Here is a 57,671-nt window from a genome sequence, read left to right on the forward strand (position 1 = left end):
GCGACGTCGTAGGGCCGCTGCCCGGCGAGGAGTTCGTAGAGCACCACGCCGAGGGCGTAGACATCGGTCGCCGTCGTGACGGCCTCGCCGCGCACCTGCTCCGGGGCGGCGTACTCGGGCGTCATCACCTGCATCCCCGTCTGCTTCAGGGCCTCGCTGCTGTCGTCCTCGAGCAGCTTGGCGATGCCGAAGTCGAGCAGTTTCACCTGGGGTTCCCCGCGCTCGGTCTCGGCCACGAGGATGTTGGACGGCTTGAGGTCGCGGTGGACGACGAGGTTGCGGTGGGCGTAGGCGACGGCCTCGCAGACCTGGAGGAACAGCCGCACGCGGGCCTCGACCGAGATCTGCGCCTGCTCGGCATAGGCCGTCAGCGCTGTGCCGTCGACGAACTCCATCGCCAGCCACGGCGTCTCTCGCCCGAGCGCCCCCGCGCCGGTCACGCCGCCGTCGAGGAGGCGGGCGACGTGGGGGTGCTCCAGGCGGGCGAGGATCTGCCGCTCGGCCCGGAAGCGCTCGGCGGACCCGGCCGAGGCCAGCCCCGGCGGCAACAGCTTGAGCGCGACCGTCTGCTCGAACGCCCCGTCGGCCCGCTCGGCCCGGTAGACGGTCCCCATGCCGCCACGCCCAGCCTCCTCGACGAGCCGGTACGGCCCCACCCGGGCGTCGAGTGCGCCGGGCCGGACCTCAGCCCCGAAGGCCGGTTCCTCGAACCGGTCGGCGGCCTCGGCCTCGTCGTGCGCCGCGAGGAGAGCGTCGAGGTCGGCGCGCAGGTCGGTGTCGCCGAGACGGTCGAGGAACGCGGCGCGCGCGTCGGGGTCGAGGTCAGCGGCATCGGCGAGGAGCGCCTTGAGGCGTTCCCATCGGACGGGGTCGGTGGCCATAGTCGGGTCGGGAAGGGAAAAGAGCCGGGGGATGATAACCGCGTGCCGGTCAGGACGCAATGCCGTCGCCCCGCCCATGTCGTCGCGGACAGGCGTCGATACCGGCAGACATAGGCTACCAAGCGGCCCGGCAGCGCGGCCGCTCCCCGCGACTGGCGTGAGCCGATCCGTCGAGGAATCCCGTCTTGGAGGGCGAACCCGCTTCGCATCCTTCGACCCCCCCGACCATGACGCGCCTCTTCCTCCTCTCGCTCGCCCTCGTCCTTGCCGCCTGCGGCTCCGACTACGAAGACGACTACGCCAACGACCCCTACGCGGCCAGCCCCTACGCTGAGGGCTACGCTGCCGGCCCCTACGCCGACGCGGCCTATCCGCACGAGGCCTACGCCGACAGTCCGTATCCGCAAGGCCCACCGCCGAGCGGCACCTACCAGCCGGCCGCTGCCGGTCCCGCTACCGGAGGCGCTCAGCGCGTGACGATCATGGACCGGGGGCTGGGGATGCCGAGCGGCACCCAGCTGGTCCCGGCCGGCTGGCACCTCACCCAGAACCTCGCCACCGATCCCAACACGGGACAGCCCGTGAGCCAGGTGCTCGACCTGCAGGGGCCTCGCGGCGAACTCGTCCGCAACCTCGGCCTCGCGCCCTACGGCCCGATGATGGGCACCGACTTCGAGCAGACGTGGCGGCAACTCGCCCAGCACGGCGTGCAGCTCGGCGGCGTCTCCTTCGGGCATATGCAGCGCAGCGCGTCCACTGAGGCGCTGAGCGCCTACCGCCGCGCCGTCGAGCTGGCCGGACGCAAGGGCTTCCGCGCCGAGGCCCTCGAAGCGCCGGTCCAGGGCAGCCGCGACGGGCAGGCCGTGCAGGGCTTCGTCTACGTGATTCGCTTCACCTCGCCCCAGATGCCGGGCGGCGTGCTCCAGGCCACGGCGGTCCTCAGCCCGTCGGACCTCCTCCCGCAGACGCTCCAGACCTACGCCCAGGCGTCCGACAGCTACCAGCCGAACCCGGCGTATGAGCAGCGGATGGAGCAGATCAGCCAGGCCGCGATGCAGCGGCAGAACGCGCAGCACCGGCAGCGCATGGCCAGCAGCCAGGCCCAGCACCAGCAGCGGATGGCGCAGCGCCAGGCCAGCTTCAACGCCCACCAGCAGCGCATGGCCGCCAACTCCGCCGCCTTCGACATGCACAACCAGGCGTGGCAGAACCAGCAGCGCTCGAACGACGAGATGCACCGCCGCACCGTCAACAGCATCACCGGCAGCGTCGACCTCTACGACGCGAACACCGGCGACAGCTACTACGGCGTCGAGAGCGGGTACGACTCCTACTGGACCGACCAGGGCGGTACCGTCGTCGGCACCGAGGGGTACGACAACCCGGACCCGATGCAGTACAACCAGGCCACGGACTACGACGACCTCTACGACCAGGGCGGCTACGACGACGGCGGGTGGTAAGGCGCAGCCTACTGCGGGGCCAGGAGCGGGTGCCGGGGCTTAGGCTTCGGTGCCCGCTTCGGCGTTGTGCCGCCACGCGAGGTAGGCCATGAACCCTGGCCCGAGGCGGAGCGCGTCCTCGTCGATCGTGAAGCGCGGCGTGTGGAGGCCGTGCGTGATCCCCTTCGCCTCGTTGCCGACCCCGAGCACGTAGAACGCCCCGGGCATCTGCTGCGTGTAGAACGCGAAGTCCTCCGACGCGAACCACTGCGGCAGGTCGATCACGCGCTCGGCACCGATGTACTCGACGGCGGCGGCGCGCACCTCGGCCGCGAGGGCCGGGTCGTTCGAGAGCGCCGGGTAGCCGACGACGATCTCGACCTCGCACGTCGCGCCGAAGGCGGCGGCGGTCTGCTCGGCGATGCGGCGGATCAGGTCGTGCGCCCGGAAGCGCCAGGTTTCGTCCATCGACCGGAAGGTGCCCTCGATGTGGACCTCGGCGGGGAGGACGTTCGTCGCGCCATCGGCCGTGACCTTGCCGAAAGAGAGGATACTTGGCACGTCGGGCGGGCTGTTGCGGCTGATGACGCTCTGGAGCGCGGTGAGGACGTGCGCCTGCACGAGGACCGCGTCGGCGGCGAGCGAGTGCGGGGCGGCGGCGTGCCCGCCCTCGCCTCGGACGGTCAGGTAGACCTCGTCGGCGCTCGCCATGAAGTCGCCGCTGCGGACCCCGACCGTGCCGACCGGCAGCTGCGGGAAGACGTGCTGCCCGACGATCCCCTCGGGCGCGGGCGACCCGCTGGCTTCGAGGGCACCCTCGGCGATCATCACGCTCGCGCCGCCGGGCGTCTTCTCCTCGCTCGGCTGGAAGAGGAAGCGGACGCTGCCGCGCAGGTCGGCGCGGATGGCGTGGAGGATCTTCGCCGTGCCGAGGAGCGAGGCTGTGTGGGCGTCGTGCCCGCAGGCGTGCATGGTCCCGTCGTGCTCGGAGGCGAAGTCGAGGCCGGTAGCCTCGTGGATCGGGAGCGCGTCCAGGTCGGCGCGGAGCGCGAGCGTCGGCCCCAGCTGCCCGCCCTCAATCGTCGCAACGACGCCGGTCTTGGCTACGCCCGTCTGCACCGTCACGCCGTCCAGCGCGCCGAGCGTCTCGGCCACGAGCGCCGCCGTCTCGTACTCCTCGAAGGCCAGCTCCGGGTTGCGGTGGACGCGCCGCCGAAGGTCAACGACCTCGTCGAACAACTCGGCATTGAGGGCCTGGATACGGTCTTGCATGTAGAGTAAGGCTCGAATGATATTTTTGTCTAGACGTAATATAATGGAGGTATGATGTTGGGTAGTAACCGCTTACAGTTATAAGATATCTGGATATACTTAGCAAAATGTTAATACTTGTTACAACATATATTGTGTTTGTGGATTCTAATCACTACAATGAGATGTAGCCAAGATCTCAACTGTATCACAAACACCCTACTACCATGCTCGGGTACCTCCATAGCCTAATTGCGCTCGCTCTTCTAATCGTTCCAGGAGCTTTACAGGCACAGCCTCCCTCTACTGTTTCGAGCCAAGCTGAACTCAATGCCCTTAGTGTCGTGGTGGCAGATACGGGTAAAGTGGTGCTCCGTCAAGGCTACTACGAAGCCGGAGATGGCGGAGGCATGAACTTCAGGCTTTATCACGGTTCTAATCCTCTACTGGCGAACTTGCAAGGTAGTATTATTCCAGGCCTCATCTTCCCGGCTGGAGCAAGACAAAGCAAATCAGAATCCGTTACGTTCAGTAGCGCCAACTCGAGGCAAAGGGACACGACATCATGTGCCCCCGTCATACCAGGCTCTTATTCCATTACCCTGAGTGGCACTGACGCGGGGGGTAATTCATATACCGTTGCTCTCGCCGACTCCTCCATGCATGGAGTGGTATGGCAGGGCCGGGAGAATTGGAAACCTCTTCTGAACTACGCGACAGGGAAATTCCAGGAGAGGGAGGGCCCGGGAGGATTCGCCATGAAGGGACTTTTCGCCAGGCACCTCGGAGGGACTAGTCAAGATTCTTGGAGTATTTCTGGCACAGTGGAATACGACTGTGCTCAGGACAATCTCTACTGGGTTGCAATCAGGCCGGAGGGCGGGGCTCTTCTCTCGAATACAACAGAGTGGGACGCTAGGTGGTTTGGAGCGCGGAGCGAGGCGCAAGAGGCCTACTTCGACAACACGGACGCGCTCGGCTGGGCGAGTTGGGGAATAAAGAGATTTAACCAACTGCAGCTGGGTACAGCAGAGTCATTGCATCTCCCAGACCCAGAGTGTTCCACCGCGTGCGACGGAGAACTATACTGGCGCGCAGGAACTGTTCAGCTCCCGAGCGGCGTCATGCTAACCGGCGATGTCGGGGTTACTCTCGCCAGCACAGACTCCACAGACGAGCATGGCAACAACTACCGCCCAGTTGTCTTACCAGAGGTCGCAACCGTTCTGAAGACACTGCCTCCTCCACAGTCGATGGGGTCCATTGTTCTAGGAGGACCTCCACCATCCGTGTGTCCCTCATGCAGAATCCAACTAGACGCTACTCTAGCAAGACGAGATTATGCGGAGCCGTACCACCTCGCTCCTGACGCCCGCATCCTCCTCGCCTATAGCACGAACTCTATTCAGCCAGAGTATGCTGCTTCCTCCTTCAAAGCTCGAGATATCGTAGTCGATGTCTCGTTCAGAGAAGACTCGTTCTACGATGATTTCTACGAAGACAATGGATACTACGACAACACGCCGGGATATCGCATTGACCACGAGTATGCCGAAACGGGTCCCGTCTACACGTACGATGAGTTAAACGAGGCTGTCAGAAACACTCCGGGCTCCATAGGCTTTGCGCAGAGCTCTCACGGTGATAACACTGGGCTTCGGATTCCCAGCAACCAAAAGTTCAACCTGACCAACGTAGGTGTACTCAACACGCATTCTAATGGAGTTCTGAGCTACTGGGTGGATCGACCAGTCCTGCGGTCTGACTGGCACAACTTCCGAGACCTATATTTCAGAGACGCAGGGACCTTCAACCATGCGCTCTATCTGTATGGGTGCACTGAAATAACTAACGTCACGATAGAAGGTGTGGGGTGGGGTCACACTGCACTGCAATGCTCTGAGGTAGAGAATCTGGTGGTTAAGAACCTGATAGCTAACCCTCATCACAGTGAAAGCTATGTTATAGGAGTGAGAGGCGGCGCAAGGTATAGTACATGTCAAGACGCAATTGATGATCCTTACAATATATATAATAATTGCCCTAATAAGATTAATAACTACTACGTCGATATAGGCAACTTTCAAGGAAGTCCCAAGAGTGTATTTGGTGTTGCTGGGCCTGATATAACCATAGAGAATGGAGTTATAGTCCAAGGGGACTTCAAGCAGATGTCACCGTTTGGCGTGAGCCTCAACTACGACGCCGACAGCCTGCAAGCGTACAGCGACAACCACTTCTCAGACCTGACTGTGGTGGCGTCTGATGGAAACGCCGCGTCTGCGATCCTAAATAATGACTGGCATGTGTGGGAGAGCTCAGTCGAAAACGTTGACTTTAAGAATACTTCATCTAGCTCATTGGACTATGACTTTAAATATTGCACCCGCATTCGGGGTGCTACAAGCGGTCGGCCCGGTGGGGGAGACCCGCAGAGTTTCGTATGGAAGAATATAGGAGAAACTGAAGCCGCTCACTGCGAGAAGTTAATACAATACAAACCTTCTAGTAATAGGGAGCGTAGACACTGGTACATAGACTCAAACTTCAGAAATACTAATGCATACTTTATGATAGACGATGGTGACGACAAAGACTCTATCGGAGACTATTGCAGTTCAGGTGCTCCCTGTGCCAAGCTGGACAATACACCTATCTTATTCGTGAACTCGACATTCGAGCTACCAGGGCAGCTCAAGCGCGAGGAGGCTGACCTGTTCTACGAAGTGTCGCGATTCAGGAACGTCGTTAGTGAGGAGGGGTGGGTAAGTGAGGATAGTCTCCTGTGGGTATGTCCTCAGGACACATCAGGTACCTATCAAAGAGCTATTGCAACGAACCTTCTGTGGACGCCCCATCCACTGCGTGGCCAAGTGGAATTCGGAGGAGACCTCGGACCGATTCTCGATGCTGACAGCACCTCGTGGAGCTTCGTTGATGGTGATGGAACGGCTTTCGCAAGCAATGAGACGAAGGAAACCCCCCTCTTCGGATTTGAACTTCCCAACGGGTGCAGTGAAAACGATACATTGACTGTGAATGTCACCGTAGCCAGGCTTCTAGACAAGAGCGGGAATCTGCTAGATGTCCCCGATACAGAGGCCTGGCATGCTGGACAAAGGGTTGCTGCAGAGAATGCCCTAGAGGCTAAGCAAGACGCTGCGCTGCCTGGTTCGCCGCGCCTCGACGCTGTTTATCCCAACCCTTCCAGAGGAGGAGCTATTAGCATTGTCGTAGAAATGCCAGAGCCTGGCCCCGTACGTGTTGACGTATTCGACCTTCTGGGACGGACGATCTCTGTTCTTGCTGATGAGCGTATGGAGGCAGGCAGGCATCAGGCCGAGTTGAACACGCACGGGCTTGGCAGCGGTGTTTACTTTGTGCGCTTCCGCAGCGGCGACGAGGTGCAGACACGCAAGATCACCGTGTTGCGCTAGGCACGGTTCGAATGTTGGGTTGCCGAGTTATGCTACCCAGCCTACGAAAGCGGCTACTCTGTCTGCTGCACTCAAGGCGCAAGTCTCTACGGTTGAGGCTTGCGCTCTGAGTGTAGCATGGATGTTGTGCCGAGCGAAGTCGTGACGTATGCTGGGTCGTCTCTCACCAAACCGTTGTTCCCGTGTGTCGTCACTGTCTATCTCTCGCGCTGCTCCTCGCCGTCTCGCTCGTCGCGCACGGGCAGGCGGCGCAGGACCTCACCCTCCAGGCCCCCGACGCCACGACGGTCGAGATCGACCGCGACGAGTGGGGCGTGCCGCGCATCACGGCTGAGACCGAGACGGGCGTGTTCTTTGGCCAGGGCTTCGCCGCGGCCCAGGACCGGCTCTTCCAGATGGAGAACTTCTGGCGCGCCTCGACCGGCCGCCTCGCCGAAGCCTTCGGCTCGGACTTCGTCGAGAGCGACCAACTCGTCCGCACGTTCTTCTACACCCCCGCCGAGCGCCAGGCGCAGTTCGAGGCCCTGCCGGGCGAGGTCCAGACGATGCTGACGAGCTTCAAGGACGGCGTCAACGCCTACATCGACTCGGTCGCGGCGAACCCGGCGGTGTACCAGCCGGCCGAGTACGCCCAGGCGCCGTTTACGCTGATTGGGATCGAGGCGTGGGACAACGACAAGATGGTGGCCCTGATGCAGTTCTTCATGCGACGCTTCGGCGAGGCGGGCGGGGCGGAGCTGACCCGGCTCGCTGAACTGACGGCGCAGGGGCAGAAGTGGTTCGACGCGAACCGGCCGATCAACGACCCCACGGCCGCGACGACGATTCCGAATGACATCCCGCGCCCCCCGACTGCGCACGAGGTGACTTACCGCGGCCCGGCCGTGGACCCGGCCATCGCGAAGGCGGTCGAGGCGCGGCGCGAGCGGGTCAACCGCCAGTTCGACGCGCTCGGGGTGCCGCGCAAGTTCGGGTCGTACGCATCGCTCATCGGGCCGTCCGTGTCGGCCCCCGGCGACGTGATGCTCCTCGGCGCGCCGCAGATGGGCGTCCCTGCCGTCTCGGCGCCCGGTGACCCGGACCGGGCGGTGACGTGGGAGTGCGAACTCCTCGTCGGCGACGCCGAGGACCCGGCGCTCCACATCGCGGGCATGACCGTGCCCGGCATCCCGGGCGTCATCATCGGGCGGACCGCCGACCGCGCGTGGACGCTCACGAGCGGCGTCTCGGACAACGTCGACACCTTCATCGAGACAACCGAAGACGACACGCTCGACCGCTACTTCTTCGACGGAGCGTTCGTGGACTACGAGGCCATCGACGAGACCATCTCAGTGCTCGGCGGCACGCCCGTCGCCTTCACCCACTACCGGAGCGTCCACGGGCCGGTCTACGCCGACGACCTCGACAACAACCAGGCGTTCACCTGGCAGTACACCTTCTGGGACCAGGAGCTCGACATGGCGACAGCCTTCTACGACCTCTGGAAAGCCGAGACGCGGGAGGAGGTGGAGGCCGTCGGGGCGGCGGTCCCGATGTCGTTCAACCTCTTCCTGAACAGCAAAGACCAGGACATCCGGTTCTGGCACATCGGCTTCTACCCGGACCGCCCGGACGGGGCCGACCCGCGCCTCCCGCTCGTCGGCGACGGCTCGCAGGAGTGGGACGGCATCCGGGCCTTCGCCGAGTTGCCGAAGGACGAGAATCCAGTCCAGGGCTACTACGTCAACTGGAACAACAAGCCTGCCGCCGACTGGGACCACGGCGACATCATGCCCTGGGCCGCCGGGGCCGGGCGGACCTACGACGGGGTCCTCGCGCTCGACAAGTTCGTGGTGCAGGAAGCCCCGCTGACCTTCGACGATCTCAAGGGCATGCACCCGATCATCGACGCGCGCGAGTACCCCGGCACCTACCAGCAGATCGTCCAGCTCAGCGAGACCGGCAGCCGCGCCGAGAACATGGTGCCGCCCGGGCAGAGCGCGTTCTTCAACAACGCAGGCGTGCCCAGCCCCCACGTCGCCGACCAGTGGCCGCTCTACCAGACCTACGAGATGAAGCCCTTCTCGTTCGCCGGCGCGAACCCGGTGGCGGGCGAGCCGGGCGCGGCACCGGGCCGGGCTCCGCGCCTCGGGGCCGTCTACCCGAATCCGCCCGTCGGCGAGGTCACCCGCGTCGTCGTTGAGATGCCGACGGCCGGGACGATGCAGCTTGAGGTCATCGACGTGCTCGGTCGCACGGTGGCCACGCTTCGGAACGGAGCGATGGCCGAGGGCACACATGAGCTTGAGGTCAGCACCCGGGACCTCGGGAGCGGCGTCTACTTCGTCCGCCTTCGCGCCGACGGCCAGACCCAGACGCGCAAGCTGACGGTTGTCCGGTAGCACACCGCAGCAAACACGACGCCCCGAGTCGGCTTGGACCGGCTCGGGGCGTTTCGTGCTCGAACCCTACGTGGGTCAGCGGGCGACGGTGAAGCGCTGAGCTGCCGAAGACGCGCCAGCCTCCAGCCGCACGACGTAGACGCCGCTCGGGAGGCCGGAGACGTCCAGGCGCAGGGTGTGACGCCCCGGGCCAGAGGAAGACGCCGCCTGGCGCACGACCTCACGCCCCAGCACGTCGTAGACCACCGCTCGGACGGGAGCCGACGTCGGCAGCGTGTAGGTCAGCGTCGCGGCATCGGTCGACGGGTTGGGGAAGAGGGACTCCAGGGCGAGCGCATCGGAGGGCGCAGCGGCATCGTCCGTGTCCGTCGTGGCACCGGGCGCGAAGGTCGCGGCGACGAGGCCTCCGGTCCCCGAGGGGAGGCGAAGGAAGCGGGTCGCCGCGTCGAAGTCGGCGTAGGGGACGCCGTCCAGGGTGACGCTCGTGAGGAGCACCTCGCCTTCGGCGGCGGCCAGCGGACTCAGCCGGAGCGTCCGGTCCTCGGCCGCAGGGGCAAAGCGGTAGTGCAGCCGGGCCGGTTGGCCGTGGACGAAAAGCTGACTGTAGAGGTAGGCGTAGTACCCGAGTTCGATAGAGTGATAGGCCGCCTTGTAGCCGTCGCCCTTGAACAGATTCCCCCACTGCGGGATCGTCTCGCCGTAGCGGGTCACGTCGGCGAAGACCTCGCCGTGGAAGGCGTCCTGGAAGTGCTCCATGAAGAAGCGCATCGTCCCGTCGGCCATCGAGAGGTAGGCCGGGTCGTCGGTGTGGCGGTACAGCTCCAGGCCCGCCGTGACGGCCTGCTCCATCTGCCACCACGCCTTCGTGGTGTCGGGCAGGCCCCAGAGTATCATCTCGCCGGTCGTCCGGTCGAAGTCTTTGTAGGGTCCCCCGAGGTCGTGGTCGTAGCCCCGGTCGAGGACGTGCTGCGCGAGCGTCTCTGCGGCACCGAGGTATGCCGGGTTGGGGCGGACCGCGTGGAGCCGTCCGAGCACCCAGGCCGACTTCAGGACGTGTCCCATGATCGTCAGCCGCTCCGAGCCGAGGGGCTGCCACGCGGACGAGTACTTCTCGGCGAAGCCGATGGCCTGGTCCGGCATCGACGCCACGAGCCGGTCGAGGACGTTGGCTGCGAGGGCGTCGAGCCGGGTGCCGTACGCGTCGTCGCCGGAGCCCGTGTAGAGTTGGAGGGCGTGCGTGGTGAAGGCGTCCACGGTCGCGTTGAAGCTCTTGCCGGTGGGAGAGGCCCCCGAGCGGCTCACCCGGTCGTAGTAGCCGAAGCGGGCCGCGTCGCTGTCCCACAGGTGCTCCTCCATCCACGCATACCCGGCGCCGAGCCACGCCGCGTCGCCCGCGCTGCCGGTGGCCTCGACCATCGCCATCGGGCCGAGCAGCGCGTAGTGCTGAATGAAGGCCGTCTTCTGCGCGTTCGGGTCGAGGGCTTGGCCGCTCTCGCTCAGGCGGTTGAACCATCCCCCGTGGACGGGGTCCCAGCCGTGCTCGTACAGGAAGTCCAGGGCACCCCGTGCGTAGTCCAGGTAGCGCTCGTCGCCGGTGAGCTGGAAGGCGCGCGCCATTGCGTAGGCGTTCCGGCTCTGCGTGAGGACGTCCTTGTTGGTGCCCCAGCCGGTGTTGACCGAGCCGTCGCGGGCGATGTTGGTGTAGAATCCGCCGCGCGCCTCGTCGTACGCGTCGCCGAGCCAGAAGTCCGCGTTGGTCTCGACGTAGTCGAGGATCAGTTCTGGGTTTTGGAGGTGCGGGGAGTCCAGCGCTACCTGCGCCTGGAGGGCCGGAGCCCACGGCGCACAGAGGACCAGGACAGCGGCGAGCGCGAGGCGTAGCGAGCGAGAGATCATAGAGCGAGGAGGCCAGAGACGTCGGCGAAGAGCGCTAAGGTACTACTTCGCTCAGCGTCGCGCGCCCTGTCTGGACGTAGGGGCAGCCATGCAGGCTGAACGCCGTAGGCACTAATCCTCTGGCAAGTTGAGACTGACAGGTCACTCCACCTTGTCATCCCGGACCCCGATCCGGGATCTAAAGCCTGGCTTGGAGATGGGCTGCGCCGCTGCTGCGCGGTCTGAACCGAGCTCAGGATGACATACCTGTCAGCGTGAGCTTGTCGCAGCACTCAGGGTCAGGTCTTCGGGCGGAGATTTCGCGTTCGGAAGGCGAGCGGAAAGGGAACGTGGTTTGGTAGGACACGGGCCGCACGGTCACGCTCATTTTAGGGGGTGCAAAGCGAGGCTCCGGGAAAGGCGTTCCGCCGCCCGGAGAAATGCTTTCCACCTTTTAAGCCGGGCGATGGAACGTGCGATTACCGGATTAGAGCGCTGTACGCCCCTTACCTCTTCTTGGACCCAGCCCGCCCCGCCGTGGAACCGACCTTCATGAACCGCCCCGTCCTGCCCGGCGCAGCGACGGTCACGACCGGCCCCGTGAGCGCCGCCGGGCTTGGGGGAAACGGGCCGATGCCCGCGGCCGCGCCGGAGCCTGAACCGTTCGCCGAACTGTCGCTGTCGGGCCTGCTCGAGATCCTTCAGCGGGGATGGAAGCTGGTCTTACTCGTCGCCCTCGCCGTCTTCGGGGTGGCGGCGCTCTACACCTTTACCCAGGCTCCGCTCTACAGCACCGCCAGCGTCGTGCTCGTGGACACGAACAAGAACCAGAACTGGAGCGCGAACTCCATCGAGAGCCTGCTCTCGTTCGGTGGCGACTCGCGCACGATCTACAACGAGGTCGAGATTCTGCGCCAGTCGGTACCTCTCGCCGAGGGCGTGGCGGCGCGGCTGACCGAGGCCGCACCGGAGCCCGCGCCGCTGATGCTGGACGGCGACGGCCAGGCCCGGACCGTCGGCGGCATGGCGCGCGCGATGCTGGAGCAGAGCGTCAGCTTCGCGCCGGTCAGCGAGCGCGCCGACCTGATCCGCATTACGGCCCGCAGCACGAGCCCGGACGAGGCCGCCCTCATGGCCAACCTCTACGCCGAGGAGTACCTCAAGCGGAGCCAGGAGACGAGCCGGGCCAGCATCTCCAGCTCGCGCGCCTTCCTCGAAGGGCAGGAGGCCAAGCGCCGCGAGGACCTGCGCCAGATCGAGGGCGACCTCGGCCAGTTCCTGACCCAGGAAGGGGCCATCGCCCTCGACGCCGAGGGGCAGAACGCCGTCACCCAGATCGCCGCTCTCGACGCCGCCCTAGAAGAGACCCGCGTGGAGCTGGAGATGGAGCAGGCAGCGCTCGGGTCGCTCGAAGCCGAGGTCGAGCGCGTCGAGCCGGGCCTCGCGCGGCGCATCGCGTCCGGCGTCGAGAACGAGATCCGCGTCCTCCAGGAGCGCATCGCCGAACTCGAACTCCAGGCCAGCGACTTCTACTCCGTCGACCCGACACTCGAAGGCAACGAGGCCCGCGACCCCGACCTCCTTCAGATCACCTCGCGCATCGAGCGGCTCCGCCAGCAGGTGGACCAGCAGGCCGGGCAGTACGTCGAAGAGGTCCTCGCCGTCGGCGGGATCGACGCGAGCACAGGCCGGGCCTCGGGGCTGGGCTATATCACCGGGCTCCAGCGCGAGGTGGTGCAGAAGCGCATCCGCGTCCAGGGCCTGGCGGCGAAGGCCGCCGCGCTCCGCGCCCAGGTGGGTGCCTACGAGGGACGGCTGCGCGACATCCCCCGCCAGACGATCCAACTCGCCCAGCTCCAGCGCCAGCAGCAGGCGACGGAGCGGACCTACCTCTTCCTCGTCGAGAAGCTCCAGGAGGCGCGTGTGGCCGAGGAGTCCGAGCTCGGCTACGTCGAGGTCATCCGCCGCGCCGACGTGCCGCTCGACCCCGTGCGCCCACGCCCGGTCCTGAACCTCGCGCTCGGCCTGCTCTTCGGCCTCGCCGCCGGCGTGGGCGCGTCCATGCTCTGGAACGCCCTCGACCACCGGATCAAAGCGCCGGACGACCTGCGGGCGCACGGCTTCACCGTCCTCGGGGCCGTGCCCGACATGAAGGACATCGTCAAGCGCAACTTCGGCGGGCAGGAGCGGGTCCGCATCGACTCCCACGAGGTGAGCACGACGGTCGCCGCCGTGCTCCACCCGCTCTCGCCGCTGGCCGAGGCGTTCCGGCACCTGCGGACCAACATCCAGTTCAGCCTCCCGGACCAGCAGGTAGAGGTCATGATGGTCACCAGCTCCGGCCCGAGCGAGGGCAAGAGCACGACCGCGATGAACCTCGCTGTCTCGATGGCGCAGGCCGGGCACCGGACGCTCTACGTCGACGCCGACCTCCGCAAGCCGAAGGGCCACACCCTCCTCGGCCTCACCCGCTACAACGGCCTCTCCGAGCTCCTCTTCCGCCGCGGCACCATCGACTGGGAGAGCTACCGCCAGCCGCTCCGCGTGACGTGGAAGGAGTTCGACGACGCGGTCGAGAACCTCTACGTGATCCCGGCCGGCAAGCACGTCCCCAACCCGGCGGAGCTGCTCAACTCCCAGCGCATGAGCGAACTCGTCGCCGAGATGCGCGAAGCCTTCGACATCGTCGTCATCGACACGCCGCCGGTGCTGGCCGTGACCGACGCCGTGCTCGTCTCCCGCCTCTGCGACGGGATCGTGTTCCTCTCCGTCGCCGGGCAGACGAGCTGGCGCTCGCTCGTGCGGACGCGCGACGGCATCAGCGTCTCCGGGACGCCGCTCCTGGGCACCGTCCTCAACCGCTTCGACGAGCGCGTCAAGGGCTACGGCTACGGGTATGGCTACGGCTACGGTAGCATGGAGGACTTCACGCTCGCCTCCGCCGGCGAGGCCCCGCACGAGCCGGTCGAAGCCTAGCCCCGCCACGCCCCCTTCCGCCATCACCGCCTTCCTCCCCATGAACCGCCTCTTCGCCCTCGCCTCCCTCTTGGCGCTCGCCGGTCCGGCCGCGCACGCGCAGATCGTCACCGCCACGCCCGGCGTCTCCGTCTACCGCTACGCCGAGCCCGGGCGCTCGACGATGGACCTCCAGGTGTGGGGCGACGTGCGGACGCCGGGGCTCTACCAGGTGGAGGTCGGGACGGACATGCTCCAACTGCTCTCGTACGCCGGCGGCCCCCAGACGGGCGCGCAGCGCGGCGAGGAGGAGCGCGTCACGCATGTGCAGCTCACGCGGTTCGAGGACGGACGCCAGAACGTGGTGGTGGCCTGCACGATGGACGAACTCCTCGCCGATGGGTATCCGCCGCTCCAGGCCGGCGACCTGCTCACAATTCGCACGGAAGTCAAGACCGGGATCGGTTTACGCGACGTTGCCGTATTTACTTCTTCGCTCGGCACGCTCGCGCTCGTGCTGCTCCGTTTGGTCGGTAGCTAGCGCCTGCACGGCAGAGACCTCGTGCCGCCCGTCCCTACGACCCTACAGACCCGCTTTACCGTGACTACCAACACCCAACGCGCCGCCGACCGGCTCCTCGACCTCGCCGCCTCCGGCGAGGCGACGGTCGGCGTGATCGGCCTCGGCTACGTCGGCCTCCCGCTCGCCGTCGAGTGCGCGGCCGCCGGCTACCGCGTCCTCGGCTTCGACGTGAGCGCGCCCGTCGTCGAGCAGATCAGCCGCGGCGAGAGCCACATCGGCGACGTGCCCTCAGACGCCCTCCGGCCCCACACCGAGAGCGGCCGGATCGAGGCGACGACCGACATGGGCCGCCTCGCCGACTGCGACGTGATCTCGATCTGCGTCCCGACGCCGCTCAACAAGATCAAGGACCCCGACCTCGGCTACGTTCTGAGCGCGGCGCGCGTCATCAAAGACACGCTCCGCCCCGGCCAGCTCGTCATCCTGGAGAGCACGACCTATCCGGGGACGACCGACGAGGTGCTGCTCCCCGTCCTCGAAGAGACCGGCCTCACCGTCGGCGAGGACTTCTTCCTCTGCTTCTCGCCCGAGCGCGTGGACCCCGGCAACCCGACGTGGCACACCAAGAACACCCCGAAGGTGATCGGCGGCGTGACGGCCCTCTGCGCCGAGGTCGGCGTGGCGGTCTACGACCGGGTGTTCGACACGCTCGTGCCGGTCGAGAGCGCGCGCGCGGCGGAGCTCGTGAAGGTCTACGAGAACACCTTCCGCATGATTAACATCGCGCTCGCCAACGAGCTCGCGCAGGCGTGCGACAAGCTCGACGTGAGCGTGTGGGACGTGATCGACGCCGCCGGGACGAAGCCGTTCGGGTTCATGAAGTTCACCCCCGGCCCCGGCCTCGGCGGGCACTGCATCCCGCTCGACCCGCACTACCTCTCGTGGAAGATGCGGACCCTCGCCTACAAGACGCGGATGATCGAACTGGCGAGCGAGATCAACGCCGAGATGCCGGTCTACGTCGTCCAGAAAGTCGCCGACGCGCTCAACGACGACGGCAAGGCGGTCCGCGGCAGCCGCCTCTTGGTTCTCGGAATCGCCTACAAGAAGAACATCGACGACCTCCGCGAGAGCCCGGCGCTCGAGATCATCCGGCTGCTCCAGGAGAAGGGGGCCGACGTGCAGTACCACGACCCCTTCTGCCCGGAGATCGCCGACGACGGCCACACTGCGATCCAGCACCTCCCGCTGCGCAGCCGCCCGCTCACCGAGACCGAACTGGGCCAAGCCGACGCCGCCATCCTCATCACCGACCACGACGAGGTGGACTACCAACTCGTGATCGACTCCGTCCCGCTCATCGTGGACACGCGCGGCAAGATGCGCGCCTGCTGCGACGGCTCGGCGCGCGTCGTCGGCCTCTCGGGCCGCGAGATGGGCGAGGGGCCGGCCGAAGACCTCGCGCCGGTGCTGACACAGTAGCAAATGACGAACGACGAGTGACGAACGGACATCCCGGTCCACGAGCATACCCCAGACCTATGAAGGACTCCAGACCTATGAAGAACTTTGCCCTCACCGGCGTCGCCGGGTACATCGCCCCGCGCCACCTCAAGGCCATCGCCGAGACCGGCAACCGCCTCGTCGCTGCCGTCGACCCGCACGACTCCGTCGGCATCCTGGACCAGCACTTCCCGCAGACGGCGTTCTTCACCGAGTTCGAGCGCTTCGACCGGCACCTGGAGAAGCTGCGCCGCGGGCCGGAGAGCGAGCGCGTGGACTACGTCACGATCTGCTCGCCGAACCACCTCCACGACGCCCACATCCGCCTCGCCCTCCGCGTCGGCGCCGACGCGATCTGCGAGAAGCCGCTCGTGATGAACCCCTGGAACCTCGACGTGCTGGCGGAGCTCGAGCGCGAGTACGACTGCTGCTCGGTCCACACGATCCTCCAGCTCCGGGTCCACCCGGCGCTCCTCGCGCTCCGCGAAAAGCTCCAGGGCTCCGACAAGCGGCACGCGGTCCGGCTGAGCTACGTCACCTCGCGCGGGCAGTGGTACCGCTACTCCTGGAAGGGCAACGCCGACAAGTCCGGCGGCGTGGCGACCAACATCGGCATCCACTTTTTCGACCTCCTGATCTGGCTCTTCGGCGGCGTCGAAGAGAGCGAGGTCCACGTCCTCGAAGCGGAGCGCGCCGGCGGCTTCCTCGAACTCCAGCGCGCCGACGTGCAGTGGTTCCTCTCGATCGACGGCAACGACCTGCCCGCCTCGGTCAAGGGCCAGCAGCCTACCTACCGCTCGATCACCGTCGACGGTGAGGAGGTCGAGTTCTCCGGCGGCTTCCGCGACCTCCACACGGTCGTCTACGAGCAGACCCTCGACGGCCAGGGCTTCGGGATCGAGGACGCCCGCCCGTCCATCGAACTCGTCCACGCCATTCGGACCGCGAAGGTCGAGACCGCTCCCACGCTGCCGCACCCTTTTCTGGGCTTCGAAGTAGCCTGAGTGCTTCGCACTGGGGTTGGGCGTGCGGGAGGGTGCGAGCGTCCACCGTCTAGCTGAGACTCTACGCACTCCCACACGCCCGACCACCCGCACTCCTCGAACACGCCAAACGATGACGCTGACTGACATGGCCCCGACCGGCACAGACACCGGACGCATCCGCACGCTCCCCGGCGTCCGCATCCACGAGAGCGCCTACGTGGACGCGCCGTGCGAGATCGGCGAGGGGACGAGCATCTGGCACTTCAGCCACGTCCAGCCCGGCGCGCGCATCGGGCGCGGCTGCACGCTCGGCCAGAACGTCAACGTGGCGAACGATGTCGTGATGGGCGACCGGGTCAAGATCCAGAACAACGTCTCGATCTACACCGGCTGCGAGCTCGAGGACGAGGTCTTCCTGGGCCCGAGTTGCGTGCTGACCAACGTCACGAACCCGCGCTCTCAGGTCAACCGCCGCGGCCTCTACGAGCGGACCCTCTTCCGGCGTGGCGCGACCGTCGGCGCGAACGCGACCGTCGTGTGCGGCGTCACGCTCGGGCGCTACTGCTTCGTGGCTGCCGGGAGCGTGGTGACGAAGGACGTGCCGGACTACGCGCTCGTCGTCGGCAACCCGGCCCGGCAGCGCGGCTGGATGAGCCGCCACGGACACCTGCTCGAAGTCGGCGGCGACGGCCTCGCTACGTGCCCTGAGTCGGGCCTGCGCTACCAGGAGACCGGCGGCGTGCTCCGCTGCCTGGACCTGGGCGAAGACGAGCCGCTGCCGGAGCGTATGACCGAAGGCCACCAGACCTACGACGACTTCAAATCCACCTGAGCCATGACCGCCACCGCCATCCCCATCCTCGACCTGGAGCCGGAGATCGATGCGCTCTGGGATGAGTTCAGCGACGCGTTCCAGCGCGTGCTCCGCTCCGGGCAGTTCATCAAAGGCCCCGAACTCGACGCCTTCGAGCGCGAGGTGGCGGACTACCTCGGGACGAAGCACGCCATCGGGGTCAACTCCGGGACAGACGCGCTCGTGGTCGGCCTCCGGGCGCTCGGCATCGGCCCAGGCGACGAGGTCGTCACGACGCCGTTCTCGTTCTTCGCCACGGCCGAGTCGATCAGCGCCGTCGGCGCGACGCCCGTCTTCGCCGACATCGACGCGCGGACGTTCAACCTCGACCCGGACACCGTCGAGCCGCTCGTGACCGAGCGCACGGCGGCCGTCATGCCGGTCCACCTCTACGGCGGCCCCGCCGCCATCGGGCCGGTCCTGGAGATCGCCGAGCGGCACGGCCTGGCGATCATCGAGGACTGCGCGCAGTCGTTCGGCGCGCGCTTCGTGGACGCGGCGGGCGGCGACGGCATGGCGACGTGGCACGGCAAGAGGACGGGGACGGTCGGCGCGGTCGGGGCGTACTCGTTCTTCCCGTCCAAGAACCTCGGGGCCTTCGGCGACGCCGGCCTCGTCACAACCGACGACGACGCCCTCGCCGAGCACATGCGGAAGCTACGGGCGCACGGCGCGCTCAAGAAGTACCACAACGAAGAGGTCGGCTACAACTCGCGCCTCGACGCGCTCCAGGCGGCGTTCCTCCGGGTCAAGCTGCCGCACATCGGGGACCAGAACGCGGGCCGCCGCCGCGTGGCCGAGACCTACAACCGGCTCCTCGCTGACGTCGAGGGCGTCGTCGCGCCGGCCGTCGTGCCGGGGCACGTCTTCCACCAGTACACCGTCCGCATCCTCGGCGGCAAGCGCGACGCGGCCGCGGCGGCGCTGAAGGCGCAGGGCATCCAGACGATGATCTACTACCCGGTGCCGCAGCACCGCCTCCCGGTCTACGACCACCTGGCGTCGGACTGCCCCGTCAGCGACCAGCTCGCGGGCGAGGTGCTCAGCCTCCCGATCTGGCCCCAGCTCGACGAAGCCACGATCCGCCACATCGCTGGCGCACTCGCCGAGGCCGTCCGGTAGCCCGCTGACCGATGCTGACACGCACCGCCAAGCGGACCATCAAAGAGGGGCTGATGCTCCCGCGCCGCCTCACGAGCGCGCGCCGGGTGCTGCCGGACTTCCTGCTGATCGGCGCGCAGAAGGCGGGGACGACGTCGCTCTACCACTACCTCACCCAGCACCCCCGCGTCCTGCCGGTGCACCGGAAGGAGGTCCACTACTTCGACATCGGCTACCGCCGCGGCCTGGGCTGGTACCGTTCCTTCTTTCCGACCGCGCGCGAGGTCCAGCGGGAGGCGGCCCTGACCGGCGAGGCGAGCCCGTACTACCTCTTCCACCCGCAGGTCCCGGCCCGCATCCGCCAGGACCTCCCGGACGCGAAGCTGATCGTGCTGATGCGTAACCCGGTGGACCGGGCGTACTCGCACTACCACCACGAAGTCCGCAAGGGCTACGAGACGCTGCCGTTCGAGGAGGCCGTGGACCGGGAGGAAGAGCGGATCGCGGAAGAGACGGCCCGGCTCGGAGCCGACCCCGCCTACTACAGCCAGGCGCACCGTTCGTTCTCGTACCTCGCGCGCGGGCGCTACCTGGAGCAGCTCCGCCCGTGGATCGACCGCTTCGGGCGGGAGCAGATGCTGCTGCTGCCGGGCGAGCGGATGTACGCCGACCCCCAGGGCGTCCTCGACGCCGTGTGCGGCTTCCTCGGGATCGAGCCGTTCGGCGGGTTCCGCTTTCGCAAGCACAACGACTTCCGCTACGACCCCCTCGACCCGGCGCTGCGCGCCCGGCTGGCGGCCTACTTCCGGCCCCACAACGAGGCCCTCTACGACGCCCTCGGCGAGGACTACGGCTGGGAGCGCGAGGCGGCGGCGGGATGAGCGCCGGCCCTGACAGCGACACCGGCCCCGACGCGGGACCGGAGGCGCAGGCACCGAGCCTGACGCGGAGCACGCTCGGCGGGCTGCTGTGGAACTTCTCCGGGGCCGGCGTGCAGGCGCTGCTCCGCATCGGCGTGCTCCTGGTGCTGGCCCGGCTGCTGACCCCGGCCGACTTCGGCGTGGTCTCGGCGGCACTCGTGGTGGTCTACTTCTCCGAGATCTTCTCCCAACTCGGCATCGGCCCGGCGCTCGTGCAGCGGCCCGGCCTGAGCGATGACCACCTGCGGACGGGCTTCACGGTCTCGACGCTCTGCGGGGTCGCCCTCGCCGGGGTCGTGGTGTGGGGGGCTCCGGCGATGGCGGCGTTCTTTCGGATGCCGCCGCTGGCCGACGTGCTGCGCGTGCTGGCGTGGGTATTCCCGCTCAAAGGCCTCGCGCTCGTCGCCGAGTCGCTGCTCTACCGGGAGCTGCAGTTCCGCTGGATCGCCACGCGCGACGTGCTGGCGTACTTCGTCGGCTACGGTCTCGTCGGGCTTGGGCTGGCGTTCGGCGGCTTCGGGGTGTGGGCGCTGGTGTGGGCGCACCTCGCCGAGACGGTCGTGCGGACGGGCGTGCTGCTGGCGGCGCGGCGGCACCCGAAGCGGCCCCAGGTCGCCCTCGGCCCGCTGCGCGAACTGGTCTACTACGGCGGCGGCTTCACCGTGGCGCGCATCTCGAACTACGTCGCGCAGCAGGGCAACAACCTCATCATCGGGCGGCTCCTCGGTGCCTCCGCGCTCGGCCTCTACGGGCGCGCGTTCCAGCTTACCACGATGCCGGTCATCCTCGCCGGCGGCGTCCTGGACAAGGTGCTCTTCCCGGCGATGGCCAAGATCCAGGGGGACGCGGCCCGGCTGCGCCGCATCTTCCTCGAAGGCACGTCGGTGCTGAACCTCCTCACGCTGCCGCTCAGCGCGGCGTCGGTCGCCCTCGCTCCCGAGATCGTGGGCGTGCTGCTGGGGCCGGACTGGCTCGCCGCCGTGGTGCCCTTCCAGGTGCTAGCCCTCGGGATGATGCTCCGCACGAGCTACAAGATCGGCGACGCGCTCGCGCGGGCGACCGGGGCGGTCTACAACCGGGCGTGGCGCAAGGCCGTCTACGCCGGGTGCGTGCTCGCCGGCTCGCTCGCCGGCTCGGCGTGGGGGATCGAGGGCGTGGCGGTGGGAATCCTGCTCGCGCTGGTGGGCAACTTTTTCCTCGTGGCCGACCTCAGCCTCCGGCTTACGGGGGTGACATGGGGCTATTTCCTGCGGATGCACGTCCCGCCGCTGCTGCTGGCCGCGCTCGTCTTTGGCACGTCGTTTGGCCTGGCCGAGGTGCTGCGTAGCGTCGCCGCGCCCGCGGCCCTCGTCGCCCTCAGTGGGATGGGGGCCGCCGGGCTGCTCAGCCTCGGCCTCGTGCTGGCCTTCCCGGCCTTCTTCGTCGGGGCCGACGGGCTCCGGCTGATCGGGACGCTCCTCCGCCACCTGCCCGCCCGCTTCCAGGCCCTCGGCTGGGCGCAGCGCTTCCGCCAGACTCCGGCCTGACCCCGCCCGCCCGCCATGCCCGCCCTCGCATTCCTCCTCTACGACAACCGCTCCGGCTCGACGCTCCTCTCGGCGCTGCTGAGCGAGCACGCCGGCGTCGCCGTCTCGCACGAGACCGACCTCGTGGCGGCAGTTCTGGAGGCGCCGGGGCCGCGCGAGGTCCAGGGGGCCGCGCTCGCGGATTACCTCTACGCCTCCACGCGCTTCGGTGAACTCGGGCTGGACCGGGGCGCGGTCGCGCAGGCGCTGGGCGCGCACGGGGCGACGCTGACGCGGCAGGCGGCGCTGCGCACGCTCGTCCGGCACTACTTCGAGGCGCAGGCTCCGGCGGCCGAGGCGTGGGTCGTCAAGGGCCCCCGCCTGCACTACCACCTCCGCGCGCTCGCGGCGGCGTTCCCCGAGGCGGCGCTGCTGCACCTCGTCCGCGACGGGCGCGCCGTCTTCCGGTCGAAGCGCGCCACACCCTCGGGCCACGCGCTGCGGACGGGCGCGCGCGAGGTGATGGACGACGACCTCGTCCGCGCCGCCCACAACTGGCAGCGCAAGATCGCGCTCGTCGACGCCTTCGACGGGCTGGCCGTCCACGCGGTCCGCTACGAGGACCTGCTCTGCGCGCCCGAGGCCGAGCTGGGCCGCCTCCTCGACGCCGCCGGCGTGTCGGATGCGGGCCGCACCCGGAGCGCCACCCGCGCCGAGTTCGTGCAGGCGCAGGTCGGGGGCACCTACCACGGCATCCACGCGAGCGTGGCCGGGGACCTGGACCCGGCGAAGGCCGCCCGCTGGCGGACCGACCTGGCACCGGACGAGATCGCCCTCTACGAAGCGCTGGCCGGCGACGCGCTGGCGCGCTACGGCTACGAGCGAACGGCGACGGTGCCCGGCTCCTGGGCCGGCCGGGTGCGGCAGCGCGTGCGGCTGCTCGGGCTGCGGGTCCGCCGCGAGCGGAGCCGGTGGGCCGCCGCCGCGAAGGCGGTCCGGCGCGGCGAGGCGGGGCGCGTCCTGCGCGGCAAAGCCTTCGAGTGGAAAGCGCGGCGGGTGGGGCCGGAGGCGTCGTGAAAACATTATTCTTCTGGCTCTTCCCCCTCGTCATCCTGACCGACTGCATCGGGCCGCTGGTGCAGGTCGGGAGCCTGCACGCGGGGCACCTCAAGTACGGGATCCTCCTGCTGGCCACCGTGCTGACGGCCCCGCACTGGCGGCTGACGCTGCCGGTGGTGGCGGTGCTCGGCTTCCTCGTCTACGTCACCGGCCTCGCCTTCCTGGCCTCGGACTGGGGCAACTCGCTCAACGGCGCGATGCGGCTCTGGCTGGCCCTGTCGATGTACCCGGTGGCGGTGTCTGTGCTGCGAAGCTGGCAGGACGTGACGGCTTTCCTGCGCCTTCTCATGGTTGGGGCCTTCGTGCTCGTGCTCACGTTCGGGGCGGCGCAGGTGTACCCGTGGGGATGGGAAGGCTACATGCGCGGGAGCGGGTTTAGCTACGGCGGTATGGGCGTCTACGCCACGTACGCGATGGTCTACCTCACGCTCGCGGCGGCGGTCTCGCTGCCGCTCGTCCGGTCGAAGCGGCGGCGCCTGCTCGCGCTCGCGGTCTACGGACTCGCGGCGATGATCGTGCTGGTCTCGTTCCGGCGGAGCGCGATGGCTGGGCTGGCCGTCGGGGGCTGCGCCCTCGTCGTGCTCGGCGGGGTCCGGCTGAGCATGGGGCGCACGCTGGCCGGGCTCGGTGTGCTCATCCCGATCGCGGCGGCGTGCTTCTTCCTCTTCGGCGAGAAGGTGACGCAGCTCTACGCGTCGCGCGCCGTCGAGGGCGTGCACTTCGAGATGGCCTCACGCTACGGCCGCGTCGCGGAGACGGAGAAGGTGTGGCGCGACTTCACCGGCGGCTCGCCGCGCCACATGCTCTTCGGGACCGAGTTCTCCAACGCGACCGACATCTTCGAGTGGAAGCTCAACGACCGGCGCATCCATGTGGACTACAACGTGATCCTGGACGGGGCCGGCGCGGTCGGTCTCGGAGCGTTCCTGCTCGTGTACCTGCTCATCGCGCTGCGCTTCCGGGCGAGCTACCGGCGGCTGCTCCGCTCGCGCCTCGCCACCGGCCTCCACGCGCTGTTCTGGGCGCTGCTCGCGGCGAGCCTCGTGTTCTCGGCCTCCAACCAACTCTGGGTGACGGTGCCCTACGGGCTGTTCTTCGCGCTCCTCGGCGCACTCCAGCGTGCCGCCGAGGTGCTGCCCGCGAAGCGGGCCGCCGCCGCCCGCGCCGGGGTGCCGCTGCTCCGGGCTCCGCTCCCGCTTCCTCCCACCACGCCCGCCCGATCCCATGCGCGTCCTGCTTAACGCCCCCGACCCCGACAACCACGGCGGCGTCGCCAACTACTGCAAGTCCCTGCTGCCGCACTTCCGCACCCAGGTCGAGGTGCTGCACCGGGGCTCGCGCCACGGCGAGGCCGGCGCGCCCGCCCGCGTCCGCCGCCTCGCCGGCGACACCGTGCGCCTCCTCCGTACCCTCGGCAGGCAGCGCTTCGACGTGGTCCACCAGAACACCTCGTTCTACGGGCCAGGGCTGGCGCGCGACGCTGTCCTCGCCAACCGGGCGAAGGCCGCCGGCGCAAAACTCTTCATCCGACTCCACGGCTGGGACGCGGCCTTCGAGCCGACCTTCAACAGCCGCCGCTTCGGCTGGGTCAAGCGCCAGTACTTCAACGCCGACGCGGTTGCGGTCGACGCCGACGAGTACGAGCAGAAGCTGCGAGCGTGGGGCTACGGCGGCCCGATTCACCGCGAGACGACGGTCGTGGACGACGGCCTCCTCGCGCAGCACGCCGGCGCCAAGCCCGAAGGCCCGCTGACCGTCCTCTTCCTCGCCCGCCTCGCCGAAGACAAGGGCGTCTTCACCACGCTCGAAGCCGTCCGCCTCGTGCAGGAGCGCCACCCCGAGGTCCGCCTCATCGTCGCGGGCGAGGGGCCCGTCCGGGCCGGTGCCGAGGCGTGGGTCGCCGAGCGGGCGATGCCGGGGGTCCGGTTCACGGGCTACGTCCGCGACGCCGACAAGGCCGCCGTCTTCGCCGAGTCCGACGTCTACCTCCTCCCGACGCTCCACGGCGAGGGGCTGCCCACCTCGATTCTCGAAGCGATGGCCTTCGGCCTCCCGGTCATCACCCGCCCGATGGGCGGCATCGGGGACCACCTCACCAGCGGCGAGCACGGCTTCCTCACCGAGCGCACCGACCCCGACGCCTTCGCCACCTTCGTCACGCGGCTGGCCGAGGACGCCGGCCTCCGCCGGGCGCAGAGCGAGCGCAACCGCGCGACCGCCCGCGAGCGCTATCTCGCCTCGACCGTCGCCGCCCGCCTCGAAGGCATCTACCAAACCGTCGCCGCGGCATGAACCGAGGCCGCACCTCCGATCCAACTCCGGGCGATCCGCTGCCCGGCGATCCGATTCCGGGCGCGCTCCGCCGGCTGCTCGGCTGGGCCGAGGCCGAGGACTTCGCCGGGTCCGACCCCTACGACCTCCTCGCCTCGGGCTGGCGGCTGGACCGCCTGCCGCCGGCGGCGACGTTCGTCCTGACCCAACTCCACAAGCGTAACCCGGTCGACCTCCGCCGGCTGCTCCGCATCCCGAAGCTGCGGCTTCCGAAGGGGATGGGGCTGTTTCTGAAGGCCTACAGTCTGCGCGCCGAGCAGCGGGGCGACGCCCACAGCCGCGCCCAGGCCGACCGCCTCTTCCGCTGGCTGATGGACCACCGCTCGGCGGGCTATGCCGAGGACGCCTGGGGCCTGCCCTTCGCGTACTCCTCCCGCGTCGCCGTCACCGAGGCGTGGCGGCCGTCGAGCGTCGTCACCTCGTTCGTCCACGACGGGCTGTTCCACTACGGGCGGCTCACCGGCAGCGCCGAGGCCGAGGCCGCGATGCGGAGCGCGTGCGACTTCCTCCTGCACCACCTCCACCGCACCGAGCGCGACGGCGGCCTCTGCTTCAGCTACACGCCCGACCGGCCCGACCAGTGCTTCAACGCCAACGCCCTCGCCGCCGCGATGCTGGCCCGGACCTACGCCGTCACCGGCGAGCCCGAACTGCTCGGCCTCGCCCACGCCGCTGCCGACTACGTCGTGGCCCACCAGAAAGACGACGGGCGCTGGAACTACAGCATCCAGGCCGACGGCTCCGAGAAGCAGCAGATCGACTTCCACCAGGGCTTTATCCTCGACGCGCTCCACGACATCGTCACCCACAGTGACCGCGACACGGCAAGCCTCCGGGCGGCCATCGAGCGTGGGGCGGCCTACTACCGGCGCGAGCAGTTCACCGGCGAGGGCCGCAGCCTCTGGCGCGTGCCGCGCGAATGGCCCGTCGATATCCATAACCAGGCGCAGGGCATCATCACCTTTGCCCGGCTCCACGCGTGGACGCCGGACGCGCTGCCCTTCGCCGAGCAGGTCGCCCGCTGGACGGTCGAGCACATGCAGGACCCCGGCGGCTGGTTCTGCTACCGCCTCGGGCGGCACCACACGAACCGGCTGCCCCACATGCGCTGGGGGCAAGCCTGGATGACGCTCGCCCTCACTCACCTGCTCGTCGCCCGAGACGAAGCCGCCGTAGTCCGCGCGCCCCAGACGGTACACGCATGAGGTATCTCTTCTACTTCGGCCACCCGGCCCACTTCCACCTGTTCAGGCACACCGTCGCCGCGCTCAAAGCGGAGGGGCACACCGTGGACCTCTTCTGCAAGACGAAGGACCTGCTCGAAGACCTGCTCCAGGCCTCGGGGTGGGCCTACACCAACGTCCTCCCGCAGGGCAAGGGCGCGGGCCGCCTCGCGATGGCGACGGACCTGCTGGCGCGCAACGGGCGGATGCTCCGCCACTGCCTCCGCCACCGCCCCGACCTGATGGCGGGGACCTCGCCGGAGGTCGCGCAGATCGGGCGGCTCCTCGGCATCCCGTCGCTCGTGCTAAACGAGGACGACGTGGACATCGTGCCGCTCTTCGCGAAGGCGGCCTACCCGTTCTGCACGGCGGTCGTCGCGCCGGAACAGACCGACCTCGGACGCTGGGCTGGCAAGGGCCTCACCTATCCCGGCTACCAGAAGCTCGCTTACCTCCACCCGAACCGGTTCACGCCGGAGCGCAGCCGCGTCGAGCACCTCTTCGCCGGGCGCGCGCAGTACTTCGTGCTCCGGTTCGTCAGCCTGACCGCGCACCACGACGTCGGCATCGGGGGGTTCACGCCGGCCGTGGCCCGCCGCGTCGTCGACCTCCTGGAGCCGCACGGCGCGGTCTGGATCAGCGCCGAGGGCGATCTCGGCGGCGACCTCCAGCGCTACCGGCTCGCCCTCGACCCGCTCGACATCCACCACGCGCTCCACTTCGCGACGCTCTTCGCGGGCGACAGCCAGAGCATGACCGTCGAGAGCGCGATGCTCGGCACGCCGTCGGTGCGGTTCAGCGACTTCGCCGGGCGCATCAGCGTGCTCGAAGAGTTGGAGCACACCTACGGCCTCACGGTCGGCATCCCGGCGAGCGAGCCGGGGCGCCTGGCCGAGACCCTCCAGCGACTCCTCGCCCGCGACGACCTCCGGGCGGCCTACGCCGCGCGCCGGGACACAATGCTCGCGGACAAGATCGACCTGTCGGCCTTTCTGATCTGGCTGATGAGTACGTTCCCCGACAGCCTCCGCACAGTGCGCGCCGACCCCGCCACCGCGTCGCACTTCCGCACCCCCCACCGCGTCGCCGCCTGACCGCCCTCCTATGAACGTCCTCACCGTCATCGGAGCCCGCCCCCAGTTTGTCAAGGCCGGGCCACTCTCGAAAGCGCTCCGCCGCGCCGGCCACCGCGAGGTGATCGTCCACACCGGCCAGCACTACGACGCCGCCATGTCCGACCAGATCTTCACCGACCTGGAGATCCCGGCCCCGGACTACAACCTCGACGTCCGCTCCGGCTCCCACGGCGCGCAGACTGGGCGGATGCTCGCGGCGCTCGAAGAGGTGCTCCTCGGCGAGCAGCCGGACCTCGTGATCGTCTTCGGTGACACCAACACGACGATCGCGGCCGCCCTCGCGGCGGTGAAGCTGCACCAGAAAGTCCTCCACATCGAGGCCGGGCTGCGGAGCTTCAACCGTGCGATGCCCGAGGAGATCAACCGCGTCCTCACCGACCACTGCTCGGACTTCCTCTTCGCGCCGACCGACAGCGCCGTCGAGAACCTGACGCGCGAGGGGCTGGCGCACCGGACCTACCGCGTCGGCGACATCATGGTGGACAGCCTGCTGGACCGGCTGGAGATCGCCCGCGAGCGATCAGACATCCTGGCGCGCGTCGGCGTCGAGGACGGCGGGTACTACCTCCTCACGCTCCACCGCCCGTACAACGTGGACGACCCGAAGCGGCTCGCGGCAATGCTCGGCGCGCTCGGCCGGCTCGGGCGGCCGGTCGTGTTTCCCGCGCACCCGCGCACGCGCGCCGTCCTCGAGCAACATGCCCTCGCCGTGCCGGAGGCGGTGCGCCTCCTGGAGCCGCAGGGCTTCCTCGATTTCGTTCGCCTCGAAGCCGGGGCCGTCAAAATCCTGACCGACTCCGGCGGCGTGCAGAAAGAGGCCTACATCCTCGGCACACCCTGCGTCACGCTCCGCCCCGAGACCGAGTGGGTCGAGACCATCGAGGCCGGCTGGAACGTGCTCGCCGACCCCGAGGACGCGGGCTTCGCCGACCTCGTGCTGGGCTTCGACCCCGTGGGCGCGCAGCCGGACCTCTTCGGGCGCAACGTGGCCGAGGAGATGGTGCGCTGCATCGAGCGCGTGATGGAGGACAACGGCGGGGTCCCCGAGCCCAGGTAGCGCAGCCGGTCGCCGGGGGGCGTAACCCAACGTCTCGTATCAACCTCCGTAGGGGCGTACGGCCGTACGCCCTTGCGACGGCGGGGAAGCATTATGGGCTGAGGGTATGAGGGGCCGCGCGCGCATCGATTTCTATACAAGAGATTTAATTCAAGTTTTTGGGTGCCGATCCTAAATGTGGTCCAGCGCTTGCCGAAGACTATCTAGAGCAGCCAGGAGCCCCTCCACCGCTGGCCCCAACTAGATAGTATTCATGGCTTACCCCCCGATGGACGCGACGGCCACCCTCGGCCCCCCAGCACTCGATGCCGTGACCGTGACGCGGCGCGCGGAAAGGGTTTCCGAGCCGGTCGCCTCCAGCGCCCTTGTCGGCGTGCCGGTCGTCCGGCCGGCCGGGGCCCGGACCCAGGTCGTGGCGACAACCGACCGCGCCGTGATCGAGGCGCTGCCTGCCGGGACCGAGGCCATCGTCAACGGCGCGCGCCTCAACGACGTCCGCTACCTCAACAAGTTTTTCGAGGCCGTCAACGCAGCCCTGCCCACAGGCGGGACGTTCGCCGGGTGCGTACAGACGTCGGAGCTCCGCAAGCGGGCCGTCTTCGGCGCTCACCCGCGGTGGATTGCGTGGCTCGTCTACGCGGTCGAGTTCCTCTTCACGCGCGCCTTCCCCAAGCTGAAGCCCACGCAGCGCCTCTACTTCGCCCTCACGAAGGGGCGGGGCCGTGCCTTCTCGAAGGCCGAGGTGCTGGGCCGGCTCGTCTCGTGCGGGTTTGAGATCGTCGAGCACTACGACAGCGACGACGGCCTCTTCCGCTTCGTCGTGCGCAAGGAGCGCGCCCCGGCCTTCGACGAGAACCCGTCCTACGGGCCTGTCTTCAAGATGAAGCGCGTCGGGCGCGGCGGGGAGCCGGTCCACGTCTACAAGCTCCGCACGATGCACCCCTACGCGGAGTACCTCCAGGCCTACCTCTACGCCACCAACAGCCTCGACGAGAAGGGCAAGTTCAGGGACGACTTCCGCATCACGACCTGGGGCCGCACCTTCCGCAGGCTCTGGATCGACGAGCTGCCGATGCTCCTCAACTGGCTGCGCGGCGACCTCCGACTCGTCGGCGTCCGCCCGATCTCGGAGCACTACCTGAGCCTCTACCCTGAGGCCCTCGCCGCGCAGCGCTGCCGCCACAAGCCCGGCCTCGTCCCGCCCTTCTACGCCGACCTCCCGAACGGCTTCGAGGAAGTCCTCGACTCCGAGGCGGCCTACCTGGAGGCCTACGAGCGCGCCCCGGTGCGGACAAACGTGCGCTACTTCGGGCGGGCGATGTATAACATCTTCGTCAAGCGCGCCCGCAGCCAGTAGGGTGCCGAAAGGCGTGCCGCGTGGGCTTGTTCGGATGGCAGATAGAGCGATATATTCCTCCCCCTGCCTGTAAGACAACATGCGGCATGTCTGCCTGGAGTTATCTAATCATGCATAGCCCAGCAGCCACGACCTAGCTCACCCCCGCGCCCGGGCAGGGTCCACCACCACGCCTCATGCGCTCTCTCCGTCTGCTCACCACCTGGAGCGGCCCCCTGCCCGCCTACCTGCCGCTGTTCCTCAAGACAGCCGCAGGCAACCCGACCGTCGACTTCGTTTTCGTGGCAGACGCGCCAGCCCCGCCGGAGCTCCCGGCCAACGTGACCTGGGTGGAGCGGGCGTTTCCTGACTTGCTGGCCGAGATGGGCGCGGCCCTCGGGGTCCGGCTCCCGGCGGGTGACCCGTACAAGATGTGCGACCTGAAGCCCACGTTCGGGGTGACGCTGGCGCACCTCATCGGCGACGCGGACTTCTGGGGACACATCGACTGTGATCTCGTGCTCGGTGACCTCCGGGCGTCGTTTACGGACGCCGTGCTGGGCGCGCACGACCTCCTGACGCTGCGCGGCCGGGGGATAATGCACGGCCCGCTCACGGTCTACCGGAACACGGACCCTGTGAACCGGCTCTTCGAGCAGGCTGCCGGCTGGCGCGAGACCCTCAGCCTGCCTCGCTGCGCCGGGTTCGACGAGACCTGCGGCTGGCGGCGGTGGAAAGGCGAGCCGCGACCCGAAGGCACGCCGGAGTCGATGACGGACGCGGCCATGCGCGCCGTCGCAGCCGGAGCGGTGTGCTGGTACGACCCCGACCACGTCAAAGAGTCGGCCCCCTACCGGTCGATGGACGTGCGCTGGGAGCAGCGGGACGGGCTCGGTCGCCTGACGGACGAGCACGCCCGGAGCCTCGCGTTCTACCACCTCCTGTTCGCCAAAGACGACCGGCGCTTCCGCATCCCGACCTGGCCGCTCGGTGCCGTGCCGGAAGCGTTCACGCTGACGCGGTGGGGTGTGCGGCCAGTTCGCCAGCCCTCGGCCGTGCGCAGTGCCGTGTCGGGCATCTGGGCGGCTCCGCAGCGCGTCCGGGCGCAGCTTGCCCGGCTCGTCCCGAAGGCCCGCCCAGGATTCGCGCTCGGCGGAGACGAAGACCGAGTCATCTGACCCTGTAGAGATTTACGATACCAGATGAATACGCTTCAGGAAATCGAGTGCTGGTATTCTTTGCAGTGCGATGGAGATTGGGAGCATACGTATGGCGTGGGCATCGGAACGCCTGACAACCCTGGATGGACCGTTACGATCGACCTCCACGAGACAGAACTCGAAGGCGCTCTGTTTGAAGCCCTATGGCAGGGAAACGCAGATGAGGATGAGGACTGGTTACAACTCAGGGTCGAGGCTGGACAATTCAAAGGAGCGGGCGATCCATCGAAGCTAGACGTGATTCTCCGGGCGTTCCTCGAATGGTCTCGGCAGCATACAGGGACATAGCCGTCCGTACCAAGCAGAACAACACTGACGTGATGGAATCGCTAGGACCGAACGACCTCAACGAGGGACACTACTTCGAACTCATGGACCGAGCCAGCGTGTTCGCCAGCATCTTCGAGGATCACGTCGCGGCGCACCCTGTCGTCGAGGCAGACGAATGCCTCGGTGAGTTGGTCGAGCGGGCGCGGGAGCTGCACGGTGAGATTTATCAGCGAGCGGGTACCCTGTGGGGCGCGCAGTGTGAGGACCCACCGACAAGCAGCAGCGCGTAGCGTCAGTCAGTACCGCACGCTGCGGAAGGGGAGGCCCCAGCGGACGAGCGCCGACGGGGCGACGTAGCGGTAGAGGCCGGTCTCCTCATCGCTGATTGACTCGAAGCGGAGGCTGGCCGCGAGGAAGAGGCCGGGCAGGAGTTCGTAGCCGCCTTCGACCTCCAGCAGCAGTTCGTCGCGGCGGACGCCCTGGAGGAGGCGGACGCCGAAGTCGCGCGGCCGGTCCTCGTCGTAGGAGCGCCGGGGGTCGCCGCCGAAGTTCTGGGCCTCCGTGTCGCGCCCGCGCCGCGTGTAGGCCCCGCTCAGCGCGAGCCGGACCTGCGGGTGCGGCCGGTAGCGGAGGAAGAGCGCCGCGTCCCACAGGTTCTGCCCGGCGGCGAACCCGAGCGGGTCGTTGTAGTGGGTGTAGTTACCGTCGGTGTGGTGGCTGTAGGTGTAGGGCCGGACGCGGGCGACCTCGGCGCGCACGTCGAGGTTCTCGACCGGCAGGTCGGCGAGGGCCAGGCCGAGCAGGAAGCCCCACTTGTTGCTCCACGCGCGGCGGCTGGAGAACAGCTCGCGTGCCTGGAACTCGGTCAGCAGCACCTGCCCGTAGGGCCGGACCCCCGGCCGAACCGTCCACGCCGCCCCAGCCCCGACCGAGAGGTTGCCCCGGAAGTTGTAGTCCTTCTCGACCTGGTGGTAGAAGATGACCGGGTTGAGGAACGACACGTCGTACGCCGAGCGCCCGCTGAGCGTGTCCGGGAGGAAGATCACGCTCTCGAAGAGCTCGATCTGGAGCCGGTCGGTGACGCTGAGCGCGAGCTTGTGGAAGGCTCCGTACTTGCGCGGCAGCGCCCGGTCGCGGTCGGGGAAGACGGACTGCGCGTCCATCGCGGCGAAGAGGTTGGTGTACTGGAGCCGCCAGACCGTCGTGCGGAGCTGGAGCTGGTCGTAGACCGGCGCGAAGTCGGAGAGCCAGAGGCTGCCTGTGCCGGCCCCCCAGCGGTTGCGGTCGCGCCCGAAGCGGGCCTCGAAGTGCCGGCTGCGGAACCCGACGACGCCCATCGCGCGCCCGAAGTCGTAGGTGCCCTCGACGCGGCTGCCGGTCTCGAGCGGGAGGAAGCGGACGACGCGCTCGCGCGGGGCCGTGCTGTTCTCGATCTGGGGCCGGACGGGCCGCGCCTGCGTCTCCTCGATCCGCGACTCGAAGAAGACCGGCCCGACGTGGCCCGAGGCGCGCACGGCGCGGGTGTTCTGCCAGGTCGTGGTCGTGCCCGGCCGCGTTTCGCTCGCCGTCTGCCGGGCGCGCCCGGCCGTCAGGTAGGCCGCCGGGTTGAGCTGGAAGGCGTAGCCCTCGCCCGCGACCGAAAGTAGGTCCTGGCCGTTGCGGTAGAGCCCCGCCCAGCCGCGCACGGCCTGGGCACCGGGGCCGGGGCGCTCGCCGCGGAAGCGCGCGAGGAGCACCCGGTCTACGGCGCTGAGGTCGCCGGCGCGGAGGGCGAGCGAGTCGAGGGCGCGCTGGGCGTCGTAGGCCGAGAGCGGCTGGCTCAGCAGGGCGAGACCACCGAGGCGGCCGAGCGTCTGCTGGCGAAGCAGAAACTCGGAGACCTGGTCGCCGATCTGGAGAAGGCCGTCGCGCTGGGCGATGGCCTCGGGCGACAGCGCGAGGGCGAGTCCGGACAAGACGAGCCGGAGGCAGGAGAGGCGGAGGCGGGACATGAGGCGGGCGCGAAAGAGCTTTCGCAAGAACTTACCCTACCCTTATCGGCCAGGCGTGCTATTCTGCTTAACCCCTTTGCCTCCCCCTGATCCCGCTCGCCCTCCATGCTCGACCGTGTCCGCCAGATCGCCGAAGAAGCCGGCCGCAAGATCCTCGACCACTACGCCGACGAGATTCCCGTCGACTACAAGGCCGACGACTCGCCGCTGACCCAGGCCGACCGCGCCGCGCACCACCTGATCGTGGAGCGGCTGCGCGCCGCCTTCCCCGACGTGCCGGTGCTCTCCGAGGAGTCCGAGCCGGGCGAGATCGCCGACCGCCGGAGCTGGACGCGCTTCTGGCTCGTCGACCCGCTCGACGGGACGAAGGAGTTCATCAAGAAGACGGGCCAGTTCACGGTCAACATCGCGCTGATCGAGGACGGCGAGGCCGTGCAGGGCGTGGTCCACGTCCCGGCGCAGAAGGTGACCTACTTCGCCGAGCGCGGGGCCGGGGCCTTCCGCCAAAACGGCGACGGCGAGCCGCAGCGGATCGAGGTCCGCCAGGCGGCACCGAAGGAGCTGACGGTCGTCGCGAGCCGGGACCACGCGGGGCCGGAGGTCGCGGCGATCCTGGCGAAGATGGCAGACGCCGGCGTCGAGGTCGAGTCGGCGTCGATGGGGAGCTCGCTCAAGTTCTGCCTCGTCGCCGAGGGCGCGGCCGACCTCTACCCGCGCACCGTCCCGACGATGGAGTGGGACACGGCGGCGGCGCAGTGCATTGTCGAGACCGCCGGCGGGCAGGTGACCACGCTCGACGGGATCCGGCTCAGCTACAACAAGGAGGACCTCCGCAACCCGTCGATCATGACCGCCGGCGACCCGTCGCTCGACTGGAACCAGTATCTCGGCTAGGCGCTATCTCGGCCAGGTGCTTGGCTTCTCGCCCGTAGCCGCCGATATCCGAGCCATGTCTGCGGACCTCCCGACTCTCGACCCGTGACCCCCGACGCGACCGTCCTCGGCTGGGAGGCGTGGTACACCCTCGGCGCGCTCGTCGTGATGACGGCGGGCCTCGGCGCCAACGTCGCCCGGCCGGACCTCGTGCTCCTCGGCACGCTCGGGCTGCTGCTGCTGGCCGGGGTCGTCTCGCCGGCCGACGCCTTCTACGGCCTCTCGAACCCGGCGGTCGTGACGGTCGGCGCGCTCTTCGTCGTCGCGGCGGGCGTCGAGCGGACGCGGGCGCTCGCGTTCCTCGACCGGCTGCTCTCGGCGCGGAGCCGGGGCAAGGCCGGCGGCATCCTCGCCCGCGTGATGCCGATGACGTCGGTGCTCTCGGGGTTCCTGAACAACACGCCCGTCGTGGCGATGCTCATCCCGCGCCTCGAAGAGTGGGGCCGGCAGCGCGGCGTCCCCGCCTCGAAGCTCCTCATCCCGCTCTCGTACGCCGCCATCCTCGGCGGGATGCTGACGCTCGTCGGAGCCTCGACGAACGTCGTCGTCCACGGCCTGCTGCTGGCCGAGGGGCTGCCGGGGTTCAACATGTTCGACTTCGCGTGGATCGGCGTGCCGGCCGTCGCAATCGTCGCCACCTACTTCGTCCTGATCGGACACCGGACGCTCCCGGCGACGGGCGGCGGCGAAGGCCGCCGGGCCCAGCTCCGCGACTACCACTTCGACGTGCGCGTCTCGGGCGGGGCACCGTTCGCCGGCAGGACGATTGAGGAGGCCGAGCTGCGGACGCTCGGCGGCGCCTACCTTGCCCACCTCCGGCGCGGCGACCGCATCATCGCGGCCAGCCCTGAAGAGGTGCTGGAGGCGGGCGACGTGCTCACGTTCGTCGGCGACGCGGGCGTGCTCGACGAACTGCTGAAACGGCCGGGGCTGGAGCGCAAGGTGTCGGCCGTCGAGACCCAGGACCGGCTGCGCGACCCGCACGACCTCACGCTCTACGAGGCCGTCATCTCGACCGCGTCAGTCCTGGTCGGGCGGACGCTGAAAGAGACCGGGTTCCGCGAGCGCTACCGGGGCGTCGTCCTCGCCATCCACCGCCGCGACGAGCGCATCTCGGGCTCGCTCGGCCAGACCCCGCTCAAGGCCGGCGATCTGCTTCTGATCGAGGGGGGGCCGTACTTCGATCACTACGATGCGCCGGGCCGGGAGGAGTTCTACTACGTCGCGCCCGTCCAGCAGCGCGTCGAGAAAGCGAGCCGCCGCGCGCCGATTGCCCTGGGGATCCTGCTCGGGATGGTGGCAGTGGCGACGACGGGGATCGTGCCGCTGACGGTGGCGGCGTTCTCGGCGGCGCTCGGCATGGTGGTCGTCGGCTGCGTCACCGGGCCGGGGGCGCGGCAGGCCATCGACCTGTCGGTGCTGCTCGTGATCGCCGGGGCACTCGGGATTGGCAAGGCCGTCGAGTCGACGGGGCTGGCGGCGGCGGCGGCGCAGTTCGTCACGGGCGTCGCCGCCGGCTCCGGGCCGCTCGTCGCGCTCGTCCTGATCTACGTCACGGCAAACGTCCTCTCCGAGCTGATCACCAACAAGGCCTCGGCCGTGCTCGTGTTTCCCGTCGCCCTCTCCGTCGCCCTCGAAATCGGGGCCGACCCCAAAGCCTTCGCCCTCGCCGTCACGATTGGTGCGGCGGCGAGCTTCCTGACGCCCATCGGCTACCAGACCAACCTGATGGTGATGGGGCCGGGCGGCTACCGCTACACAGACTACGCGAAAGCCGGCTTCCCCGTCTCGCTGACCGTCGCCACGATCGCCATCAGCATTATCAACCTCATCTGGTTGTAGGGACCCGGCGCATCGGGGTATGCTTGCGTTATCATGGTCGGCCCCTACGCCCCAACCATGACGCCCTCCGCCACCGACATCCAGGCCGCGCTCGACGCCAAGGCCAAGCCGCCCGGCGCGCTCGGCCGCCTTGACCCCCTCGCAGCGCGCGTGGCCGCCGTCCAGGGCACGCTCCAGCCTGACCCCGATCCAGCCCGCGTGGTCGTCTTCGCCGCCGACCACGGCGTCGCCGCCGACGGGGTGAGCGCCTACCCCGCCGCCGTCACGCCCGCGATGGCGCGGACGATAGCGGCGGGCGGCGCGGCCGTCTCCGTCCTTGCCCGGAGTTGCGGAGCCTCGGTCGAGGTCGTCGACGTGGGCATCGACGCAGACCTCGCGGACGCGCCGGGCATCGTCCACGCGAAGGGGGCGCGGGGGACGAAGAATCTGGCGCGGGGGCCGGCGATGACAGAGGCCGAGTGTGCGGCGGCCTGGAGGTCAGGAGCCGATGCGGCGCGGCGGGCAGCAGACGCCGGGGCGCGAACACTCGTGCCGGGCGAAGTCGGGATCGGTAACACGACGGCGGCGGCGGCCGTGCTTGCGGCGCTTTTCGGCTGGAAGCCCGAGGAAGCCATCGGGCGCGGGACGGGCGTAGACGACGCGGGGCTCGCCCGGAAGGCAGAGGCCGTCTGCGCGGGGCTGGCACGCGTCCCGGACGAGGCAGGACCGAAAGGCGTGCTCCGGCACGTCGGCGGGCTCGAGATCGCGGCGATGGCGGGTGCATTTGCGATAGCTCCTGCGCTCGGCCTCGTCGCTGTCGTGGACGGGTTCGTCGCGACGGCCGCGGCAGCGGTCGCGGTCCGGCACGACCCCGCCGTGGCGGGGCACCTCGTCGCGGGCCACGTCTCGGCCGAGGCCGCCCACCGGCGGGCGCTCGCCGCCCTCGACCTGGAGCCGGTCCTCGACCTCGGGATGCGCCTCGGCGAGGGAACCGGCGGCGTCCTCGCACTCCCCATTCTCCGCGCCGCCTGCGCCGTCCTCTGCGAGATGGCGACGCTCGACGAAGCCCTCGCGCTTGGCGCACCCGCTTCTGAACCCACAGCCTCGTGAGCGACGCCGAGACCTTCCGCCCGCCCGCTCTCGACCCACCGCCCTCAACCGGCTGGCGGGGCGTCGCCCGCGTCCCGCTGACGGCCGTGATGTTCCTGACCCGGCTCCCGTGCCCGGCCTGGGTCGGCCACGACGCCCCGACGCTGTCGCGCTCGGCGGTCTACTTTCCCGCCGTCGGCGCGCTCGTCGGCGGGTTCGGGGCGGCGGCGTATGGCCTGGCCTCGCTCGCCTTCGCGCCGGCGTTTGCAGCGGCGGCAGCGCTCGCGGCGACGGTGTGGCTTACGGGGGCGTTCCACGAAGACGCCCTCGGCGACACGTTCGATGGGTTCGGCGGCGGCTGGCAGCCGGACGAGATCCTCCGCATCATGCGCGACAGCCGGCTCGGGACGTACGGGACGGTGGCGCTTGTGATCACGCTTGGTGCCCGGTGGATGGCCCTCGCCAGCCTCGCCCCGCCAGCGATCCTCGGCGCGCTCATCGGGGCGCACGCCCTCGCCCGGTGGACGGCGCTCCCGCTCATCCTGTGGCTCCCATACGTCCGCGAGACCGGGACGGGCAAGCCGTTCGCGGCGAGCATGACGCCGGGCCGGCTCGTCGTCGGGAGCGCGCTCGCGCTCGGGCTGGCGGCGCTCGCGCTCGGGTGGGCGCTCGTCCCGGTCGGCCTGACGGTCGCCTGCGTCACGCTCGTCGGCGGGTGGTACTCGCGTTCGAGGATCGGGGGGATGACGGGCGACGTGCTCGGGGCCGTCAACGGGCTTTCGGAGCTGGCGGTCTACCTCGTCCTCCTCGGCGACTGGTCCGGCGCTTGGGGACGGATAGCCGCGCTCGTGGGGGGACTGACGTGAGCGTGCTCCACCTCGTCCGCCACCTGCCCGCCGCCGGTGCCGAGGGCCGCGCCATTGGGCGGACCGACCTTCCGCTCGCGGACGCCACGAGCGTGACTCGGCTTGCTGAAGCATGGCCGCACCCGCCACCTGCCCGCCTCGTGGCGAGTCCGCTCGCGCGGGCACAGCAGACGGCCGCCGCGCTCGCCGAGGCGTGGGGGCTGCCGGTCGAGACGGAGCCGGCGCTCGCCGAGGTGGATTTTGGCCGGTGGGACGGCAAGACGTGGGAGGAGATCGAGCGTACCGACGGCGATGCGCTCGCGGCGTGGATGGCCGACTGGACCCGGACGCCCGCACCCGGCGGCGAGTCGTTCGCCGATGTCGAGGCCCGGGCCGAGGCATGGCTCGACGCGCTCAACGCGCAGGGCGAGACCGTCGCTGTCGCCCACGCCGGGCCGATCCGGGCGGTGCTCGTCCGCCTCCTCGGCCTCGACGCCGGGTACGCCTTTCGCCTCGCCGTCGCGCACGGGGCGCTCACGACCGTCCGCCTCGCGCCACCCGAACTGCTCGTCCTCAACCGGCCGCTATGACCTTCCGCCTCGCCCTCCTCGTCGCTGCCCTGACTGTCCTCGCCGGGTGCCGTACCGATGCGCCCGATGCGCCGACGGCCACGCGGGCGTTCACCGATGACCTCGACCGGACCGTGCAGGTGCCGGCGGAGCCTCGCCGCGTCGTCACCCTCGCGCCGAGCGTGACCGAGATGGTCGCGGCGGCGGGTGGGCTAGACCGGCTGGCGGCCCGGACGCTCTACGACGATTACCCCGAGGCCGTCCGCGCCCTCCCCGCGATCTCGACCTACCCCCTCGACCGCGAGCGGCTCCTCGCCCTCGGTGCCGACCTCGTCGTGGGAACCGACCAGGTCAACGATGTCAGCGAGGGCGACGCGCTCACGGCGCTCGGCGTACCGGCGGTCTACCTTTCGTTCGGTGGCCTCGCCGACGTCTCGCGCGGGCTCCGCCGCCTCGGCGACCTCCTCGGCACGGCGGACGAAGCCGAAGCGGCGGCCCTGGAGTTAGAGGCTCGGCTCAGCCGACACGCCCTCGCCGGACCCGACGCCCCGACCGCCCTCGTGCTCATCAGCGACGGCCCGCTCTACGTCTTCGGCGGGGCGAGCTACGTCCACGAGATGGTCGCGCTCGCCGGCGGGCGCTCCGTCACGGCCGGCCTCCCCGGCGAAGGCACGACGCTCTCGCCCGAGTGGGTGGTGGCCGAGTCGCCCGACGTGGTCGTGGTGCTGGAGGAGGACTACGTGGCGGCCGACCTCCGGGCCGCGCAGCCGGTGTGGGGCCCGCGCGTCGAAGGCCGCGTCTGCGGCGTCTCCCCCGACCTCGTCTCGCGGCCAGGCCCCCGCCTCGCCGACGGCATCGACGCGCTCGCGGCGTGCATCCGCAGGGCTTCTATCTCGGGCCAGGCGTTGAGGCGGTAGGTGGCCGCTTCCCGGTCGGGGGCTTCCCAGGTGGGGGCTTGCCCGGACGGGGAGCGCCGGGTGGCCTCTTGGCCGGTGGACTCGCCTCGGGCGGGCCGGACGCCAGCGCACCGGCGAGCGCGCCCAGCCACCCCGGCTGCCATGTGAGCGTGAACGCCACAGCCAGCGCCGCCACGCCCAGCCACAGCACCCACGACACAATCGCAAAGCTCACCACCTCGTCCCGGAGAAAGAGCGGCACGACCGCCAGCCCGAGGAGCACGTAGCCCGCCGCCCGCGACGGCGTCCACGACGCAGGCGGCACGGCCTTCGTCACCTTCTTCCAGTTCCGGTCCAGGCTCAGCGCGAGAAGGGCAAAGCCGACGTAAGCCACAGCGATGCCGGCTGCGAGCAGAAGACCGTCGGTGAGGAGGGTGTCAGGCATCGGGGTGCCCCTTCGTGAGCGGGGAAACGGCGACAGGCGAAGGGACGGCCGAGGCTCCGTCGCCCGCGTTCGGCACCGCCGCCGGACGTGGGCGCGACGGTGGGCGGGCTTGGGCTACTACGTCGGCTTCGTCCTTCGACTGACCGAGCCGCCGGGCGACCACGACCGCCAGCACCGCCGTCGCCACCAGCAGCAGGTCCATCCCGAAGACCGCCCACTGCTTGTCCGCAAACGTCTGCACCGGGTGCGCGCCCGTCGTGACCGCGTTCAGCAGCGGGGCTACCGCGCACAGCGCGGCCAGCACCCACGTCTGCTCGCGCCACGCCACCCGCATCTCTGCCCCGCGCCAGCGCCGCAGCCCGACGTGGGCGAACGTGACGAGCCAGACGAGGTAGAACGTCCACACCTCGAGCGCTGCCCGCTCCTGCCCAGCAAACTCGGCCCCGAGCGGGAGCACGCGGTTGACAACAAAGAAAGCGACGGTGGCGACCATGATGCCGGTCACGCTGCCGACCGTTAGCACCTCGACGATGCGGAGGCCGGTCGGGCTGAGTTCGTCGTGCTTCGAGCGCCGCTTCTCGAACCAGTAGACGAAGCCGGTGCCGATCAAGACGCACCCGGAGAGGCCCGCGAGGAAGTAGAGCCAGCGCAGCGCCCAGTGGTCGAACTGGATCAGGTGCAGGCCGGTCAGGAAGTGCTGCGCCGTCATCACCGGCTCGGTCACGAAGCGGTGCAGCTCCTCCCCGGTCACCGCGTCGAAGTAGATCACGTTGCGGTCGTAGTGGACGTGGTCCTGGTAGCCGCGCCGCATCGAGACGAAGCCGTTGGCGTCGCCGGGGTGGAACGACCGGACGAGGTAGGGCGGGACGCCCCACTCGGCCTCGACGGTCGCCCACATCGTTTCGAGCGAGGCTGTTTCCGTGGCCGGGACGCCGGCCGGCTCGCGCTCGTAGTGGTCGTAGGCCTCGTTGAAGAACTCCGTGCGCGGCTCCTCCTCGTCGGCGTAGGCGAGGTCGGCCGCCTGCGGGAAGTAGACGTTGACGAAGATGGCGACGCCCGAGAGCGCGATCAGGAAGTGGAACGGGAGCGCGAGCACGCCCGAGAGGTTGTGGAGGTCGAGCGTGCTGCGGGCCAGCTTCTTCTCGGGCCGGAGCGTAAAGAAGTCCTTGAAGAGCCGGATGTGGACCACGACGCCGGAGATGAGCAGCACCATCATCGCCATCCCGGCTAGGCCGACGATCCAGTACCCCAGCCGCTTCCATCCGAGGTGGAGCGAGTAGTGGAACGGGAAGATGAACCCGGTCCCGGCCAGCGTCTCGGGCTCGGGGATCGCCTCGCCTGTGGTGAGGTCGAGGCGAGACCGGTCGCTGAAGGCGCCTGTGGTATCGCGCACGTAGAGGTGAGCGAAGGGGATGCGCTCGCGTGGCATGACGAGGAACCACTCGGTCGCCTCCGGATGCGTCTCGCCGGCCTGGGCGGCGAAGGCATCGAGGTCTAAGTCGGCCGGGGGTGCCGCGATGCGCGTCTCGGGCATCATCCACCGGTCGATCTCCCGGTTGAAGACGCTCAGCGACCCCATCCAGAAGATGGCGAAGAGGAGGCCGCCCAGCACCACGCCCGCCCAGGTGTGGAGCCACAGCATCGAGAGCCGAAACGTCTCTTTCATCGCGCTGGTGGTGTCAGGTCAGTGGGGTGAGGGTAGGTCTAGCCACCCGCGCTGGCCATGGCCTCGACGGCCTGCGCTAGGCCGACGGCGACGAGCGTGCCGCCGCCGAGCACGAGCCACAGCCGGACGAGTTTCCGCTCGGCGAAGGCCCAGATGAGGATAAGGAGGTACAGGACGATGGCGAGGAGCATCCCCGAGACGACGGCCTCGCTGCGCGCCATGCCGAGCGTGGCGAGCACCCACGCCAGCAGCGCCGTCCCCGACTCGACGAGGAGGTAGCCTCCGACGACGGCGAGGAGCACGCGCTGTACAACCTGCGAAGCCGGGTGACCAGCAGCCGCACGCAGCGCATTGGTCTTGCGCTCAGGCGTCGCAGAGGGAGAGGCGTAGCTCATGGGGCAGGTGCAAACGTGGGGACGGCAGGAGAGGCCCCGGATCGGCGAGCTTGGGTGCCCTTGAGTGCCGGACGGGCGCGCAAGTTCCAGATAGAGGTGGGGCCCCGACGGAGCGTAGCCCATCGAGGCCCCAGCCGGACACGGCTAGCAAGCAGGCACGCTGTGTCTGCTGCTACCGCGGCCTAGCTGTCCATCCCAGGGCCCCAGAGTTGCTCGATGGACTCGGGGGACCCGTCCCGGGTCGAGAGCACGACGGTGTAGCTCTCGATGGAGTTCTGGACGAGCACGTCCCGGGGACCGTTTTCCAGATCGAGTGGAATGCCAGAGATGTACCGGACGCCGTTGACTGTGCCGTACGGGTTGAACCGGCTGTACTCCTGGAGGGCGTTGAACGGACGGGTCGCCCCCGTCTCCAGGTTCACGACCGTGTTGACCGTGTTGAAGTCGAAGAGCTCCGGCCACTCTTCCGGGATCGGCGTGTCGGCCGGGTAGTGCGTCACGACGACCTCGCCATCGACGACGAACGGGACCTGGTTTATGAACAGCACGCCGTCAATGGCCTCGCTGAGGTCGAGGGAGAAGGTGGGATCGTGCGTGCCATCAGGGCGGACGCGGAGCAGCGTCAGCGGGTCGCCAGACGAGTCGGGCAGGTCGGCGAAGTACGGATACACGCTGACGTACCACGCCGGGAACGTGAGGTACGACCCGTCCCCTATGTCCCGGAACCGGTCGCTGTTGCCTGTCGCCCGGGCGTCGGTCTCGTACCGGACCGTGTTCGTTCGCGTGTCAAAGACGAATACCTGGGACTCGAAGGGGTGCGTGAAGTCGGTCAGGTCCACGTTGACGATGGGTGCCATGATGGTGCCATCGCCCTTGACGTACCGAAACGCGCCAACGAAGGCGTTGTCTGAGGCCCAGCCATCCGTCGACAATGGCTCAAAGTCGATGACCTCAGTGGCCCCCTGGGTGAGGTCTTGCGGGTTGAACTCGACCACCTTGCCAGCGCTGCCGGCATTGTAGGCCACCAGGTAGGCCTCCGTGTCGGAGAACGCGACGGGGTTGCCGAGTTCACCCGTGATCCCGAGGCCCGTCAGGTTGAGCTGGCCTTCGATGGAGATGCTCAGGTCCGTCCGGTCCACGACGTACTTCGTGTAGATCCCCTCACCGTCCGAGACGAAAATGTCGTCCCCGATGGTGAACACGGAGGCGTCTTCGCCCCCCACCTCAACCATCTCCGAGAGGTCGACGGACGTCGGGACGTCTTCGTAAACCCCGATGAACAGCGTCTCCTCGTCGGGGCCTTCCGCAGAGAAGGCGAACAGCACGCCCTGTGCAAATTCACCAGGACCAGGGTCGGGATTGGGGTCGGAATCCGTCGAGTCGCACGCGACGACGGTGAGCGCCAGCAGGGCGACGAGTGCTGCGGCAAAGCGGTTGCCCCAGGTGCGTGTGGCACCAGTACGGGCAGAAATCTTCGTGGTCATGGGCTTGTGGTTATGTGGGGAAAGCTCCCCAGTGATGCACGTGAACCAGTCAGGTGCCGGTTCAGGCGGGTGATAGACGCAGGGCACAGGCCGCACGTCGGTGACAGCGCGTGCACAGCAGTGCGCTAGAGTTGCGTGGTGAGTTTGAGGTAGAAGGCGCGGCCGGGGCGCTGCACCCCGAAGAAGTCGAAGACCGTGGCGTTGGTCAGATTTTGGACCTCGCCGGTGAGCGCCCAGCGCGTCTGCGCGACCCCGGACTCGTAGGTGATGCCCGCAGCGATGGTGGTCTGGGACGGGATCTCGCGCTTTGTGTCCCGCCGCCCCGCGCTCTCCCAGGACCGGAAGAAGCGGTGGACGTAGCGCGTGCTAGCGAAGACGGCGACCTCATCGCCACGCCGCACGGGCGAGTCTGCTCGGTAGCGCGCCGCCGCGTTGGCGAAGTAGTAGGGGCGGTTCGGAATCCGATCCCCTCGGAACGAAGCGAGCAGCCCTTCGCGCGACGTGTTGCGAAACGACTGGTAGGTCGTGTTCACGTCGAGGGCAAGCCGGGTGTCGAGCAGCGACGTCCGGCCCCGCGCTTCGATGCCGACGGAGGTCGCGTTGAACACGTTGGTGAACGCTTCGAAGAACTCGTTCTCGGGCACGAGCACGATGAGGTTCTCCGTCGCGCGCAGAAAGCCGTTCGCTTCGAGGGCCCACGGCGTCCGGGCCCCGCGTGCGCTCGAGAACTTCACTTCGACGTTGGCATTGTGGCTCCGCTCGGGCAGCAGCTCCGGATTCGCGCTCACGTTCAGGCCGTTGCCGAAGAACTCATCCCGTCGGGGAAGCCGCGTTGCCCACTCGTAGGAAGCCTTGGTGGACAGCCGGTCCGTCCATGCCATCCGGGTCACGTTCCCAATGCCGGCGAGGCTGTTGGTCGTGCGGTACCGAACCTGAGAAAAGCCTTGCCGGTCAGGAAGGGTGGACGTGGCGAGTTGGCGATAGTCCTTGACGAAGAGCCGGCTCTCGAAGCGCCCCGAAGGCACACTGTACTGGTACTGGAGCCCGCTCACCCAGGTCGTCAGCCGCGCGTCGCCCGACAGGAGGTCCGTGCCCTGGGTGATCAGCGCGTCCCGGCCCGTCCTCCAGTTGAACGTGGGCGCAGTCGTCGCTTCCACCCGATGGCGGTCGCCAAGCAGCCAGGCCACGCTGAGCCGAGCTAAGGCGTCATCGTCCCAGATCGTCCGGTCGGTCCCCCGATTGCGAATGACCTCGCCGGGGCGTCCCACCTCCGTGAAGCACTCGCCGAACCAGTTGTATCGGCAATTCGACACGTCGGAAAGACGCCGCGCTGTGCTCGTGTACCCGCCAACCGCATCGACGAAACCCCGATCGGCCACCTTCGCGCGGTACGTCACGTTCGCGCCCACAGCCGTCCCCAAAGACTCCGCCTCGCCATACGGCAGGCCCGTCATCAGGGCGTTGTTCTGGATTTGGTTGGCGAAGTCCGTGACGTAGCCCCGAACGCTGAGTTCGTCGGCCCACGGGCGGTCGGCCACGCCCAGGGTCAGGTTGGCACCGCCTGCCCGGTAGCGGTCATTGAAGCGAGGCACGGTCACCTGAGACGGGCGCCCTAGCTCGTCGGCGACCTGGACGGTCACCTCGTAGTCGTTGCGCGCGAAGTCGTAGAACCCGCCGCCGCGCACGAACAGGCCACTCTCGGCGCTCCGGAAGCCGAGGTCCCCCGTCGTCCGGTGCGTCCCGAACGACCCCGTCTGGTACGACGCCGAGCCCTGCACGACGTCCACCAGGTCCTTCGTGACGAGGTTGACTGCCCCACCGAGCGCATCCGCCCCAAAGTGGATCGGGACCACGCCCTTGTAGACCTCGACGCGCCCGATGAGGCTCACCGGCACGTTGGCGATCCCAAACGGATACCCTGCCAACTCCAGCGGCAGGCCGTCGAGGAAGAACCGGATCTGGTCATCGGTGAGGCCGTTGAGCGAGAACCGCGCGCCGGAGCCGAGTCCGCCACTGCGCTGCACCGCCACGCCCTGCGTCTGGGCAAGCACCAAGCCCAGGTCCGCTGCCTGCACACGGGCTTCGCGGAGGTCCAGGACCGCTACGGCCTGCGCCGTCGCCTCGATCCGCTCGGCCTCGCTCTCGGCCTCCACCACCACCCGGTCCAGCCCGATCGACGACTCCGAGAGCGCGACCTCGACGCGGGCCGTCTCGCCGCGGCCGACGGTGACCGCCTCGCGGGCCGTCTCGTAGCCGAGGAGACTGACCTCGATGGTTTGCTCGCCCACCGGCACGGCGCGGATAGTGAACTCGCCGTCAGCGTCGGTGGCGTCGCCGCGCTCGGTGCCAGCAACGAGGACGGCGGCACCGGGGAGCGGAGCGCCGGTCTCGGCGTCGGTGACGCGTCCGGCGACGGTGCCCGTCTGCGCGAATGCGGCTGGGGCAAACGACATGGCTGCAGCGAGCAACAGGGGAAGCAGAGCGAGAGCTCGCATAGCGGGAGAGAGGACGGGAGAGGGTTGGGCTGCTCCAGCTAGAGCAGCCGAGAGGTGCGAGTTCGCACCGGAATAGCAGGGGGGAGGTGGGTGGGGGTCCCAGCCGATCTGGACAGACTCTCAGGCTGAGGCGAGAGCGGCGGACGTGTCAGGCCTTCCGCGGACGTCTGGTCTTCTTCAGATGCCTGGCCTTTCGTGGACGTGGCGAGGATGTCTTCGAGCGTAGCCTCGACCTGGACGGGCCACGTCCAGGCACCGGCCTGGGCCGACTCGCCAGCGCCGAGTGTCAGCTTGGCGGGTATGTCGCCGACGCTCGGATAGAGCTCGATGGTGGCTGTGAGGCCGACGCGCCCCTCCTCGACGGAGACGAACATCGTCTCTTCTCCCGCGCGCGCGCGGACGGCAAACGTCGTCGAGAGGGCCTGCACACCGCCTTGCGCCGTCGAGACCGAGAACGGACGGTCCGGGTCGGGGACGACCTCGAACAGAGCTGCTCCCTCCAGCGCAAACCGACGGTGCGCTGGATGGAACTGGATGAACATCGACTCCTGGGAAAGCACGACGCGCGAGCCGTCGGCTAGTACGACTTCGCGGGACTCACCGGGGCCGGTGGTCCAGACCTTCCGGCCGTCGGGATCGCCCTCGGGCGTAAGCACGGCCGCCCAGAGGCCGGCGGCGAGGACGGCTGCGGCAGCGATACCCGTCGGGACGGCCCACCGGCGGCGGACGGGGCGGGCCGCCTCGCGGTCGGAGGAGCGGCGGGTGCCGGGGGCGGGCCGCCGCATCTCGCGCCGGACGGCGGCCCAGTTGGCCGGACCCGACCCTGCGGGCGCGGCCGGAGGCTCCGCTCCGCTCGCGGCCTCGTGGACAGCCCGGGCGGCCTCGAACGAGTCGCGCCGCGCGGGGTCGGCGTCGAGCCAGCGCTCCGTCTCGGCGCGCTCGGCCGGCGTGGCACCGCCGTCGAGGTAGCGCAGGATGCGTATCCAGTCGTCATGGCTCATGCCGCGCGCGGAAGAGGTGCCGGGACGGGAGTCCCGAAGCGAGGTGGGGTGGATGCGGCGGTAGTCTGCGTGCCGCGATCACGAAGAAGGGTGAGAGAGGTGCGCTAGCCTGGGGAGCATCGGCCGGCGCGCGTGAGGGGGGGCGTCGCGTCTGAAGTGAGCGTGGCTGAGCGGCGCGTGCCGCTAGGTCCTCACGCGCAGAGCACCGCACCCCCGCGCCAACCCCCAGCCCTTCACCTTTTCTTGGCTAAACAAATTTCGCCGGCACGCTGCCGCTGCCCTCCCGGCGGGCTGCGTCCGACGCACCGACAGCGACAGGCTGCAGCGCCTTGCCCGGGGAGCCTGTCCTGACCAGGCCATTCCTGAGGCGATCCGAGGTCCGCCGGCCACACGTCCTCTACGGGTGGGCCAGCTCCGGGGAGAGCGCGTACCGGAGGGTCCGCAGCGCACGGGCAAGGTGGTTCTCGACCGTCTTCGGCGTCACCGCCATCGCCGAGGCGATCTCGGCGTACGAGAGCCCGTGGCTGTGCCGAAGCTGGAAGGCCATGCGCTGCCGCTCTGGAAGCCGCGCCACGGCCTCGGCGACGGCCTGCGAAACCTCCCCGCCACCGGACGGCGGGGCGGCGACGGTCTCAGCTGCGTCGAGGCCCGAGAACCGGAGCGCCCAGCGCCGGCGGCCCCGCCGCACGTTGAGCGCGCGGCTCCGGGCGGCCCGGAAGAGGTAGGCGCGCAGCGACGGGTCGGCCGAGAGGGCACCGCGGCGGTGCCAGAGCCCGACGAAGACGTCTTGGACGGCCTCGTCGGCGTCGGCCTCCCCGGCAATGGAAGCCGCGAAGGCGCGGAGCGCGCTGTGGTAGCGGTGGAAGAGGTCCCGGAAGGCGGTCTCGTCGCCGCCGGCGATCCGGTCGAGGAGGGAGGCGTCGGTAGGGTCCGCGGGCGGTCGGCTGCCGGTGGACGGAGCGGTGCAGACGCCAGGAGGGAGACTGGCCACGACTGCGAGGTGCTTGGATGTGCCTAGACTGGATCTAAATAACGAGCGCCTGCCTGTTTGGTTTACACCCCGTACACTTTTTTTGCCGGATCGGCCTAGAAAAGTCGGAAGCTGTTCGGGTTTTCAGCGTTAGGAGGCGAGAGCGAGCGAGGAGCCGATCCGGCAAGAAGCGTGAAGCAGACGAACCGCGAGGTTCGGCGATGCAGCGCGACGCGGCCGGTCGGTTCCGCAGCCGCTCGTAGCCCGCGATCATAAATCCGAACAGCTTCTCAGAACCGCCGCTTTCCGGTCAGCGGGCCTGGCAAACGCAAACGCCTCCGCCTGCGGCGCTCGTTTCGGCGAACCGCAGGCGGAGGCGAGGGCCTTCGGAAAACGGTTACAGCGTGGCTGTGCCGAACTCGACCGAGAACGCGCGGCACCAGACGGAGACCCCGGCCGCGTTCGACACGTCGGCGTCGGCGGGGACGGTGTAGTTCTGGTCGCCCCGGGTGCTCTTGAGCGTGCCGAGGTCAATGGGGCCGTTGGTCTTGTCGTCGAGGTCCGTCACGAGCCAGACGCGCAGGTCTGGACCGTTGTCCGAGTCGAGCCCTTCGAGGCGGACGACGTGCGAGCCGTCGTCGAGCCGGTAGAGGAGCGCGCGGCCCTCTACGTCGTGGCCGCTCGCACCCGCGAACGTGCCTTCGCCGAGCACCTCGGGGTCTGCCATGGCTGGTTCGGCCATGACCTCGGTCGACATGTTCTCTTCCATTTCTTCGGCGGAGCCGTCGGCTTCTGCGGCCTCGGACGAGGAGGAGATCGGCGGGTCGCTGGCGGGGGCCGTGTCGGTGCCGCAGGCGGCCAGGGTCAGGAGCGTGAGGAGAAGGAAAAAGCGCATGGGGATTAGGGGGTAGGTGAGCCCCAATCTACGGTCCCGGTGGCTGTGCCGGCGCATGACCGTCGGTGCGCCGGCTCACGTCCCGCAGCCCCCTCGCCGCCCGCGTCGGCCGCTGTGCGGCAGGCTCAGCCGTGAAGAAACAATCCGCCGGTTAAACGGCGGGCAGCGCGCGGACGATATGCTGTGTGGAAAGCGCATGATGCGCGTGAGCAGTTTGTAAGGAGAATGCCGTCCGGCTTGAACCCGACGACCTTTTAGGTCATTTTCCGCACTCCCCTTTTCCCCGCAACCCCCTTTCCTGTAATGACAGAGACCTCCCTCATCGCGCCGCACGGCGGCACCCTCTGCGACCTCGTGGCCGGTGCCGACCCGGAGGCCGCCCTCGAAGCGGCGCACGAGCTTCCCTCGATCGCGCTGACCCCGCGCCAGGCCTGCGACATCGAACTGATCCTCAACGGCGGCTTCTCCCCGCTCAAAGGCTTCCTGAACGAGGCCGACTACAACGGCGTTGTCGAGAACATGCGCCTCGCCGACGGCACGCTCTGGCCGATGCCGATCACGCTCGACGTGAGCGGCGAGACGGCCGGCGACCTGAAGGAAGGTGACCGCGTCGCGCTCCGCGATAACACCGGCCTCCTCCTCGCGATCATGACCGTCGAGAGCCGCTGGACGCCGGACAAGGAGCGCGAGGCGACCGAGGTCTTCGGCACGACCGACAAAAAGCACCCGGCCGTGGCCTACCTCATGGAGCAGGCGGGCGACGTGTACCTCGGCGGCCCGCTCGAAGGCGTGCAGCTCCCGATGCACTACGACTACAAGGACCTCCGCCACACCCCGGCCGAGCTCCGGGACAAGATCGAGAGCCTCGACTCGAACAAGGTCGTGGCCTTCCAGACGCGCAACCCGATGCACCGGGCGCACTACGAGCTCACGAGCCGCGCGGCCGAGGAGATCGGCGGGACGCTCCTCATCCACCCGGTCGTCGGGATGACTAAGCCGGGCGACGTGGACCACTACACCCGCGTCCGCTGCTACCAGGCCATCCTGAAGCAGTACGACGAGGGCCAGGCGATGCTCAGCCTCCTCCCGCTCGCGATGCGCATGGCCGGCCCGCGCGAGGCCGTCTGGCACGGCCTCATCCGCAAGAACTACGGCTGCACCCACCTCGTCGTCGGGCGCGACCACGCCGGCCCGGGCAACGGCTCCGACGGCCAGCCGATCTACGGCCCCTACGACGCGCAGGAGCTGTTCCAGCAGTACCAGGACGAGATCGGCGTCGAGATGGTGCCGTTCCGGCTGATGGTCTACGTCCCCGAGGACGACGCCTACATGCCCATCGACGAGGCGAACGAGCAGGGCAAGACGTTCGAGAATATCTCCGGCACGCAGCAGCGCGAGATGCTCGCCAACGGCGAGGAGATCCCGAGCTGGTTCACCTACCCCGAGGTCGTTCGCGAGCTCAAGATCAGCCACCCGCCGAAGAGCGAGCAGGGCTTCACGGTCTTCTTCACCGGCCTCTCCGGCTCGGGCAAGAGCACCGTCGCCAACGCGCTCGTCGACCGCCTGATGGAGTCCGGCCGCAACGTGACGCTGCTCGACGGCGACGTGGTGCGGACCAACCTCTCGAAGGGTCTCGGCTTCTCGCGCGAGGACCGCTCGACGAACGTCCAGCGCATCGGCTACGTGGCGAGCGAGATCACGAAGCACGGCGGCATCGCCGTCTGCGCCCCGATCGCGCCCTACGAGGCCGACCGCCGCGCCAACCGCGAGGCCATCGAGGCCGGCGGCGGCTACGTCGAGGTCTTCGTCTCGACCCCGCTCGAAGTCTGCGAGGAGCGCGACGTGAAGGGGCTCTACGCCAAGGCCCGCGCCGGCATCATCAAGGAGTTCACCGGCATCTCGGACCCCTACGAGGCCCCGACCGACGCCGAGATCGACATCCCGACGCAGGAGATGTCCGTCGAGGAGGCCGTCGAGAAGATCGTGGCCGACCTCAACGAGATGGGCTACCTCTCGCTGAACTAAGACGTCTGGCGGCCCGCTGTCCCTCGCCGGGGCGGCGGGCCGTTTTTATGTTCCGTCCACGCTACTATACCCAGCCAACAGCATGAACAACGCAACCAACGGCACGAGCCACGCGAACACGAAGGTCCTCGTCACTGGGGCCGGCGGCTTCATCGGCCACCACCTCGTGAACTACCTCAAGGACAAGGGCTACTGGGTCCGCGGCGTGGACATCAAGGAGCCGGAGTTCGAGGCGACGCGTGCCGACGAGTTCGAGCTGCTCGACCTCCGCGACCGGGCCAACTGTCTCCAGGCTACGCGCGGCATCGACCACGTCTACGCGCTCGCGGCCGACATGGGCGGGATGGGGTTCATCTCGAAGTACCACGCCGAGATCCTCCACAACAACATCCTGATCAACACGCACACGATGGAGGCCGCGCGCCTGAACGGCGTCACGCACTACCTCTACACGTCGAGCGCGTGCATCTACCCGGAGTACCTCCAGACCGAGGCCGAGGTGAAGCCGCTCAAGGAGGAGGACGCCTACCCGGCGCAGCCGCAGGACGCCTACGGCTGGGAGAAGCTCATCACCGAGCAGCTCGCCTACCACTACAACAAGCAGTACGGCATTGAGACGCGGACGGTGCGCTTCCACAACGTCTACGGCGAGCTCGGGACCTGGCAGGGCGGGCGCGAGAAGGCCCCGGCGGCGATGTGCCGCAAGACAGCCTACGCCAAGCTCCTCGGCGGCAAGGAGGGCGCCCCCGGCGGCGCGCCGCAGATCGAGATCTGGGGCGACGGCGAGCAGACCCGCTCGTTCATGCACGTCGACGACTGCGTCGAGGGCGTCTACCGCCTCATGATGAGCGACTGCACCGAGCCGCTCAACCTCGGCCGCGACCGGATGGTGACGATCAACCACCTCGCGCAGATCGCCGCCGACGCGGCCAGCGTCGAGGTCGAGCAGGTCCATATCGACGGGCCGATGGGCGTCCGCGGCCGCAACTCCAACAACGACAAGCTGAAGGAGGTCCTCGGCTGGGAGCCGCAGATCGCGCTCGAAGACGGCCTCGACCGGACCTACCAGTGGATCGAGTCCCAGGTCAAGCAGAAGCTCGCCCGCGAAGAGGCCGAGGTCGGACTGGCCGTCTCCTAAGCCTCACCATCATCGAAGCAACTCCGCGGGGGCGGCCGTCATCGGTCGCCCCCGCGTGTCTAAATCAGCGGCGCTTGCTCAGCGGCTGGCGGTGTGGGGGCTCGAGGCTGGACGAGAACGATGCGAGGCTCATGCGACCGGTTAGGCGATCAAAACCAGAAGTTCGGAGAGTATACCTGCGCCGCCGAGCGTAGCGGCGGCTATCATCCCCGCTGCGAGTAGAAACATGAGCAACAGGGCGAGCACTTTGATCGCCCAGTGCTCATTGGTCGGCACTTTGGTCCTCAGCAAGCCGAAGCAGAACTCTATGGCGGAGTCTTCTCCGGACTGGCGCGTGATAGGCGTTTCGTCGTTACTCATGCGACGGCCTGTCGGACACTCTTTTTCGAGAAGACGGGGGCTTGCGCTACAACAACAGTTTGCATTATGTTCTGGTCCTACGAACAACATCAGTAAGGTACTCCGCTCACAACCCAGCGCGCAAGTGCCTTGTCCGGTGAGGATTGAAACGTAGGTCCAGACCATGCTGAGATGAATTGGCGGCGGCTCCTTCGGGGGTCGCCGCCAGTTTGGAGGTTACGTTTTCAGTCTGCTCGTGTCTACGGTTCTGAATCATCCAACCCGCTTGTCGTGTCTGTTTCCCTGCACGCCCACACACCCAATGATCGCGACGAGTGGCATCCGCTGGACGCTCACCTCAGTGATGTGGCGGACGAAGCAGCAGATTTCGCCGCACGCTTCGGGAAGGGCGAACATGCAAAGTCCGCTGCCGCGCTCGCCCGGTGGGCTGGTCTGTGGCACGATCTCGGGAAGGCATGGCCGGAGTTTCAGGAGTACCTCCTCGCGTGCGACCGTGCAAAGCGGGAGGGCCGGAAGTCGCCTTCATCGCCCGGCTCTCACGCAATTTGGGGGGCGATCCTCGCCCGACTTTGTAGGAAGAGCCTGGGGGATGCCTGGAAAGACCTCGCGCTTCCCATCGCCGCCCATCACGCCGGGCTGAAGTCGCCGGGGTCGTTGGAGCCGCAGTTGATGGAGGCCGCCGATGAGGCTGATCTGTCGCCTTATCACGAACTGGCTCGGCACCTGGAGGCCGGTGCCATGCAGCGATTCGCCGTGCCGGAGGATCCGCACCGCCGAGAGCTTCGCACTCGCATGGTACTCTCGGCCCTCGCCGACGCCGACTACCTCGACACGGAGCGCCACTTCAACGAGAAGAAAGCGGCGCGACGCGAAGGCTTCGAATCGCTCAACGTTCTCGCCGAACGACTGGAGCGAGCACAGCGGGATTTTATGGGCGGACTCGACGATCCCAACTCGGAGGTTAACCGGATTCGGCGCGAGGTCTACGATGCCTGCCTCGCCGAAGCGACGAGTTCACCGGGCTTCTTTCGGCTGACCGTTCCAACAGGTGGCGGGAAGACCCGGAGCGGTCTCGCATTCGCACTAGAGCATGCTCGCGCTAACCATCTCGACCGTGTCATCGTTGCCATTCCCTACACGAGCATCATCGACCAGACGGCGGCGGTCTACGCGGACATCCTCGAGGTGCGGAACGTGCTCGTCCACCATAGCCAGACACCCGAGCCGCCGGAACAGGAGCGCGAGCGGCAGGACGAGAAGACCACGCTCCACCGGCTAGCGACGGAGAACTGGGATGCTCCACTCGTGCTCACGACGACGGTGCAGCTCTTCGAGAGCCTCTTCACTCGGTATCCCGGTCGCGCCCGCAAGCTTCACCGGCTCGCCCGGAGTGTGATCGTGCTCGACGAGGCGCAAGCACTTCCGCTCTATGTTCTCCTCCCCACGCTCGACGTGCTCCGCGCCCTCGTAGACGACTACGGCGCAAGTGTTGTCCTTTGCACGGCGACCCAGCCCGGCTTCGAGCAGTCCGATGCGCTGCCGCCGATCCAGGGTGTCCCGATCACAGAGATCGTTCCGCAGCACCCCGATCACTTCGAAGCGCTGGAGCGCGTTCGTGTGGAACCTCGCCTCGGGCCGGTCCCACTCGCGCAGATTGCAGATGAGATCGTGGAGGAGCGTGGGTTGGACCAAGTGCTCATCATCCTGAACGCCCGGCGCGATGCGGTCGCACTCGCCGAGGAACTGCGCTTGCGGAAGGCCGAGGGGCTGTTGCACCTTTCGACGCTGCTGTGCGGCGCGCACCGACGGCAGGTGCTCCGCCGGGTTCGGCAGCGGCTCGAAGCCGGGCTGCCGGTCCGGCTCATCTCGACGCAAGTCGTCGAGGCGGGTGTGGACATAGACTTCCCCGTCGTCTACCGTGCGCTCGGGCCGCTCGACCGGATCGTGCAGGCAGCGGGACGGTGCAACCGCGAGAACGACCTCGGGCACCGGGGCGGGCGGCTCGTTGTCTTCGAGCCAGAGGGCGGAGGGTTCCCCCGAGACAACCCGTACCGGAGTGGGACCGGCCTCGCCCGTGATGCGCTCCGTCACCGCGAAGAGCCACTCTCGAACGAGGCGCTCGACGAGTATTTCGGCCTGCTGTTCAGCGAGACCGGCGCGGGCGGCGAGCTCGACAAGTACGGGGTGCAGCCTGCTCGGGGAGCGCTCGACTTCGAGACCACGCAGGAGCAGTACCGGCTCATCCCGCAGGACACGGTACCCGTGTTTGTGTGCCGCGACTGGACTGAGGACGACGCGCTCTCCGACGCCGCTCTGACGCGGCTCGCACGGTGGACCGAGAGCCCCGACCGCTACGCGTGGCGACGGCTCGGGCCGTTCACGGTCAGCGTGTACCGCCACCAACTCCGGGAATTCGAGGCAAGCCCTCACCTCGAAACCCTCGACGAGTTACTCCACGTCTGGCGCGGCTCTTACGACAATTTACTTGGGCTGCCCCTCACGCTCGACGATCCAGCTGACCTCGCCTACGAACCTCTCATCTTCTGAACATGATGACAGGCAGGCGGCAGACCTTCGCCGTTACTTGTTGCATGACTGTCCATCACACTATGCCTGATCTCTCTGTCAGCGTCTGGGGCGACCTCGCCCTCTTCTCCCGACCGGACCTCCGCGTCGAGCGCGTGAGCTATCCCGTCATCACCCCGAGCGCGGCGCGCGGCGTTCTGGAAGCCATTTTCTGGAAGCCAGAGTTCCGCTATCGCATCCGCCGGATCGACGTAGCGAAGGCTGGGTCGACGGTGAGCGTGCTCCGCAATGAAATCAAGGACCGGCAGGGGGCCTCGCCCGTCGTCGTGGAGCGGGCGCGGACGCAGCGGACGGCGCTCATGCTCCGCGACGTGCGCTACGTGATCCACGCCGACCTCCGGCTCCGGCCCCACGCCACCGATCCCGTCGCCAAGTACGTCGAGCAAGCCGAGCGACACGTCCAGCGCGGCTCGTGCTTCCACCGGCCCTACCTCGGCACGCGCGAGTGCTCGGCTCACTTCGCGCCTCCCGGCGAGAAAGACGGCCCGAACGAGAACGTCAACCTCGAAGTGGGGACAATGCTGTTCGACCTCGCCTTCGTGCCGGGCAAGGCAAAGGGCGGGCTTTCGTTCCGTCGGCAGAACGGGAAGGAGAAGCGGGTCGTGAAGGGCCAGGCTCGCCCGCTCTTCTTCGACGCCCGCGTCGAGTACGGCGTCCTCGACCTGGAGCCGTTCCAGCACCTCTACAACGAGATAGACCACCTCGAAGGCCATGCTGACTGAACTCTACGACCTCGGCCTCCGCCTGCGCGAGAAAGGCGAACTCCCACCGCCCGGCTTCGCCGACTACGCTGCTCCGATCTGGTGGACGATCTCGCTCCGCCCGCCCAAGCACCCTGGCTACCCGCCTCAAGCCGAACTGAGCGAGAGAGGCGGCGCGCGCCCTCGGCCCGACAGTGGCCGGACGAGCGGCGTTCTCGCCTACCCTCTCGTTGACACGGCCGCTTATGTGCTGGGCCGCGATGAAAAGGACGATGGGAAGCAGGACCGCCAAGCTGCCAAGAAGCACGAGGCGTTCCGCCACCGACTCGACGAGGTAGCTGAGGCGATTGAGGACTCCGATCTCGTCGCCGCGATTCACCTTCTCGGTGACGCGCTCGACCAAGGCGTCCTCACCGAAGACCCACAGCTAGAGCAGGTCGCGGCCGACCACTGGGTATCAGTCCAGATGATGGACGGGCCGCTCAAAGGAGAGCACCTCTTCGAGCATGAGGCCGTTCGCCGGTGGTGGGCAGGGTGGCTCGACGCCGAGGTCAAGAAGAAGGGGTTCGAGGGGACGTGTTCGATCACGGGCGAGCACCGGCCGCTCGTGGACCGCATTCCCGGCAAAGGTTACTTCCGGGGCAAGGCGTCGCTGCTCGGACTCAACGAGGATGCTTACGTCTCCTACGTCGGAGGCGGAGGGGCGGCGAAGAAAGCGTCCATCGGCGTGAGTTACGACGCGGCTGACGTGGCGAACCGCGCGCTTGGGTATCTCGCCCGCTCGGAGCGGCACAAACGGACGCTCGTCTACGACAAGGAGAGCGACCTCCGCACGCTCACCGCTGTATTCTGGCTAGGGGAGGACGACCCGGTAGAGGTTTCGGGCAAGGGTGTCTTCGAATCGGATGACTTCCTCTCATCTCTCGGTGATGTGGTTGGGCGCGGCTTCGAGGACGAGGCGCCGGAGCGCGATCTCAAACAGATCCACAACCTCCTGAAGCTTCCGTGGGCACCCAAGCGCGAGAGCTTGCGGCTGGATGAGGTCGGGTTTTACCTCGCCATCCTCTCGAAGAACGCCTACCGCGTCGTCGTGCGCGAGTGGCTGGCGCTCGACCTCGCGGACGTCAAGAAGAGGCTGGACGCATTCCTCGAAGCGACCAGCATCGTCCGACCGGGTGGAGGCGAGCCGCATCCTGTTTCGATCCAGCAGACGCTGAAGGCGCTCGATGGCGGGAGTCCGAATCTCGGGCGTGACCTCCTCCGCACTGCCTTCGCGGATGCGCCACTCCCGCAGACCATCCTCCAGCCGTGCCTCGCCCGGCTCCGCGTCCTCTTCGTCAAGGGCGACGCGCCGTGGTGGCAGGAGCACGCGCTCGCCGCCCTCCTCAAGCTCACCCTCTCTCACCAACCCGGTACTGCCATGACTGATTCTGCTGAACGAGAAAAAGCGTACCTCTGCGGAAAGCTCCTCGCGGTCCTCGGTCGCATCCAGCAAGATGCTCTCACGACCGACAACGTTGTCAAAACTAAGGAGGGCGAAGAAGGCACCCCCTCAGCATCGCTCAACCGGACGGTCACTCAGCGTGTGTTCGCAGCGGCATCCACAGCCCCCGAGCCTTACCTGACGCCGCTTGTTCAGCGTGCGACTGTCGCGCATCTCCCTAAGCTCCCGGAAGGTCCCCAAAGGTCGAGCAAGCCGAATGAGAAAGACTATCGGTGGACACCGGATCGTGGGGAGCGCGAGCTGCGCGGGCTGATGGCGGAGATCGACAAGTCCGGTGGCTTCCCCCACATTCTAGACCTACACGGCCAAGCACAGTTCGCACTCGGCTTCTACCGGCAGCGCGCCGACTTCTTCTCATCATCCACCCCCGAGACCCCTTCCGACCATGACTGAGCACATCATCACCGACCCCGAGAAGCGTCACGACTTCGTCTTCCTCTTCGACGTCACCGACGGCAACCCCAACGGCGACCCTGACGGCGACAACACGCCACGCTTCGACCCCGAGACCCGGCAGGGCCTCGTCACCGACGTTTGCATCAAGCGCAAAATCC

General features: G+C 68.3%; 46 protein-coding genes (1 of these 46 running past the window's edge). 32 read left to right on the top strand and 14 right to left on the bottom strand.

The features are described from left to right. Positions 1-881 (bottom strand): serine/threonine-protein kinase (locus tag AAGI91_08855; GenBank protein MEM1042724.1); only part of this gene is annotated, 881 nt, incomplete at its 3' end. A gap of 227 nt (positions 882-1,108) precedes the next feature. Between AAGI91_08855 and AAGI91_08860 the strand changes: the two genes are divergently transcribed. Further along, positions 1,109-2,344, top strand: a complete 1,236-nt coding sequence (locus AAGI91_08860; GenBank protein ID MEM1042725.1) for a hypothetical protein — start codon at positions 1,109-1,111, stop codon at positions 2,342-2,344. Positions 2,345-2,383: 39 nt separating this feature from the next. Here the strand turns inward: AAGI91_08860 and AAGI91_08865 are convergent, their stop codons facing one another. Next, positions 2,384-3,595: a M20 family metallopeptidase gene (locus AAGI91_08865; protein ID MEM1042726.1), complete on the bottom strand. Its 1,212-nt coding sequence runs from the start codon at positions 3,593-3,595 to the stop codon at positions 2,384-2,386. Between the two features lie 206 nt (positions 3,596-3,801). On the opposite strand from AAGI91_08865, the gene AAGI91_08870 reads away from it, so the two are divergent. Together AAGI91_08870 and AAGI91_08875 are read left to right on the top strand one after the other, a co-directional pair. Then, positions 3,802-7,011, top strand: a complete 3,210-nt coding sequence (locus AAGI91_08870) for a T9SS type A sorting domain-containing protein (protein ID MEM1042727.1) — start codon at positions 3,802-3,804, stop codon at positions 7,009-7,011. A 182-nt stretch (positions 7,012-7,193) separates the two neighbouring features. Continuing rightward, on the top strand, positions 7,194-9,395 hold the full coding sequence (locus AAGI91_08875) for a penicillin acylase family protein (protein ID MEM1042728.1): 2,202 nt from the start codon (positions 7,194-7,196) through the stop codon (positions 9,393-9,395). Between the two features lie 75 nt (positions 9,396-9,470). Here AAGI91_08875 and AAGI91_08880 read toward each other — a convergent pair whose 3' ends face one another. Then, positions 9,471-11,291, bottom strand: a complete 1,821-nt coding sequence (locus tag AAGI91_08880) for an AGE family epimerase/isomerase (protein MEM1042729.1) — start codon at positions 11,289-11,291, stop codon at positions 9,471-9,473. A 531-nt stretch (positions 11,292-11,822) separates the two neighbouring features. Between AAGI91_08880 and AAGI91_08885 the strand changes: the two genes are divergently transcribed. The 17 genes from AAGI91_08885 (at position 11,823) to AAGI91_08965 (ending at position 31,326) form a co-directional block, all read left to right on the top strand. Beyond that, positions 11,823-14,246: a polysaccharide biosynthesis tyrosine autokinase gene (locus AAGI91_08885; GenBank protein ID MEM1042730.1), complete on the top strand. Its 2,424-nt coding sequence runs from the start codon at positions 11,823-11,825 to the stop codon at positions 14,244-14,246. A gap of 40 nt (positions 14,247-14,286) precedes the next feature. Next, a complete protein-coding gene (locus tag AAGI91_08890; GenBank protein MEM1042731.1) occupies positions 14,287-14,766 on the top strand; it encodes an SLBB domain-containing protein in 480 nt (159 codons plus the stop codon). 60 nt (positions 14,767-14,826) lie between these two features. Continuing rightward, positions 14,827-16,230: a nucleotide sugar dehydrogenase gene (locus tag AAGI91_08895; protein MEM1042732.1), complete on the top strand. Its 1,404-nt coding sequence runs from the start codon at positions 14,827-14,829 to the stop codon at positions 16,228-16,230. Positions 16,231-16,307: 77 nt separating this feature from the next. Further along, entirely contained in the window at positions 16,308-17,255 is a 948-nt protein-coding gene (locus AAGI91_08900) for a Gfo/Idh/MocA family oxidoreductase (GenBank protein ID MEM1042733.1), read from the top strand. 127 nt (positions 17,256-17,382) lie between these two features. After that, complete coding sequence (locus tag AAGI91_08905) at positions 17,383-18,069, top strand: acyltransferase (protein ID MEM1042734.1); 687 nt, start codon at positions 17,383-17,385, stop codon at positions 18,067-18,069. A 3-nt stretch (positions 18,070-18,072) separates the two neighbouring features. Next, the gene (locus AAGI91_08910; GenBank protein MEM1042735.1) at positions 18,073-19,212 is read left to right on the top strand and encodes a DegT/DnrJ/EryC1/StrS family aminotransferase; all 1,140 of its coding nucleotides are present in this window, start codon (positions 18,073-18,075) and stop codon (positions 19,210-19,212) included. An 11-nt stretch (positions 19,213-19,223) separates the two neighbouring features. Further along, positions 19,224-20,072: a sulfotransferase domain-containing protein gene (locus tag AAGI91_08915; GenBank protein MEM1042736.1), complete on the top strand. Its 849-nt coding sequence runs from the start codon at positions 19,224-19,226 to the stop codon at positions 20,070-20,072. Continuing rightward, positions 20,069-21,637, top strand: a complete 1,569-nt coding sequence (locus tag AAGI91_08920) for a lipopolysaccharide biosynthesis protein (protein ID MEM1042737.1) — start codon at positions 20,069-20,071, stop codon at positions 21,635-21,637. Before AAGI91_08915 ends, AAGI91_08920 begins: the two co-directional genes overlap by 4 nt. A gap of 15 nt (positions 21,638-21,652) precedes the next feature. Beyond that, on the top strand, positions 21,653-22,693 hold the full coding sequence (locus AAGI91_08925; GenBank protein ID MEM1042738.1) for a sulfotransferase: 1,041 nt from the start codon (positions 21,653-21,655) through the stop codon (positions 22,691-22,693). Further along, positions 22,690-23,976, top strand: coding sequence for a hypothetical protein (locus tag AAGI91_08930; protein ID MEM1042739.1), 1,287 nt, complete (start codon positions 22,690-22,692; stop codon positions 23,974-23,976). The genes AAGI91_08925 and AAGI91_08930 overlap by 4 nt, the downstream gene beginning before the upstream one ends. Continuing rightward, positions 23,960-25,027 carry a glycosyltransferase family 4 protein gene (locus AAGI91_08935; GenBank protein MEM1042740.1) on the top strand — a complete coding sequence of 356 codons (1,068 nt, stop codon included), beginning with the start codon at positions 23,960-23,962 and terminating at the stop codon, positions 25,025-25,027. The genes AAGI91_08930 and AAGI91_08935 overlap by 17 nt, the downstream gene beginning before the upstream one ends. Next, on the top strand, positions 25,024-26,271 hold the full coding sequence (locus AAGI91_08940) for a hypothetical protein (protein ID MEM1042741.1): 1,248 nt from the start codon (positions 25,024-25,026) through the stop codon (positions 26,269-26,271). Before AAGI91_08935 ends, AAGI91_08940 begins: the two co-directional genes overlap by 4 nt. Then, positions 26,268-27,383, top strand: coding sequence for a hypothetical protein (locus AAGI91_08945; protein ID MEM1042742.1), 1,116 nt, complete (start codon positions 26,268-26,270; stop codon positions 27,381-27,383). The genes AAGI91_08940 and AAGI91_08945 overlap by 4 nt, the downstream gene beginning before the upstream one ends. Positions 27,384-27,393: 10 nt before the next feature. Continuing rightward, positions 27,394-28,482: a UDP-N-acetylglucosamine 2-epimerase (non-hydrolyzing) gene (gene wecB / locus AAGI91_08950; GenBank protein ID MEM1042743.1), complete on the top strand. Its 1,089-nt coding sequence runs from the start codon at positions 27,394-27,396 to the stop codon at positions 28,480-28,482. 253 nt (positions 28,483-28,735) lie between these two features. Then, a complete protein-coding gene (locus AAGI91_08955; GenBank protein ID MEM1042744.1) occupies positions 28,736-29,839 on the top strand; it encodes a sugar transferase in 1,104 nt (367 codons plus the stop codon). A gap of 176 nt (positions 29,840-30,015) precedes the next feature. Continuing rightward, entirely contained in the window at positions 30,016-30,996 is a 981-nt protein-coding gene (locus tag AAGI91_08960) for a DUF6625 family protein (protein ID MEM1042745.1), read from the top strand. Positions 30,997-31,020: 24 nt separating this feature from the next. Continuing rightward, positions 31,021-31,326 carry an immunity 53 family protein gene (locus tag AAGI91_08965; protein ID MEM1042746.1) on the top strand — a complete coding sequence of 102 codons (306 nt, stop codon included), beginning with the start codon at positions 31,021-31,023 and terminating at the stop codon, positions 31,324-31,326. Positions 31,327-31,367: 41 nt separating this feature from the next. Here AAGI91_08965 and AAGI91_08970 read toward each other — a convergent pair whose 3' ends face one another. Next, positions 31,368-31,523, bottom strand: coding sequence for a hypothetical protein (locus AAGI91_08970; protein ID MEM1042747.1), 156 nt, complete (start codon positions 31,521-31,523; stop codon positions 31,368-31,370). An 81-nt stretch (positions 31,524-31,604) separates the two neighbouring features. Next, positions 31,605-33,299 (bottom strand): capsule assembly Wzi family protein, encoded by a 1,695-nt coding sequence (locus tag AAGI91_08975; protein ID MEM1042748.1) that lies wholly within the window; start codon positions 33,297-33,299, stop codon positions 31,605-31,607. 105 nt (positions 33,300-33,404) lie between these two features. Here AAGI91_08975 and cysQ point away from each other — a divergent pair, with 105 nt between their 5' ends. The 6 genes from cysQ (at position 33,405) to AAGI91_09005 (ending at position 39,473) form a co-directional block, all read left to right on the top strand. Further along, positions 33,405-34,193 (top strand): 3'(2'),5'-bisphosphate nucleotidase CysQ, encoded by a 789-nt coding sequence (gene cysQ / locus AAGI91_08980; GenBank protein ID MEM1042749.1) that lies wholly within the window; start codon positions 33,405-33,407, stop codon positions 34,191-34,193. 84 nt (positions 34,194-34,277) lie between these two features. Next, the gene (locus AAGI91_08985; GenBank protein MEM1042750.1) at positions 34,278-36,074 is read left to right on the top strand and encodes an SLC13 family permease; all 1,797 of its coding nucleotides are present in this window, start codon (positions 34,278-34,280) and stop codon (positions 36,072-36,074) included. Between the two features lie 57 nt (positions 36,075-36,131). Further along, positions 36,132-37,163: a nicotinate-nucleotide--dimethylbenzimidazole phosphoribosyltransferase gene (cobT, locus tag AAGI91_08990; GenBank protein ID MEM1042751.1), complete on the top strand. Its 1,032-nt coding sequence runs from the start codon at positions 36,132-36,134 to the stop codon at positions 37,161-37,163. Then, entirely contained in the window at positions 37,160-38,008 is an 849-nt protein-coding gene (gene cobS, locus AAGI91_08995; protein ID MEM1042752.1) for an adenosylcobinamide-GDP ribazoletransferase, read from the top strand. Before cobT ends, cobS begins: the two co-directional genes overlap by 4 nt. Beyond that, the gene (locus AAGI91_09000) at positions 38,005-38,577 is read left to right on the top strand and encodes a histidine phosphatase family protein (protein ID MEM1042753.1); all 573 of its coding nucleotides are present in this window, start codon (positions 38,005-38,007) and stop codon (positions 38,575-38,577) included. The genes cobS and AAGI91_09000 overlap by 4 nt, the downstream gene beginning before the upstream one ends. Next, entirely contained in the window at positions 38,574-39,473 is a 900-nt protein-coding gene (locus tag AAGI91_09005) for a helical backbone metal receptor (protein ID MEM1042754.1), read from the top strand. Before AAGI91_09000 ends, AAGI91_09005 begins: the two co-directional genes overlap by 4 nt. Here the strand turns inward: AAGI91_09005 and AAGI91_09010 are convergent. The 8 genes from AAGI91_09010 to AAGI91_09045 form a co-directional block, all read right to left on the bottom strand. Then, a complete protein-coding gene (locus AAGI91_09010) occupies positions 39,445-39,897 on the bottom strand; it encodes a DUF3325 domain-containing protein (GenBank protein ID MEM1042755.1) in 453 nt (150 codons plus the stop codon). The genes AAGI91_09005 and AAGI91_09010 overlap by 29 nt on opposite strands. After that, positions 39,890-41,563, bottom strand: coding sequence for a PepSY-associated TM helix domain-containing protein (locus AAGI91_09015; GenBank protein MEM1042756.1), 1,674 nt, complete (start codon positions 41,561-41,563; stop codon positions 39,890-39,892). Before AAGI91_09015 ends, AAGI91_09010 begins: the two co-directional genes overlap by 8 nt. 38 nt (positions 41,564-41,601) lie before the next feature. Next, the gene (locus AAGI91_09020; protein MEM1042757.1) at positions 41,602-41,958 is read right to left on the bottom strand and encodes a hypothetical protein; all 357 of its coding nucleotides are present in this window, start codon (positions 41,956-41,958) and stop codon (positions 41,602-41,604) included. Positions 41,959-42,140: 182 nt separating this feature from the next. Continuing rightward, positions 42,141-43,442, bottom strand: a complete 1,302-nt coding sequence (locus tag AAGI91_09025) for a hypothetical protein (GenBank protein ID MEM1042758.1) — start codon at positions 43,440-43,442, stop codon at positions 42,141-42,143. Between the two features lie 125 nt (positions 43,443-43,567). Then, positions 43,568-45,895 (bottom strand): carboxypeptidase-like regulatory domain-containing protein, encoded by a 2,328-nt coding sequence (locus tag AAGI91_09030; protein MEM1042759.1) that lies wholly within the window; start codon positions 45,893-45,895, stop codon positions 43,568-43,570. An 80-nt stretch (positions 45,896-45,975) separates the two neighbouring features. Next, entirely contained in the window at positions 45,976-46,938 is a 963-nt protein-coding gene (locus AAGI91_09035; protein ID MEM1042760.1) for a FecR domain-containing protein, read from the bottom strand. A 397-nt stretch (positions 46,939-47,335) separates the two neighbouring features. Further along, a complete protein-coding gene (locus AAGI91_09040) occupies positions 47,336-47,929 on the bottom strand; it encodes a sigma-70 family RNA polymerase sigma factor (GenBank protein ID MEM1042761.1) in 594 nt (197 codons plus the stop codon). Between the two features lie 376 nt (positions 47,930-48,305). Next, positions 48,306-48,803 (bottom strand): DM13 domain-containing protein, encoded by a 498-nt coding sequence (locus AAGI91_09045; GenBank protein ID MEM1042762.1) that lies wholly within the window; start codon positions 48,801-48,803, stop codon positions 48,306-48,308. Positions 48,804-49,106: 303 nt separating this feature from the next. On the opposite strand from AAGI91_09045, the gene AAGI91_09050 reads away from it, so the two are divergent. Next, positions 49,107-50,828 (top strand): bifunctional sulfate adenylyltransferase/adenylylsulfate kinase, encoded by a 1,722-nt coding sequence (locus tag AAGI91_09050; GenBank protein ID MEM1042763.1) that lies wholly within the window; start codon positions 49,107-49,109, stop codon positions 50,826-50,828. Between the two features lie 82 nt (positions 50,829-50,910). Next, positions 50,911-51,966, top strand: a complete 1,056-nt coding sequence (locus tag AAGI91_09055; GenBank protein MEM1042764.1) for an NAD-dependent epimerase/dehydratase family protein — start codon at positions 50,911-50,913, stop codon at positions 51,964-51,966. Between the two features lie 141 nt (positions 51,967-52,107). On the opposite strand, the gene AAGI91_09060 is transcribed toward AAGI91_09055, so the two are convergent. Beyond that, positions 52,108-52,326, bottom strand: coding sequence for a hypothetical protein (locus tag AAGI91_09060; GenBank protein ID MEM1042765.1), 219 nt, complete (start codon positions 52,324-52,326; stop codon positions 52,108-52,110). A 171-nt stretch (positions 52,327-52,497) separates the two neighbouring features. Between AAGI91_09060 and cas3 the strand changes: the two genes are divergently transcribed. From cas3 to cas7c, 4 genes are all read left to right on the top strand, one after another. Continuing rightward, positions 52,498-54,873: a CRISPR-associated helicase Cas3' gene (cas3, locus tag AAGI91_09065; GenBank protein ID MEM1042766.1), complete on the top strand. Its 2,376-nt coding sequence runs from the start codon at positions 52,498-52,500 to the stop codon at positions 54,871-54,873. Between the two features lie 62 nt (positions 54,874-54,935). Next, positions 54,936-55,634, top strand: a complete 699-nt coding sequence (gene cas5c / locus AAGI91_09070; GenBank protein MEM1042767.1) for a type I-C CRISPR-associated protein Cas5c — start codon at positions 54,936-54,938, stop codon at positions 55,632-55,634. Continuing rightward, positions 55,624-57,510: a type I-C CRISPR-associated protein Cas8c/Csd1 gene (cas8c, locus tag AAGI91_09075; GenBank protein MEM1042768.1), complete on the top strand. Its 1,887-nt coding sequence runs from the start codon at positions 55,624-55,626 to the stop codon at positions 57,508-57,510. Before cas5c ends, cas8c begins: the two co-directional genes overlap by 11 nt. Next, positions 57,503-57,671: the 5' end (the start) of a type I-C CRISPR-associated protein Cas7/Csd2 gene (gene cas7c / locus AAGI91_09080; protein ID MEM1042769.1), read on the top strand. The gene runs 710 nt beyond the window's last position; 169 of the gene's 879 nt are visible here — the first part of the coding sequence; its start codon is at positions 57,503-57,505; its stop codon lies off the right edge, out of view. The genes cas8c and cas7c overlap by 8 nt, the downstream gene beginning before the upstream one ends.

Source organism: Bacteroidota bacterium (genome assembly GCA_038746285.1).
Classification (GTDB): Bacteria; Bacteroidota; Rhodothermia; order Rhodothermales; family JANQRZ01; genus JANQRZ01.

Excerpts from the sequence above, each read along its gene's own strand:
- AAGI91_08860 (MEM1042725.1), top strand. The coding sequence starts at position 1,109 with ATGACGCGCCTCTTCCTCCTCTCGCTCGCCCTCGTCCTTGCCGCCTGC.
- AAGI91_08865 (MEM1042726.1), bottom strand. The coding sequence starts at position 3,595 with ATGCAAGACCGTATCCAGGCCCTCAATGCCGAGTTGTTCGACGAGGTC.
- AAGI91_08870 (MEM1042727.1), top strand. The coding sequence starts at position 3,802 with ATGCTCGGGTACCTCCATAGCCTAATTGCGCTCGCTCTTCTAATCGTT.
- AAGI91_08880 (MEM1042729.1), bottom strand. The coding sequence starts at position 11,291 with ATGATCTCTCGCTCGCTACGCCTCGCGCTCGCCGCTGTCCTGGTCCTC.
- AAGI91_08885 (MEM1042730.1), top strand. The coding sequence starts at position 11,823 with ATGAACCGCCCCGTCCTGCCCGGCGCAGCGACGGTCACGACCGGCCCC.
- AAGI91_08890 (MEM1042731.1), top strand. The coding sequence starts at position 14,287 with ATGAACCGCCTCTTCGCCCTCGCCTCCCTCTTGGCGCTCGCCGGTCCG.
- AAGI91_08900 (MEM1042733.1), top strand. The coding sequence starts at position 16,308 with ATGAAGAACTTTGCCCTCACCGGCGTCGCCGGGTACATCGCCCCGCGC.
- AAGI91_08905 (MEM1042734.1), top strand. The coding sequence starts at position 17,383 with ATGGCCCCGACCGGCACAGACACCGGACGCATCCGCACGCTCCCCGGC.
- AAGI91_08910 (MEM1042735.1), top strand. The coding sequence starts at position 18,073 with ATGACCGCCACCGCCATCCCCATCCTCGACCTGGAGCCGGAGATCGAT.
- AAGI91_08915 (MEM1042736.1), top strand. The coding sequence starts at position 19,224 with ATGCTGACACGCACCGCCAAGCGGACCATCAAAGAGGGGCTGATGCTC.
- AAGI91_08920 (MEM1042737.1), top strand. The coding sequence starts at position 20,069 with ATGAGCGCCGGCCCTGACAGCGACACCGGCCCCGACGCGGGACCGGAG.
- AAGI91_08925 (MEM1042738.1), top strand. The coding sequence starts at position 21,653 with ATGCCCGCCCTCGCATTCCTCCTCTACGACAACCGCTCCGGCTCGACG.
- AAGI91_08935 (MEM1042740.1), top strand. The coding sequence starts at position 23,960 with ATGCGCGTCCTGCTTAACGCCCCCGACCCCGACAACCACGGCGGCGTC.
- AAGI91_08940 (MEM1042741.1), top strand. The coding sequence starts at position 25,024 with ATGAACCGAGGCCGCACCTCCGATCCAACTCCGGGCGATCCGCTGCCC.
- AAGI91_08945 (MEM1042742.1), top strand. The coding sequence starts at position 26,268 with ATGAGGTATCTCTTCTACTTCGGCCACCCGGCCCACTTCCACCTGTTC.
- wecB (MEM1042743.1), top strand. The coding sequence starts at position 27,394 with ATGAACGTCCTCACCGTCATCGGAGCCCGCCCCCAGTTTGTCAAGGCC.
- AAGI91_08955 (MEM1042744.1), top strand. The coding sequence starts at position 28,736 with ATGGCTTACCCCCCGATGGACGCGACGGCCACCCTCGGCCCCCCAGCA.
- AAGI91_08960 (MEM1042745.1), top strand. The coding sequence starts at position 30,016 with ATGCGCTCTCTCCGTCTGCTCACCACCTGGAGCGGCCCCCTGCCCGCC.
- AAGI91_08965 (MEM1042746.1), top strand. The coding sequence starts at position 31,021 with ATGAATACGCTTCAGGAAATCGAGTGCTGGTATTCTTTGCAGTGCGAT.
- AAGI91_08975 (MEM1042748.1), bottom strand. The coding sequence starts at position 33,299 with ATGTCCCGCCTCCGCCTCTCCTGCCTCCGGCTCGTCTTGTCCGGACTC.
- cysQ (MEM1042749.1), top strand. The coding sequence starts at position 33,405 with ATGCTCGACCGTGTCCGCCAGATCGCCGAAGAAGCCGGCCGCAAGATC.
- cobT (MEM1042751.1), top strand. The coding sequence starts at position 36,132 with ATGACGCCCTCCGCCACCGACATCCAGGCCGCGCTCGACGCCAAGGCC.
- AAGI91_09005 (MEM1042754.1), top strand. The coding sequence starts at position 38,574 with ATGACCTTCCGCCTCGCCCTCCTCGTCGCTGCCCTGACTGTCCTCGCC.
- AAGI91_09010 (MEM1042755.1), bottom strand. The coding sequence starts at position 39,897 with ATGCCTGACACCCTCCTCACCGACGGTCTTCTGCTCGCAGCCGGCATC.
- AAGI91_09015 (MEM1042756.1), bottom strand. The coding sequence starts at position 41,563 with ATGAAAGAGACGTTTCGGCTCTCGATGCTGTGGCTCCACACCTGGGCG.
- AAGI91_09020 (MEM1042757.1), bottom strand. The coding sequence starts at position 41,958 with ATGAGCTACGCCTCTCCCTCTGCGACGCCTGAGCGCAAGACCAATGCG.
- AAGI91_09025 (MEM1042758.1), bottom strand. The coding sequence starts at position 43,442 with ATGACCACGAAGATTTCTGCCCGTACTGGTGCCACACGCACCTGGGGC.
- AAGI91_09030 (MEM1042759.1), bottom strand. The coding sequence starts at position 45,895 with ATGTCGTTTGCCCCAGCCGCATTCGCGCAGACGGGCACCGTCGCCGGA.
- AAGI91_09035 (MEM1042760.1), bottom strand. The coding sequence starts at position 46,938 with ATGAGCCATGACGACTGGATACGCATCCTGCGCTACCTCGACGGCGGT.
- AAGI91_09045 (MEM1042762.1), bottom strand. The coding sequence starts at position 48,803 with ATGCGCTTTTTCCTTCTCCTCACGCTCCTGACCCTGGCCGCCTGCGGC.
- AAGI91_09050 (MEM1042763.1), top strand. The coding sequence starts at position 49,107 with ATGACAGAGACCTCCCTCATCGCGCCGCACGGCGGCACCCTCTGCGAC.
- AAGI91_09055 (MEM1042764.1), top strand. The coding sequence starts at position 50,911 with ATGAACAACGCAACCAACGGCACGAGCCACGCGAACACGAAGGTCCTC.
- AAGI91_09060 (MEM1042765.1), bottom strand. The coding sequence starts at position 52,326 with ATGAGTAACGACGAAACGCCTATCACGCGCCAGTCCGGAGAAGACTCC.
- cas3 (MEM1042766.1), top strand. The coding sequence starts at position 52,498 with ATGAATTGGCGGCGGCTCCTTCGGGGGTCGCCGCCAGTTTGGAGGTTA.
- cas5c (MEM1042767.1), top strand. The coding sequence starts at position 54,936 with ATGCCTGATCTCTCTGTCAGCGTCTGGGGCGACCTCGCCCTCTTCTCC.
- cas8c (MEM1042768.1), top strand. The coding sequence starts at position 55,624 with ATGCTGACTGAACTCTACGACCTCGGCCTCCGCCTGCGCGAGAAAGGC.